The organism is Enterococcus sp. E5-162 (assembly GCF_035725965.1).
GTDB lineage: Bacteria > Bacillota > Bacilli > Lactobacillales > Enterococcaceae > Enterococcus_B > Enterococcus_B lactis.
Genome location: NZ_JAPRFV010000004.1, coordinates 1 through 57671, shown reverse-complemented (window position 1 = coordinate 57671; position 57671 = coordinate 1). Strand labels below are relative to the sequence as shown.

At 37.9% G+C, this 57671-nt stretch carries 55 protein-coding genes, 1 other RNA gene and 1 riboswitch (1 of these 57 running past the window's edge); of the genes, 42 read left to right on the top strand and 14 right to left on the bottom strand.

Translation table 11 applies throughout. From position 1 onward, the window contains the following. On the bottom strand, positions 1-292 hold the beginning of the coding sequence (locus tag OZZ83_RS05280; RefSeq protein WP_002310140.1) for a hypothetical protein. 296 nt of this gene lie to the left of the window's left edge; only the first 292 of its 588 coding nucleotides appear in the window; the start codon lies at positions 290-292; its stop codon lies off the left edge, out of view. A 174-nt stretch (positions 293-466) separates the two neighbouring features. On the opposite strand from OZZ83_RS05280, the gene OZZ83_RS05275 reads away from it, so the two are divergent. The 5 genes from OZZ83_RS05275 to OZZ83_RS05255 all read left to right on the top strand — a co-directional run bounded on the left by OZZ83_RS05275 (position 467) and on the right by OZZ83_RS05255 (position 5101). Further along, complete coding sequence (locus OZZ83_RS05275; protein WP_002293587.1) at positions 467-1789, top strand: APC family permease; 1323 nt, start codon at positions 467-469, stop codon at positions 1787-1789. A 154-nt stretch (positions 1790-1943) separates the two neighbouring features. Next, a complete protein-coding gene (locus OZZ83_RS05270; RefSeq protein ID WP_002315759.1) occupies positions 1944-2720 on the top strand; it encodes a TatD family hydrolase in 777 nt (258 codons plus the stop codon). Then, positions 2713-3282 carry a ribonuclease M5 gene (gene rnmV, locus OZZ83_RS05265; protein ID WP_002310144.1) on the top strand — a complete coding sequence of 190 codons (570 nt, stop codon included), beginning with the start codon at positions 2713-2715 and terminating at the stop codon, positions 3280-3282. Before OZZ83_RS05270 ends, rnmV begins: the two co-directional genes overlap by 8 nt. Next, complete coding sequence (rsmA, locus tag OZZ83_RS05260) at positions 3275-4159, top strand: 16S rRNA (adenine(1518)-N(6)/adenine(1519)-N(6))-dimethyltransferase RsmA (protein WP_002310145.1); 885 nt, start codon at positions 3275-3277, stop codon at positions 4157-4159. Before rnmV ends, rsmA begins: the two co-directional genes overlap by 8 nt. 312 nt (positions 4160-4471) lie before the next feature. Then, positions 4472-5101, top strand: coding sequence for a hypothetical protein (locus OZZ83_RS05255; protein ID WP_002314080.1), 630 nt, complete (start codon positions 4472-4474; stop codon positions 5099-5101). A gap of 118 nt (positions 5102-5219) precedes the next feature. Here OZZ83_RS05255 and OZZ83_RS05250 read toward each other — a convergent pair whose 3' ends face one another. Further along, a complete protein-coding gene (locus tag OZZ83_RS05250) occupies positions 5220-6329 on the bottom strand; it encodes an ABC transporter ATP-binding protein (protein ID WP_002310147.1) in 1110 nt (369 codons plus the stop codon). 208 nt (positions 6330-6537) lie between these two features. On the opposite strand from OZZ83_RS05250, the gene mgsA reads away from it, so the two are divergent. Together mgsA and OZZ83_RS05240 are read left to right on the top strand one after the other, a co-directional pair. Continuing rightward, a complete protein-coding gene (gene mgsA / locus OZZ83_RS05245; RefSeq protein ID WP_002310148.1) occupies positions 6538-6960 on the top strand; it encodes a methylglyoxal synthase in 423 nt (140 codons plus the stop codon). A 186-nt stretch (positions 6961-7146) separates the two neighbouring features. Next, positions 7147-7245, top strand: a riboswitch (THF riboswitch). Positions 7246-7282: 37 nt separating this feature from the next. Next, a complete protein-coding gene (locus OZZ83_RS05240) occupies positions 7283-7819 on the top strand; it encodes a folate family ECF transporter S component (protein ID WP_002310149.1) in 537 nt (178 codons plus the stop codon). Between the two features lie 39 nt (positions 7820-7858). On the opposite strand, the gene OZZ83_RS05235 is transcribed toward OZZ83_RS05240, so the two are convergent. After that, positions 7859-9622: an ABC transporter ATP-binding protein gene (locus tag OZZ83_RS05235; RefSeq protein WP_002310150.1), complete on the bottom strand. Its 1764-nt coding sequence runs from the start codon at positions 9620-9622 to the stop codon at positions 7859-7861. A 2-nt stretch (positions 9623-9624) separates the two neighbouring features. Next, positions 9625-11340 (bottom strand): ABC transporter ATP-binding protein, encoded by a 1716-nt coding sequence (locus OZZ83_RS05230; protein ID WP_002310151.1) that lies wholly within the window; start codon positions 11338-11340, stop codon positions 9625-9627. Between the two features lie 669 nt (positions 11341-12009). On the opposite strand from OZZ83_RS05230, the gene OZZ83_RS05225 reads away from it, so the two are divergent. Further along, positions 12010-12564 carry a hypothetical protein gene (locus OZZ83_RS05225; RefSeq protein WP_002320202.1) on the top strand — a complete coding sequence of 185 codons (555 nt, stop codon included), beginning with the start codon at positions 12010-12012 and terminating at the stop codon, positions 12562-12564. 249 nt (positions 12565-12813) lie between these two features. On the opposite strand, the gene OZZ83_RS05220 is transcribed toward OZZ83_RS05225, so the two are convergent. Further along, positions 12814-13038 (bottom strand): hypothetical protein, encoded by a 225-nt coding sequence (locus OZZ83_RS05220; protein ID WP_002310155.1) that lies wholly within the window; start codon positions 13036-13038, stop codon positions 12814-12816. A gap of 193 nt (positions 13039-13231) precedes the next feature. Here OZZ83_RS05220 and OZZ83_RS05215 point away from each other — a divergent pair, with 193 nt between their 5' ends. From OZZ83_RS05215 to OZZ83_RS05185, 7 genes are all read left to right on the top strand, one after another. Beyond that, positions 13232-16009, top strand: a complete 2778-nt coding sequence (locus tag OZZ83_RS05215) for a sigma 54-interacting transcriptional regulator (RefSeq protein ID WP_002316780.1) — start codon at positions 13232-13234, stop codon at positions 16007-16009. A gap of 80 nt (positions 16010-16089) precedes the next feature. After that, positions 16090-16509: a PTS sugar transporter subunit IIA gene (locus tag OZZ83_RS05210; protein ID WP_002291050.1), complete on the top strand. Its 420-nt coding sequence runs from the start codon at positions 16090-16092 to the stop codon at positions 16507-16509. An 11-nt stretch (positions 16510-16520) separates the two neighbouring features. Beyond that, entirely contained in the window at positions 16521-16991 is a 471-nt protein-coding gene (locus OZZ83_RS05205; RefSeq protein WP_002287114.1) for a PTS sugar transporter subunit IIB, read from the top strand. 16 nt (positions 16992-17007) lie between these two features. Beyond that, a complete protein-coding gene (locus OZZ83_RS05200; protein WP_002291049.1) occupies positions 17008-17787 on the top strand; it encodes a PTS mannose/fructose/sorbose/N-acetylgalactosamine transporter subunit IIC in 780 nt (259 codons plus the stop codon). Next, a complete protein-coding gene (locus OZZ83_RS05195) occupies positions 17774-18595 on the top strand; it encodes a PTS system mannose/fructose/sorbose family transporter subunit IID (protein ID WP_002291048.1) in 822 nt (273 codons plus the stop codon). Before OZZ83_RS05200 ends, OZZ83_RS05195 begins: the two co-directional genes overlap by 14 nt. Before the next feature lie 16 nt (positions 18596-18611). After that, complete coding sequence (locus OZZ83_RS05190; RefSeq protein WP_002310157.1) at positions 18612-19661, top strand: SIS domain-containing protein; 1050 nt, start codon at positions 18612-18614, stop codon at positions 19659-19661. A gap of 12 nt (positions 19662-19673) precedes the next feature. Next, complete coding sequence (locus OZZ83_RS05185; RefSeq protein WP_002310158.1) at positions 19674-20678, top strand: SIS domain-containing protein; 1005 nt, start codon at positions 19674-19676, stop codon at positions 20676-20678. A 63-nt stretch (positions 20679-20741) separates the two neighbouring features. Here the strand turns inward: OZZ83_RS05185 and OZZ83_RS05180 are convergent, their stop codons facing one another. After that, complete coding sequence (locus tag OZZ83_RS05180) at positions 20742-21386, bottom strand: lytic polysaccharide monooxygenase auxiliary activity family 9 protein (RefSeq protein WP_002335193.1); 645 nt, start codon at positions 21384-21386, stop codon at positions 20742-20744. Positions 21387-21517: 131 nt separating this feature from the next. After that, positions 21518-22402: an Rgg family transcriptional regulator gene (locus OZZ83_RS05175; protein WP_002310160.1), complete on the bottom strand. Its 885-nt coding sequence runs from the start codon at positions 22400-22402 to the stop codon at positions 21518-21520. A 206-nt stretch (positions 22403-22608) separates the two neighbouring features. On the opposite strand from OZZ83_RS05175, the gene OZZ83_RS05170 reads away from it, so the two are divergent. The 8 genes from OZZ83_RS05170 (at position 22609) to OZZ83_RS05135 (ending at position 33091) form a co-directional block, all read left to right on the top strand. Then, positions 22609-24360 carry a fibronectin type III domain-containing protein gene (locus OZZ83_RS05170; RefSeq protein WP_325066018.1) on the top strand — a complete coding sequence of 584 codons (1752 nt, stop codon included), beginning with the start codon at positions 22609-22611 and terminating at the stop codon, positions 24358-24360. 717 nt (positions 24361-25077) lie between these two features. Beyond that, a complete protein-coding gene (locus tag OZZ83_RS05165) occupies positions 25078-26097 on the top strand; it encodes an NAD(P)H-dependent glycerol-3-phosphate dehydrogenase (RefSeq protein WP_002291040.1) in 1020 nt (339 codons plus the stop codon). A 42-nt stretch (positions 26098-26139) separates the two neighbouring features. Next, positions 26140-27021 carry a UTP--glucose-1-phosphate uridylyltransferase GalU gene (gene galU, locus OZZ83_RS05160; protein ID WP_002310162.1) on the top strand — a complete coding sequence of 294 codons (882 nt, stop codon included), beginning with the start codon at positions 26140-26142 and terminating at the stop codon, positions 27019-27021. Between the two features lie 300 nt (positions 27022-27321). Then, positions 27322-27699, top strand: coding sequence for a hypothetical protein (locus tag OZZ83_RS05155; protein ID WP_002291036.1), 378 nt, complete (start codon positions 27322-27324; stop codon positions 27697-27699). Between the two features lie 604 nt (positions 27700-28303). Then, positions 28304-28918 carry an SIS domain-containing protein gene (locus tag OZZ83_RS05150; RefSeq protein WP_104835914.1) on the top strand — a complete coding sequence of 205 codons (615 nt, stop codon included), beginning with the start codon at positions 28304-28306 and terminating at the stop codon, positions 28916-28918. Positions 28919-29692: 774 nt separating this feature from the next. Beyond that, entirely contained in the window at positions 29693-31432 is a 1740-nt protein-coding gene (yfcC, locus tag OZZ83_RS05145) for a putative basic amino acid antiporter YfcC (protein WP_002291032.1), read from the top strand. Positions 31433-31591: 159 nt separating this feature from the next. Further along, positions 31592-32776: a beta-aspartyl-peptidase gene (iadA, locus tag OZZ83_RS05140; RefSeq protein WP_002310168.1), complete on the top strand. Its 1185-nt coding sequence runs from the start codon at positions 31592-31594 to the stop codon at positions 32774-32776. Between the two features lie 111 nt (positions 32777-32887). Continuing rightward, positions 32888-33091 (top strand): CsbD family protein, encoded by a 204-nt coding sequence (locus OZZ83_RS05135; protein ID WP_278023417.1) that lies wholly within the window; start codon positions 32888-32890, stop codon positions 33089-33091. 101 nt (positions 33092-33192) lie between these two features. Here OZZ83_RS05135 and OZZ83_RS05130 read toward each other — a convergent pair whose 3' ends face one another. Together OZZ83_RS05130 and OZZ83_RS05125 are read right to left on the bottom strand one after the other, a co-directional pair. Next, the gene (locus OZZ83_RS05130; RefSeq protein ID WP_002291026.1) at positions 33193-33855 is read right to left on the bottom strand and encodes an ABC transporter ATP-binding protein; all 663 of its coding nucleotides are present in this window, start codon (positions 33853-33855) and stop codon (positions 33193-33195) included. 12 nt (positions 33856-33867) lie between these two features. After that, positions 33868-35364: an ABC transporter permease gene (locus OZZ83_RS05125; protein WP_278023416.1), complete on the bottom strand. Its 1497-nt coding sequence runs from the start codon at positions 35362-35364 to the stop codon at positions 33868-33870. A gap of 547 nt (positions 35365-35911) precedes the next feature. On the opposite strand from OZZ83_RS05125, the gene OZZ83_RS05120 reads away from it, so the two are divergent. The 7 genes from OZZ83_RS05120 to OZZ83_RS05090 all read left to right on the top strand — a co-directional run bounded on the left by OZZ83_RS05120 (position 35912) and on the right by OZZ83_RS05090 (position 42641). After that, entirely contained in the window at positions 35912-37591 is a 1680-nt protein-coding gene (locus OZZ83_RS05120; RefSeq protein ID WP_002287130.1) for a ribonuclease J, read from the top strand. Positions 37592-37715: 124 nt separating this feature from the next. Beyond that, entirely contained in the window at positions 37716-38195 is a 480-nt protein-coding gene (locus OZZ83_RS05115) for a YbaK/EbsC family protein (protein WP_002310173.1), read from the top strand. A gap of 213 nt (positions 38196-38408) precedes the next feature. Beyond that, the gene (locus OZZ83_RS05110; RefSeq protein WP_002310175.1) at positions 38409-39089 is read left to right on the top strand and encodes a metal-dependent hydrolase; all 681 of its coding nucleotides are present in this window, start codon (positions 38409-38411) and stop codon (positions 39087-39089) included. 7 nt (positions 39090-39096) lie between these two features. Continuing rightward, positions 39097-40428, top strand: coding sequence for a DRTGG domain-containing protein (locus OZZ83_RS05105; RefSeq protein WP_002310176.1), 1332 nt, complete (start codon positions 39097-39099; stop codon positions 40426-40428). Between the two features lie 14 nt (positions 40429-40442). Beyond that, positions 40443-41405 (top strand): DHH family phosphoesterase, encoded by a 963-nt coding sequence (locus OZZ83_RS05100; protein WP_002291016.1) that lies wholly within the window; start codon positions 40443-40445, stop codon positions 41403-41405. 111 nt (positions 41406-41516) lie between these two features. Then, positions 41517-41855 (top strand): zinc ribbon domain-containing protein YjdM, encoded by a 339-nt coding sequence (locus tag OZZ83_RS05095; RefSeq protein ID WP_002310177.1) that lies wholly within the window; start codon positions 41517-41519, stop codon positions 41853-41855. A gap of 78 nt (positions 41856-41933) precedes the next feature. Continuing rightward, positions 41934-42641: a zinc metallopeptidase gene (locus tag OZZ83_RS05090; RefSeq protein ID WP_002310178.1), complete on the top strand. Its 708-nt coding sequence runs from the start codon at positions 41934-41936 to the stop codon at positions 42639-42641. A 157-nt stretch (positions 42642-42798) separates the two neighbouring features. Here OZZ83_RS05090 and OZZ83_RS05085 read toward each other — a convergent pair whose 3' ends face one another. Continuing rightward, on the bottom strand, positions 42799-44289 hold the full coding sequence (locus OZZ83_RS05085) for a helix-turn-helix domain-containing protein (protein ID WP_002310180.1): 1491 nt from the start codon (positions 44287-44289) through the stop codon (positions 42799-42801). 318 nt (positions 44290-44607) lie between these two features. Here OZZ83_RS05085 and OZZ83_RS05080 point away from each other — a divergent pair, with 318 nt between their 5' ends. The 3 genes from OZZ83_RS05080 to OZZ83_RS05070 all read left to right on the top strand — a co-directional run bounded on the left by OZZ83_RS05080 (position 44608) and on the right by OZZ83_RS05070 (position 47003). Then, the gene (locus OZZ83_RS05080) at positions 44608-45144 is read left to right on the top strand and encodes a TetR/AcrR family transcriptional regulator (protein ID WP_002310182.1); all 537 of its coding nucleotides are present in this window, start codon (positions 44608-44610) and stop codon (positions 45142-45144) included. 77 nt (positions 45145-45221) lie between these two features. Beyond that, the gene (locus tag OZZ83_RS05075; protein WP_002310183.1) at positions 45222-46592 is read left to right on the top strand and encodes an RsmF rRNA methyltransferase first C-terminal domain-containing protein; all 1371 of its coding nucleotides are present in this window, start codon (positions 45222-45224) and stop codon (positions 46590-46592) included. 75 nt (positions 46593-46667) lie between these two features. Then, the gene (locus OZZ83_RS05070; RefSeq protein ID WP_002291007.1) at positions 46668-47003 is read left to right on the top strand and encodes a hypothetical protein; all 336 of its coding nucleotides are present in this window, start codon (positions 46668-46670) and stop codon (positions 47001-47003) included. 81 nt (positions 47004-47084) lie between these two features. Here OZZ83_RS05070 and OZZ83_RS05065 read toward each other — a convergent pair whose 3' ends face one another. After that, a complete protein-coding gene (locus tag OZZ83_RS05065) occupies positions 47085-47942 on the bottom strand; it encodes a helix-turn-helix domain-containing protein (RefSeq protein WP_278023415.1) in 858 nt (285 codons plus the stop codon). 106 nt (positions 47943-48048) lie between these two features. Between OZZ83_RS05065 and tadA the strand changes: the two genes are divergently transcribed. From tadA to OZZ83_RS05035, 6 genes are all read left to right on the top strand, one after another. Further along, entirely contained in the window at positions 48049-48564 is a 516-nt protein-coding gene (gene tadA, locus OZZ83_RS05060) for a tRNA adenosine(34) deaminase TadA (RefSeq protein WP_002310186.1), read from the top strand. A 21-nt stretch (positions 48565-48585) separates the two neighbouring features. Next, positions 48586-48672, top strand: an RNA gene (ffs, locus tag OZZ83_RS05055) — signal recognition particle sRNA small type. 217 nt (positions 48673-48889) lie between these two features. Continuing rightward, a complete protein-coding gene (locus tag OZZ83_RS05050; RefSeq protein ID WP_002310187.1) occupies positions 48890-50275 on the top strand; it encodes a bifunctional metallophosphatase/5'-nucleotidase in 1386 nt (461 codons plus the stop codon). A 36-nt stretch (positions 50276-50311) separates the two neighbouring features. Continuing rightward, the gene (locus OZZ83_RS05045) at positions 50312-50989 is read left to right on the top strand and encodes a YutD family protein (RefSeq protein WP_002310188.1); all 678 of its coding nucleotides are present in this window, start codon (positions 50312-50314) and stop codon (positions 50987-50989) included. Positions 50990-50996: 7 nt separating this feature from the next. After that, positions 50997-51761, top strand: a complete 765-nt coding sequence (locus tag OZZ83_RS05040; protein ID WP_002310189.1) for a TIGR01457 family HAD-type hydrolase — start codon at positions 50997-50999, stop codon at positions 51759-51761. Position 51762: 1 nt separating this feature from the next. After that, a complete protein-coding gene (locus tag OZZ83_RS05035; RefSeq protein ID WP_002310190.1) occupies positions 51763-52422 on the top strand; it encodes a TIGR01906 family membrane protein in 660 nt (219 codons plus the stop codon). A 26-nt stretch (positions 52423-52448) separates the two neighbouring features. Here the strand turns inward: OZZ83_RS05035 and OZZ83_RS05030 are convergent, their stop codons facing one another. Beyond that, positions 52449-52958, bottom strand: coding sequence for a phosphatidylglycerophosphatase A family protein (locus OZZ83_RS05030; RefSeq protein ID WP_002290997.1), 510 nt, complete (start codon positions 52956-52958; stop codon positions 52449-52451). A gap of 111 nt (positions 52959-53069) precedes the next feature. After that, complete coding sequence (locus OZZ83_RS05025; RefSeq protein WP_002310191.1) at positions 53070-54068, bottom strand: NAD(P)/FAD-dependent oxidoreductase; 999 nt, start codon at positions 54066-54068, stop codon at positions 53070-53072. Positions 54069-54278: 210 nt separating this feature from the next. Here OZZ83_RS05025 and OZZ83_RS05020 point away from each other — a divergent pair, with 210 nt between their 5' ends. Continuing rightward, positions 54279-54863 carry a peptidylprolyl isomerase gene (locus OZZ83_RS05020; RefSeq protein ID WP_002310193.1) on the top strand — a complete coding sequence of 195 codons (585 nt, stop codon included), beginning with the start codon at positions 54279-54281 and terminating at the stop codon, positions 54861-54863. A gap of 75 nt (positions 54864-54938) precedes the next feature. On the opposite strand, the gene OZZ83_RS05015 is transcribed toward OZZ83_RS05020, so the two are convergent. Continuing rightward, complete coding sequence (locus OZZ83_RS05015) at positions 54939-56132, bottom strand: MalY/PatB family protein (RefSeq protein ID WP_002310195.1); 1194 nt, start codon at positions 56130-56132, stop codon at positions 54939-54941. Between the two features lie 63 nt (positions 56133-56195). Between OZZ83_RS05015 and OZZ83_RS05010 the strand changes: the two genes are divergently transcribed. Both OZZ83_RS05010 and OZZ83_RS05005 read left to right on the top strand, forming a co-directional pair. Beyond that, the gene (locus OZZ83_RS05010; RefSeq protein ID WP_002290989.1) at positions 56196-56576 is read left to right on the top strand and encodes a CvfD/Ygs/GSP13 family RNA-binding post-transcriptional regulator; all 381 of its coding nucleotides are present in this window, start codon (positions 56196-56198) and stop codon (positions 56574-56576) included. Between the two features lie 75 nt (positions 56577-56651). Further along, positions 56652-57014, top strand: a complete 363-nt coding sequence (locus tag OZZ83_RS05005) for a hypothetical protein (protein ID WP_002310196.1) — start codon at positions 56652-56654, stop codon at positions 57012-57014. The last annotated feature ends 657 nt before the right edge of the window (positions 57015-57671 follow it).

Below are 57671 nucleotides of genomic sequence, written 5' to 3'. Positions count from 1 at the left end.
TGTTCAACAAAAAGAAAATCGCTGAAAGCAAAATACCGATAGGTGGGAATAGCCCCACTAGAAAGGAATACAACATCCCCCACAAAATCATCACGGGACCTTTGATCAATGCAACAATTGCGATGAACACCGTCAGCAATATCAATTTTTGTGATAATGTCGCAATGGTCAATAATCCAAATAAAATCAACGTGAACCAATGCCAACGGGACTGCTGCTGTTCTTTACGAGAAAAATCGATTCGGTTGGATAAATAATCTGCTAATTTCGGATAAGAACGCTTAAAATCCATAAACTGTTCCTCCTTCGTGGAAAAGGTAGGTTTAGTATACGCAAAATAAAGAGGAAATACATCCGTCTTAAGAGGGAGTTTTTCATTGAAAGTGGAGAAAAAAGAATGGTAAATTAAAATATTCTCAGTTATACTGAAAATTATACCAAATTTCAAAGAAGAAAGAGGATGGGAATGAAAGGCAAACTAAAACGAGAAATCAATCTGTTTGGCGCATTAGCTACCGTTATGGGAACCGTGATCGGCGCAGGGGTCTTCTTTAAAACCGCTGCTGTTACTGCAAGCACGCAGTCTACAAGTTTGACATTACTAGCTTGGCTTTTGGGTGGTTTCTTAACGATCTGTGCTGGATTGACAGTGGCTGAATTAGCTACAGCGATCCCAGAAACTGGTGGAGCTGTCAAATATATTGAAGCAGCTTATGGAAAGCTGCCCAGCTTTTTATTAGGGTGGGCGCAAAGCTTGATTTATTTCCCCGCTAATATTGCTGCATTATCGATTATCTTTGCGACACAATTGACGAACTTATTACAATTATCTACCGACTATCTTTTGTTGATTGCAGTGATTACCGCTGTTTCTGTGACAGGATTGAATTTATTAGGAACAAAAGTCGGTGCGTCTGTACAATCAGTGACGCTGATTGTTAAATTGATACCAATTGCCGTGATTGTCGTATGGGGATTATTGACACCAGGACAAGGAACTGTTCAGCTATTTCCAATCGAAGCTGGAAAAGAGGTTACTTTTGTCGAAGGCTTGAGCAGTGCGTTGCTAGCAACATTGTTTGCTTATGACGGCTGGTTAGGCGTCGGCGCAATGGCTGGTGAAATGAAACGGCCGGAAAAAGATTTGCCTAAAGCGATTATACTAGGGCTGAGTTTTGTCACTGTCGTTTATTTATTGATCAATTTTGTTTTCTTGAAAACTCTGCCGATTGATCATCTTGCCGGTAATTTGAACGCAGCTTCTGAAGCATCAGACGTCATTTTTGGAGAAATCGGCGGAAAACTGGTCACTATTGGGATTTTGATTTCGGTATACGGGGCATTGAATGGGTATACCTTAACTGGGATTCGTGTGCCTTATGCGATGGCTTTGGAAGACGAGCTACCTTTCAGCAAACAGCTGACAAAGCTTTCAAAGAAATTTACGGTACCTTATGTTCCTGCGATTTTCCAGTTAGCAGTAGCTTGTATTATGATGAGCCTTGGTTCTTTCGACTTTTTAACCGACATGTTGATTTTTGTGATGTGGCTATTCAGTTTACTGATTTTTATCGGTGTCTTTATTTTAAGAAAAAAAGCGCCGGAATTGCCACGCCCATATAAAGTACCACTTTATCCAATCGTTCCGATTATTGCGATTCTCGGTGCTATTTTCATTTTAGGTATGACGATGATGACGCAAACGAAATTAGCATTGATCGGTATAGGTGTTACCTTGATTGGTATTCCAGTCTATTATCAAAAAAAGAAAAAACGCTCAGAAGAGTAAAATATTTCAACAACAGACAGAAAAAGTACGAACTAAGTCCTCTGGATCTTCGTGCTTTTTCTATTTCAACAAAACAAGTTCTTCTATTTTGATTTTTGCTACTTCTGCAAGCAGTGCTTATGTGCTAAAGTAAGAATGAAAAGGAGAGATAAACATGATATTTGATTCTCATACCCATTTAAATGCTGAGCAGTTCAATGAAGATATTCCAGAAACGATTCAGCGAGCACAAGAAATGGGGGTAACGAAAATGGCGGTCGTGGGCTTCGATACGCCAACGATTGAAAAGTCTTTGCAATTAAGCCATGACTATCCAAATATTTACAGTATTATCGGCTGGCATCCGACAGAGGCTGGCAGTTATACGAAAGAAATCGAAAATAAATTACAAGAACAATTGACTTTGCCAAAGGTTGTAGCATTAGGGGAAATTGGCTTGGATTATCATTGGATGGAAGACCCGAAAGAAGTCCAAGATAAAGTATTTCGCAGACAGATTGCTATCGCAAAAGAAATGAACCTTCCAATCAGTATCCATACTAGAGAAGCACTTGAAGACACGTATCAAATCCTAAAAGAAGAAGATGTTCGAGATATTGGTGGAATCATGCATAGTTTCAGCGGTGATTATGAATGGGCAAAACGATTTCTTGACTTAGGGATGCATATATCATTTAGCGGTGTCGTCACTTTCAAAAAAGCATTAGACGTCCAAGAGGCTGCAACAAATGTACCAATCGAACGATTACTTGTGGAAACAGATGCCCCTTATCTGGCACCAGTTCCTTTTAGAGGAAAGCGAAATGAACCAGGCTATACTCGTTATACAGTAGAAAAGATTGCTGAACTTCGGAATCTGCCAACAGAAGAAGTGGCTGCCCAAACATGGTCAAATGCGCACCGATTATTTGGTCTAAGCGAACATGGATAAGATGAAGATTCAAGAGATTATAGTCGTTGAAGGAAAAGACGATACAAGAAGGCTTCGGGAAGTAGTTGATGCAGATACGATAGAAACGATTGGTTCTGCTATCAATGAAGATATCCTGATGCAAATTGAACATGCCCAAGAGACTCGAGGGGTGATCGTTTTTACCGACCCTGATTTTTCAGGAGAAAAAATAAGAAAAATCATTATGGAAGCTGTTCCCCAAGCAAAACATGCTTTTTTACCGCGTACACAAGCTAAACCAAAGAAAAAGGGAAGTCTTGGTGTTGAGCATGCAAGTGATGCTGCTATTTTAGAAGCATTGAAAAAGGTTGTGACGCCAGATATTTCCCAAACGGCTGTTTCTGAAATCACTAGACAAGACCTTTTAGACTATGGTTTAATAGCTGGAGCACAAGCAAAAGAAAAACGAGAAAAACTAGGTGATGAGTTGCGTATCGGTTATACGAATGGCAAACAATTGGAAAAACGTTTGAAGATGTTTCGTATCACGCCGAAAGAGCTCGCACAAGCAATGAAAATAGTGGAGGAACAACATGAGTGAATATCGTGAAATCGCGACACCCTCTAGAACAAAAGAGATTTTATTGAAACATGGTTTTTCATTTAAAAAAAGTTTAGGACAAAATTTTCTCACTGAACCAAATATTTTAAGAAAAATCGTAGAAACTGCGCAAATAGATGAACGAACGAACGTGATCGAAGTTGGGCCAGGAATCGGCGCATTGACAGAACAATTAGCGATGCATGCAAAGCAAGTCGTAGCATTTGAGATTGATGATCGTTTGATCCCTGTATTGGCTGATACGATGCAACCCTATGACAATGTGACCATCATACATCAAGATATTCTGAAGACGGATTTATCAACAGCCGTAAGAGAAACATTTCATGAAGAGCTTCCGTTAAAAGTCGTAGCAAATTTACCTTATTATATTACGACGCCCATCATGATGCATTTTCTTGAATCGGATTTGGTCGTAGATGAATTAGTCGTCATGATGCAAAAAGAAGTAGCTGATCGAATCTCTGCTGAACCAGGAACGAAAGCATACGGTTCATTATCGATTGCTGTTCAATATTATATGGAAGCCAGTTTAGCCTTCATCGTACCAAAAACAGTATTTGTCCCTCAGCCAAATGTAGATTCAGCGATTTTGAAACTGACAAGAAGAGATACACCGGCAGTAGAAGTGACGGACGAAAAAGCATTTTTCCGATTGACAAAAGCTGCATTTCAGCAAAGAAGAAAAACGCTTTGGAATAATTTGCAGCATTCGTATGGCAAAGATGATCAGACAAAAACATGGTTATCAAAAAGCTTGGAAACGGCTGGAATCGATCCAAAACGTCGTGGAGAGACGTTGTCATTACAAGAATTTGCCGCATTAAGCAATGCGATGTCAGAAAATAAGCAGTAAAAAAAGAGGTTGTGAGCCTACCATTTAACTCTGAGGTACAAGGAGCAATTTCAAAAAACAGCTTCTCCTATTTTTGATTTGGTTGGTCTTATCGCCGCTGAGGCAAGCTTTTGATTCCTATTATGAACAAGGAGATGTGACACAAATTTTGTCACATCTCCTATTTTTGTCTCTTGATCAAAAATTCTTATACTTGATACTCACACTCATTTTGTATGGATTTAGAAAAGAATATGTGTCTTGACAGTTATTAGTAAGTAAGTTATACTAAGTCGACATTTAAGTGTCAAGACATATTAGGAGAGAGAAAAAATGAGAAAAAATTCAGTTCGAAAACTAACGATTTCTGCTTTATTGATTGGGATGGGGGTCATTATCCCAATGGTTATGCCTAAAATCATGATTCCACCTGCTTCTTTTACATTAGCGTCTCATGTGCCATTATTTATTGCGATGTTTTTTACACCAGGAGTTGCAGTGGCTGTTGCGCTAGGTACGACATTCGGTTTCTTTTTGACAACGCCAGTTATCATTGCATTGCGCGCATTGTCACATCTTGTATTTGCATTGATTGGGGCATGGTACTTGCAGAAGCATCCGAGTATCGTTTTAAAGAATGGACAGTTTACTTTTACTAATTGGCGTTTTCAAGGGTTCAATTTTGTGATAGGTGTGATTCATTCTTTAGTAGAAATGCTAGTAGTCAGCATCTTTTACTTCATCGGTAATATGCCTGACACGTATTACTCTCAAGGGTATTTTTATACAGTGTTCATCTTGATGGGAATTGGTGGACTCATCCACAGTTTGGTTGATTATAATATTGCTTATTTTATAGCAGGAACACTCAGCAAATATTTTGATATCCCGGTATTTACGGCAGCAAAAAAAGGAAATCGGAAAGAATCGATTCAAGGGTACGCGAAGAAAACGATATACTAATGAACTATCAAAGAAAAACTCTCATCTGCTAACGGATAATAAATCCGCTAAGAGGAGAGTTTTTTGTCCTAAAAAGAGCCACACCACTATTTTCTGGCGTAGCTCTAAAGGGGGCAGATTAGGGAAGTTTGATGACTTGTTCGGTTTCTTTATCAAAGAAGTGGCCTTTGCTGATGTTGAAGGCAAGCTCGACTATTTCGCCTGGTTTATGGAAATCTCTTGCATCTACTTTTGAGATGAACTCAGTAGAACCAGTTTTTGTGTAAAGCATCGTTTCAGCACCAAGTAATTCGGAAACGACAACTTCTGATTTGACTACGGCTTCAGGTGAAGCTTCAAGGGCTACTTGTTCACTGTGGATGTCTTCTGGACGAATACCGAAGATAACTTCTTTTCCTTCATAACCTTTTTCAACTAATACTTTGTTTTTCCCTTCAGGAATACGAAGCTTAAGCCCATGTCCATCTGTGATGACACCGTTTTTCAATGTCACATTAAAGAAGTTCATGGCAGGAGATCCAATAAAGCCGGCAACGAACATATTGACTGGTGTATCATAAACTTCTTTCGGTGTACCGATTTGCTGGATAAATCCGTCTTTCATGATAACGATTCGGTCAGCCATAGTCATCGCTTCTGTCTGATCATGAGTAACATAGATTGTCGTTGTTTCAAGACGTTGGTGAAGTTTGGCAATCTCAGCACGCATGGCTACACGTAATTTAGCATCTAAGTTTGACAATGGTTCATCCATCAAGAAGACTTTGGCATCCCGAACGATTGCACGTCCTAATGCTACACGTTGTCGTTGTCCACCAGATAAAGCAGCTGGTTTTCGTTTCAAGTATTCTGTCAGTCCGAGGATCTCTGCTGCATTGTCCACACGCTTTTTAATGTCTGCTTTATCATATTTACGTAATTTCAAACCAAAAGCCATATTATCATAAACAGTCATGTGAGGATACAATGCATAGTTTTGGAAAACCATGGCAATATCACGGTCTTTAGGTGCCACGTCATTCATGACTTTTCCGCCAATATTTAGTTCTCCTTCAGAGATATCTTCCAGTCCCGCAATCATTCGCAAAGTAGTTGACTTTCCACAACCGGAAGGACCAACAAAAACGATAAATTCACGGTCTTTGATTGATAGATTAAAATCAGTCACAGAATAATTTTCTGCATTATCATATTTTTTATATACGTTTTTCAGAGCCATTTCTACCATAATACGTTCCACACTTTCTTTTTTAGTTTTATTAACTGATTTAAGTATAAATGAAAGCGTTAACTAAGTTCAATGTCATGTTGAACAAGAATTTTTTCTTTTTTTTGTCAATGTGCTAGTTTTAAGCTTCAATAAATATCCATAAGAAATAAAAACTGATACACTGGAGTAAATAAGTATGTTAACCATATCAAAAGGAGTGTCTCTTATGAAAATCGCTTTGATCGCTCATGACCGAAAAAAATCTATGATGGTGAAATTAGCAACAGCGTATAAAACAATATTGGAAAAACATGAACTTTTTGCTACCGGGACGACTGGACAACGTATCACGGAAGCGACCGGCTTGCCCATTCATCGGTTTAAATCCGGACCGTTAGGCGGAGATCAGCAAATTGGAGCAATGATCTCGGAGGACCAGTTAGATTTGGTGATTTTTCTTCGAGACCCGTTGGCTGCACAGCCGCATGAACCAGATGTAACAGCACTTATCCGTTTATCTGACGTTTATGAGATTCCGTTGGCTACGAATATCGGAACAGCTGAGGTGCTGCTAAGAGGACTGGAAGCCGGCTTCCTAGATTTTCGAAGAATCGTCCATGAAATAGACAAACGTCCACTTTCATTTTGATGGACAAGTGTATGGAAAAATAACGTTTAATGTTCGTCTATATGTAGCTATAAAAGCTAAATAAACTGAAAATATGCAATATAATACGAACGTATTGTATAATATAACCAATAATATTAGTTTTTCGTGTTTGCAGTAAATGTGAAAATATGCTATAGTTTCTGTGGGAAAAGATCCCAAAAATAATACAGAGTAGAAAATAAAGCGTTAAGTGCTAAGAGGATGGGATGTTGCCTCTTGGACGAAGGACGTAATGTTCGCGGTTTTATTTTCGCATTCGCTGCATGATACGATGTAGCAGCTCTTAAAGGAGATGCTAAAAATGAAGAAACACCGGTTAGACGCACGTATGATTGCTATTATGGGCTTACTGATTGCATTGATGGTCACGTTGTCCCGTCTGGTAGCAATCGAGACCCCATTTATTAAAATCAGTGTCACATTTATTCCACAAGTGATCATGGGCATTCTTTTTGGTCCTTTTTGGTCAGGGATAGGCGCAGTTTTAGCTGATTTAGTAGGAATGGCTCTCTTCTCAAAATCTACATTTTTTATTGGATTTACATTGAATGCATTTATTGAAGGAGCAATCTACGGATTCTTTTTCTATCGAAAAGAAATCACTTGGAAAAATGCGATTTTGGCTACGCTTAGTGTCACGCTGATCATAAACTTATTTTTGACACCATTATGGCTTGCGTTGATGTACCATGTGCCATTGTTCAGCTGGGTCGTTTGGGCGCCCCGCCTGTTAAAAACAGTGATATGGTTACCGATTCAATCAATTGCCATTTATTACGTAGGACGTAGTATTCCTTACAAAAAAATTTTAAGAAGTTTAGCGATCCACGCTAAATAAAAAACAAGCAGTCTTCCCATCCCAGAAGACTGCTTGTTTTTATTGTGCTGTGAATTGTGCTTGATAGAGCCGTCGGTAATAACCATCTTTTTGAAGCAACTCATCATGGGTGCCCATTTCGACAATGGCTCCCTGATCCATCACTAATATCTGGTCCGCATTTTTGATTGTGGACAGGCGATGGGCAATAACAAAACTGGTTTTACCTTCCATCATTGCTAAGAAGGCTTGTTGGATTTTTTTCTCTGTCAATGTATCGACTGAGCTAGTAGCCTCATCTAAGATCAGCATAGGCGGATTACTGATCATCGTTCGAGCAATCGTCAACAGTTGGCGTTGTCCATCTGATATCTTTAACCCTTGACCGCCAATCTTAGTATCTAATTTTTCCGGCAAACGTTCAACAAATTCATACATATAAGAAGCTTTTAGGGCATCATTGATTTCTGCGTCACTTGCTTCCGGATTCCCAAAACGAAGATTTTCTCGCAATGTACTGTCAAATAGCCAAGTATCTTGTAACACCATTCCAAAACTTTTACGTAATGTATCACGTTGGATAGAGCGGATGTCATGGTCATCGATTGTAATCGTTCCTTTTGTTGTGTCATAAAAACGCATCAGCAAATTAACAAGTGTGGATTTTCCGGCTCCTGTTTTTCCTACTATAGCAATGGTTTGACCTGGATAAGCAGTAAAATTGAAATCTTCGATCAAACGCTGTTTGGGGTCATAAGAAAAAGAAACATGATCAAAAGAGACTTTTCCTTTGATATTTTTGGGTTCCAAGGCATAGGCATCTGGCAAATCAGGCGTTTCTTCTGGTTGATCGATCAAATCAAATGCTCGTTCTAGACCAGAAAAAGCGGTTTGCAGTTGTGTCGTGATTCCAGAAAGTTCGATAAATGGTTTAGAAAACTGACTTGAGTAGATCGTAAAGCTGGAAATCACACCAACAGTGATTGACGAACCACTCTTCAATGCCAATAGGCCGCCAACCAAACCAATCGATAAATAAGCAAGGTGATCTACAAAACGAGAAGACGGGTTTGTCAAGGAAGAAGAAAATTGTGCCCGTTGTCCTTTTTGATATAGATCAGCATTTAACAGTTCAAATTGCTGTTGACTAGCTTCTTCTTGCTGAAAAGCTTTCACGATTTTCTGATTACCGATTCGTTCGGTCACAAAGCCCGAAATCTCCCCAATGATTCTTTGCTGTCTATCGAAATTTGTTTGCGAAGCACGAGCAACGATCCAACTCACAAGGAAAATAATCGGTGTGGAACAAAGAACGACCAATGTCAGAAGTGGACTTAGACGCATCATAAAAATAAACGAAAGAAGGATGATCGCAACTCCGGAAAACAATTGATTGAAGGCGGCAGAAATCGCAATAGAAATGTTGTCCATATCATTTGTAAATCGACTGACGATATTTCCATGAGAATTTTGATCATAATAACGAAGTGGCAATCGATTTAAATGGGCAAAAGCATCTTTTCTTAATGTTGCAACGGACAAGTAAGCTAACCGATTGCTTAATACTTGGATGAGCCATTGACTGACTACATTGATCAAAACGATTCCACCGAACAGAATCAGTAAATGGAATAGTCGATTGAAGCGAACTTGTCCTTCTCCGATCATTTGATCGATACTTTGGCCAATTTGTAACGTCATCACAACTGTTGCGATCCCGTTGATAATCCCTAGTAATACAGCTAGCCAAATGTCTTTCGCATAAGCAGTAAGATAAGGGATGAAGCGACGGAGTGTCTGCAAGGATAATTTTTTTACTTTCATAACTATTCTTCCTCCTGTGATGCGACGATTTCCTGATATTCCGCTGATTGAGCAAGTAATTCTTCATGCGTACCTTGAGCAGCGATCTTTCCTTGATCCATCACTAAGATATGGTGTGCTTCTTGAATGGAGCGGACACGTTGGGAGATAATGATCACTGTACTGCCAAGATAAGTCTGCAGCGCCTTACGCAAATCCAAGTCAGTCTGATAATCCAACGCACTCAAAGAGTCATCTAAAATCAGTAATTCTGGCTTGGCAATCAAAGCTCTTGCAATCGTTAGTCGCTGTTTTTGACCGCCGGAGAAATTTTTTCCGTTTTCCATGACTTTTGTATCTAAACCATTTGGAAGCTGACGTACAAATTCTTCTGCCTGAGCGATTTTCAGGGCTTCCCAACACTCATCTTCTGTGGCATCTTGCTTACCCCATTGAAGGTTTTCACGAATAGTCCCAGTAAATAACACGGAAGTTTGGGGAACAAGGGCGATTTGCTGACGAAGATGATCCAGCTGCCAAGAACGAACGTCCATTCCATCCATTATGACTGTACCGGAACTGACATCATAGAAGCGCGGAATCAATTGAGTCAAAGTCGTTTTCCCGCTTCCCGTTGGACCAATGATTCCAAGGACCGTATTTCGCTTCAGCTGAAATGTAATCCCTTGAAGAGAAAGCCCAGAATCAGGAGTATAACGGAAGTCAACGTGATCAAAAGCGAGAATCGATTCAGAAGAAAAATCGGGAGTAGTACTGATCTCGGCTTCAAGAATCGAATTCTCTGTGTCTAGAACCTCTTTTACTCGATTACCTGAAGCTTCGGCACGTGTGAAGATCACGACGAGGTTTGAAACAACGATCAGTGCCAAAAGCATTTGATTCATATAATTGATCAAAGCAAGAACTTGTCCTTGTTGCAAACTACCAATGTTTACTTTGATCCCGCCAACTGTTAGCAAACAAATGATTCCGACATTCATGATCAAGGTCGTAGCAGGTGATAAAAGGGCAGAGATATTGGAAACACGTAAATAATTGTTCGCTAGATCATTTGTGCTTTTATCAAACTTTTCTGTTTCTTTTTTTGTCTGTGCAAATGCACGTATGACACGAACGCCGCTAAGATTCTGGCTGACGTGTTCATTGAGCTGGTCTAGTTTTTCTTGCACTTTTTGATAGAGAGGAACAGTTTTTCTGATGATAAAAAATAAAATGATGGAGAAAATAGGCAATAATGCTAAGAAAAACAGACCTACTTCCCAGTCGATCACAAAAGCCATGACTACTGAACCGATGCTTAAAAATGGTGCTCTAATCAATAAACGAATGACCATTGCTAAAGCTAGTTGAAGCTGATTGATGTCGTTTGTCATTCGAGTGATCAAGGTATCTGTTCCAAAATGATTCAACTCGTTGTGAGAGAAAGTATTGATTTTTTTGATCAGCTGATTTCGCAACTCTGTACCAAATCCTTGTGAAGCTACTGAAGCGTAATATTGGCAAATGATAGCACAAATCAGACCAATCACAGACATAGCGACCATCCATAAGCCCATTTCAATGATTTTTCCTCGGTCATTCATTTTTAGTCCATTATCGATCAAGGAAGCCATCATTAAAGGTAGGACAAGTTCGAAGACAGCCTCAAGAAACTTGAAGAACGGACCCAAAATGATTTGCTTACGATAATCTTTTGCATAACGTAATAACTGAATCATATGATTCCTCCTATTATTTATTTGTCTACAGTTGAAAAAACAAGTACTACCACATTGTAGCTTAGGAAATTTAGAATGAAAAGAGAACAAGCCTTTTCATAAATGAAAGTTTTATTATGAAGAGATTTTAGAGATTGAATAGAGTATTTTTTAGAAAAAAAGAAAGAGAACGGGAAATTCATCCCGGTCTCTTCATTCCTCCAAACGTCTATTTTGTCCGATTTTTTTATAAATGAATCGTGTGCAAAAGGTGGATCAGGTACAGAATCATCAATGGAGCGCTATTTATTTTTTGAAAATAAAAAAGTAGTGATTCCATGATTTAAGTAAAAAACAGCGAGTATAAAGCAAATGATCTTAGTAATGAATAAAATCTCATAAAATGGGGAGGGCGAAGCTTCATTTTCCATAAAAACCATCGTTATTTTTGGCGAAAAAATTAAAAGTAACGATGTTATTAAATCTAATAAAAGCTTTGTTTTCATAGTTTATTCTCCTTTTTTAAAAGTTGTTGAAATCGTTTTCTTTTTGTGCTATAAAGTTATTGTAACAAATTGTTTGTGGGAAAGCTAATTAATGTTGAAAGAAGGGATATGAGAATGAAAAAATCGTTGATTGGTTTATTATGTGTGGCAACTTTAGGGGGGGGTAAGTAATATCGGACAGCCTGTGTTTGCTGTAGAAGTGGATGCATCAGTGATCGACATATCAAATGAAAAGAAAGAGATAAACATAAGTCCCGTACTCACTTTTGATGAAATGGTGCGAGAAGTAGCAAAAGAAAACGGCATCCCTATTATCCAAGCACAACAAGAGCTTGGATTCACAGATGAAAGTGCAAGACAAGCACGTACAGCAAGAGCAACATACAGAACATTATCGCAATCTTTCACAGTCAATGCTAGTTATAGACCCACGATGCGCTTTTATTGCGAGACCAGTGAAAGTGGAAATTTTAGGGCTATCAAAAGAATCCTACGAGTTGAAATGATCCGCGGATATAATGGTTTGTCGAAACAATTTGGTGGAACTGTTTATGTTCATTTAGAAGATGCTAACCGTATTTTTTACATTGTAAATGGCGACTTCTTCAATAATGGTTCAACAACTTGGAATGCAGGGGTGAACATCGGAGTAGGAAGAAACGCTTCTATTAAGTTTGGTGTAACGAATACAACCTCTCATTATCAATATCGCTATGTAGAAAGCCGTTTGCGATTTTGATATCAAAACAGCACACGAAAAAGAAAACAAGGCAGGAACAGTGATGTTTCTACCTTGTTTTCTTAATCAATGGGAAAAAACTAAGAGTGGTGTACGTAATCAATAAAAAGGATGGTGACAACAGTACCTCTTTACTCTCTGAAAGCATCATAACTCGTTTTTCCTCGTTACGCCAATAAATTGTTGTTATACCAGATATAAGGATTTGTAATAACAAAAAGCAGACAGAAAAATTGAGAGCTGTGCCTCCTATTTTGTGTGGAAGGATTTATAGAGCGCAAAAATCAAGATAAAGATAAATAAAAATCCTGTTTCGGCTATATATTGCGTATCTACATCGATAAAACGGGTTTGTTCTGTCATAGCCATATAAAGCAAAGGTAAAAACACAACCACAGCGAGATAAGATCCGATGATTTCGCGAAAAGTTTTCCAAGAAGTATACTTCCTCTTTTTAGATTTATCCGATTTCATTGAATAGTCATAGCCTCCTTGTTCTTTCTTTATTGTTTGGAAATTCCAGTATAAAAACCGGAAGGAACTGTTCGTTTTTAGAATAAAAATTATAAGGGATAAGTAAGCTGCTGTCTATAACAAGACATATTTTTCAACTCTTTATTAAAGATTTTATTGACAAAATGAATCCGTTTTCTATGATGGAGTAGGGGTGAATAAGTTGTTAAAAAACGAAATTTTATGCTACTTAGAGAACCAGACAGCCTTTTTCGATCTCAACCATATGAACGAGGTCTTTACAGCACAAAGATTGGCTGAACATTTTGGGGTAAAAAGAAACACAGTCAGTCATTATTTGAACCAGTTGAACGAGGAGAAACTACTAGTCAAAATCAATTCTCGTCCAGTGGTTTATTTCCACAAAGAAGCTTTTGAAAAACAATTTTTTCAGTTACGTACGAATTTTTATTTTTCTATCAATGATCTTAAAGAAGAACAGCCTTTTTTCGCACAACCAAAAGATTTATTCTCTTTTATGATCGGACACGACGCCAGTTTGAAAGAAAGTATCGAACAAATCAAAACAGCTCTTTACTATCCAGATGGCGGACTGCCACTTTTGATCACAGGCGAAAGCGGCACAGGTAAAAGTTATTTAGTCCATTTAGTCTATCAGTATTGTCTACTTCATGATTTACTAGAGGACTCTGCACCATTCATCACTTTCAATTGTGCACAATATGCAGATAATCCTGAACTGTTGACTAGCAATTTGTTTGGACATGTCAAAGGAGCTTACACTGGAGCAGAAGAAAATAAAAAAGGGGCTTTCGAAGCAGCAGATGGTGGAATCTTGTTTTTAGACGAGGTACATCGCTTAACACCAGAAGGGCAGGAAAAACTATTCACCTATCTTGATCAAGGTGTGATTTATCGTATGGGAGAACCTAATGTGTCACGGCGGATCAAAACACGTCTTTTTTTTGCCACAACAGAGGAGACCACTAGTCATTTCTTAACCACTTTCATTCGAAGAATACCTATCCGAATCGAACTACCTGCACTCAATCAGCGTAGTCGAAATGAACGGCTAGAACTGGTTTACTCTTTTTTTATCGAGGAACAAAGAAAAATGGGGAGCCCTTTGTCAGTCAGTGGCCCAGTTTTGTCACTTCTAGCAGGTCAAAACTTATCTGGAAACATAGGAGAGCTGAAAAATATTGTCAAAGTTTCAGCGGCAAAAGCGTATGCTGAACAACGTGAACAGTCGGAGATCCATGTCACCATCCATCATTTGCAAAAAGAACTACTCGCTGAGCCCATTACCAAAAATACAGCACAGCAAGGAATCTATATCACGCAAGACCAGACCTTAGAACAATTGATGGAAAAGCAACAACCAGAACAGCAACGAATCGTTAAAAGTTTTGAGCAGATCCTGCTTGATTTCAAAAAAAATGAGTGTCTTCTATATTCTTGCGAAGGAAAACTAAAACAAGAAGTGATCCAATTATTTGATTTTTTGCTGTTTGAGACCAGTAGACAAGAAAAACACGAGCTGTTGGTTTATTGGACTCAATCTATCCGTGAGACCTTTCGACAAATGGAGTCTGCCTATCAAATCAAGTTCGATGGAAACAGTGTCTATGCCTTGAGTTACTATCTTTATCAGCGAAGCACTGTCAAATGGTTACCGGAAGAACATGCGATTATCCAACTAATCAAAGAATTAGAAAAACAGGTTTCTCAATCTTATCCATCTAGCTATCATTATGTCCAGCGAATCTTGGAACTGAGTAAGATTAAATTAGATATTGAAGTCACTAGTATGGATCGGATTTTACTGACGATCTATCTAAAAAAAGCAAAATGGTCAAAAGAAAAACGACTGCCAAAAGCAATGATTGCTGCGCACGGTTATGCAACTGCTAGCAGTATGGCAAATGTGGTCAATCGTTTATTACAAGAAGATCTATTTGAATCATTTGATATGCCGCTAGATGTCACTCCACAGCAGATTGCTTCAGAAATTGTGGATTATTGCGAAAACAGCGATGTTTCAAATGGATTGATCATATTAGTAGATATGGGATCTCTGAAAGAAATCCATCAGTTTTTTAAAAAACAACTATCTGTACCACTTTTGATTTTAAATAATGTGACGACACCTTTAGCCATCACAGTAGGGGAATGCTTGCAAAAAAATGCAGCATTAGAAGAAATAGCAGAAGAGGCTGTTCGTCAAACCAAACCAGAATGGCGGCTCCTCTATCCACAAGAAAATAAACCCAAAGCACTCATTACTACCTGCTTCACTGGAATCGGCACGGCGGCTCACCTAAGTGCACTGCTAGAGAAAAGCTTGCCTACGACTTGTCAGTTGAAAATCATCCCATATGAATATCAGCGATTAAAAGATAAGAAAAACAGGGACCCACTGTTTTCCATATACGAAATCGTAGGGATCATAGGTACCGCAGATCCTGCTATCACCGATATCGACTATCTTTCATTAGAAGACCTCATCTCAGGAGAGAAGATGTCTGTACTGGCAGAATGGTTGGATTCTGCTATGAATGTTTCAGATAAGGAAACATTCAACCAGAACATCATTCGCAATTTTTCATTGGAGAAAGTACTGGACTCTGTGACTATTCTAGATACAGAAAAGGTGATGGAGGAAATCGATCATTTTATGCGAGAATTAGAGGTGCAGTTGAATCGAAGAATCAGTAATCCCAAAAAACTAGCGTTATATGTCCATGTGAGTTGTCTAATCGAACGTTTGATTCGACAAATGCCAATTGAAACCTATCAAGGATTAGAGAAATGGGAACAGTGTCAAAAAGAAGAGATATTTGCCATTAAATCTGCATTTAGTGTCATTGAAGAGCATTATAGTGTCATGATCCCTCGTTCTGAGATTGCCTATATCTGTGATATTTTGAGTGAAAGTACAGAGTTACTCTCGATAGAAGAAGAATTTTGAACATAAGCAAGTTGTGGCCACTAACTTTGGCACACAACTTGCTTTTTTAGTATGTGTAAGTAAAAAGAGGAGATGAAAAAGTGGACAGAGAAATTATCTTAGCTTCCCATGGTAAATTTGCTTCAGGGATACTAGATTCATTAGAGCTAATCTATGGGAAAAATCATTCTATTACTGCATTGGACTGCTATACTGATGAGAATTTTGATTTAACGGAATCAGTAAGTCAGCTGTTTATGAGGTACAAAGATAAAGAAATCATTGTTCTGACGGATCTTTTTGGCGGAAGTGTCAACAATGAATTCTTACAATATATCAATCAGGATCATGTCTATCTTGTTGCCGGATTGAATTTGCCACTCTTGATTGAGCTAGTATCTCGGTTGGACGCTGAAGTACAGACAACTGTTTTGATCCAGCAGGTGCTAACTGATTCAAAAAAAATGATCCAGTTTTGTAACGAACGGATCAATCAGGAAATAGAAGAAGATGAATTTTAGGAGGAAGAAGAATGATTGTATTGACAAGAGTTGACCATCGGTTATTACACGGACAAGTAGCTTTTTCTTGGACACAAACAATAGGTGCAGATTGTATTTTGATTGCGAATGATGATGTGCCTACTAATGAGATACGAAAGACAACGATCAAATTAGCCAAGCCGCAAGGAGTCAAACTAGTAATCAAATCCATTGATGACTCGATTGCCGCATTGAAAAGCGGGGTGACAGATAAATATAAGCTATTCATCGTAGTGGAATCAATCGAGGACGCATATAAGCTGGCAGAAGCGTATCCAGAAATCAAAACCATCAACTTAGGAGGAATCAAGGCGAAACCTGGTACTCGCAGTATTGGAAAAGCGGTGAATATTTTACCAGAAGAGGAGGAACGATTGAAAAGATTGATTGACAAACAAATAGAAGTGGAGATCCGTCAAGTACCGGCAGATAAAAAAGTGGACGTAAGGGAAGTTTTGTAAGAAAGGAAGAAACTCAATGATTGTACAAGCAGTCTTATTAGGAATCGTTGCATTTATCGCACAATCAGAATATGCATTAGGGACATCACTGCTTTCTCGTCCAATTGTGACGGGACTGTTTACAGGAATCGTGTTGGGTGATGTAAAAACTGGGATCATCATGGGCGCCACTTTGGAGTTAGCATTTATCGGATCATTCTCAGTAGGTGCTTCGATCCCCCCTGATGTGGTGACCGGAGGAATTTTAGGCACGGCTTTTGCTATCACAGCTGGAGCTGGTACGGAAACGGCACTTTTACTAGGTTTACCAATTGCTACGTTGACATTGATATTGAAAAATATTTACTTAGGTCTTTTGATTCCAATTATGAACCATAAAGCGGACAGTTATGCAGAAGAAGGAAACTATAAAGGAGTCGAGCATATGCACTTGCTTGCCGGGTTCGGTCTTTCCTTGATGCTTGGTGTTGTAGTAATGGTTTCGTATATGGTGGGAAGCAATACGATCGGGAATCTACTCAATAAGATTCCTGACTTCGTTCAGAATGGCTTGTCAGTAGCTACAGGGTTGATTCCAGCTCTTGGTTTCGCGATGCTCGCTCGCTTGCTGATTAACAAACAAGTTGCACCATACTTTTTCTTAGGTTTCGCTATAGCTTCTTACTTAAAGATTCCTGTGACCGGAGTAGCTATTTTTGGTGCAATTTTAGCCGTTGTGGTAGTCAATATCATGAATGTCCGTCAACTGCCACTTCAAACCACTGTAGGGGAGGTCGAAGAAGATGAAGAATTCTGAGAGTAAAAATAGCAAAATAACGAAAAAAGAACTGAATCATGTATTCTGGCGTTCTTTTCAAATGGAGTTTTCTTGGAACTATGAACGACAGATGAATATGGCTTATGTTTACGCAATGATTCCGATTTTGAAAAAGTTATATCAGTCGAAAGAAGAAATGGCAGCAGCTTTGAAACGGCATCTAGAGTTTTTCAACACGACCCCACATATCGTTACATTGATTTTAGGGATCACGGCTGCAATGGAGGAAGAAAATAAGGATGATCCTGAATTTGATGTGACCGCGATCGACAGTATCAAAACATCTTTGATGGGACCCCTTGCAGGGTTAGGGGATTCTTTCTTTTGGGGAACTTTGCGATTGATTGCCACAGGTGTGGGCACCTCTTTAGCCATGCAAGGAAATATTTTAGGACCTATCTTGTTCATTTTGATTTTCAATATTCCGCACATTCTGTTCCGCTATCTAGCAACAGGTTGGGGTTATCGCTTAGGAACGGGTTTTTTGAAAAAGATTCAGGCAAACGGGATGATGGAAAGTTTGACATTAGGCGCGTCTATCATTGGGTTGATGGTCGTCGGAGCAATGACTGCCACGATGATTACCATCAATATTCCTTTAAAAATCGGTTCAGGAGAAAATGCTGTGACTGTTCAAAGTATTTTTGATGATATTGTCCCAAATATCTTATGTCTGGGTGCATTTGGTGTAGTGTTTTATCTATTGAAAAAAGAAGTAAAACCATTAACGATTTTGATCGGACTAGCTTTCTTTGGGATTTTTGGTTCGTGGATAGGGATTTTTTAGAAAAGGAGCAGAGAAAATGGTTACGATGCAAGATTATATTTATGAAGAAAAGGAAGTACTAAGTACGATCTTGAAAAAGAATGATTTTTCGACAAGAAAACAAATGAAAAAAACAACGAATCTGCTGATGCTAGCAACGGGTTCTTCTTACAACGCTTGTTTAGCAGCGAAGCCGGCATTGGAATCTTATGGCGAGCTAACTGTCGATATTCAAGAACCTTTTCATTTTGCTCATTATGGAAAACTTTCTCCATCAATCGATACTGTGATTGCTGTGTCACAAAGTGGGAAAAGTGCTTCTACTGTTGAAGCAGTAAAAATGATCCAAAAACAAGAAATACCGATTATTGCTGTCACAAATGACGTACAAAGTCCACTTGCTTTAGAAGCTACACAGATTATTGATTTAGGTGCTGGGATAGAAACAGTTGGCTTCGTTACAAAAGGCTATTCTGCTACTGTCTTACAGTTACTACTCTTAGGGCTAGGAATTGGGATAAGTAAAAATAATATCAGCAAAGAAATAGAACAAAACTACATGCAACAGTTACACAAAATAATCAATCATTTACCAGTGATTATTCAAAAAACGGAAGAATTTTTTGATGAACATCAAAGTTTGTTTCGTTTAACACAACGCTTCATCACTATTGGTTATGGTCCAAACTGGGGAACAGCGAAAGAAGCAGAAACGAAATTGACGGAAACAATCCGTGTTCCGTCACAAGGATTTGAGTTAGAAGCTTACATGCATGGCCCATATCTAGAGGCTGATGCTTCCCATTTGTTGTTCTTTATTGAAGGTGACAATGAAAATAAGGAACGTTCACAAAAGTTGCGGAGATATATGAGTCAGTATGTTGGAGAGACTCTCACAATTACCACAAAAAAAGCAAGAGACGAAAAAACACTTGGATTAGCAATAGAATGTAATGAATATCTGTCTATATTAGCACTTGTCGTTCCATTTCAACTATTCGCTTATAAAATCGCAGCAGCTAAAGGAATCGACTTGAACAAAAAAATCTTTGAAGACTTTGATACAGTCTTGAAAAGTAAATTATAAGAGGTGGAAATCATGTTGAAATTCAATGAAGAAGAACAAATCAAAGCAATAAAAGGGGCACTAGCTTTACGTCCGCAAGTAGAAAAAATCATCGATAAACTTTATACGAAAAAATTCGATGCTGTCTATTATTTAGGAATCGGTGGAACGTATGCTTCTTCGATGCAAGCTGTCACTTATATGAATGGGAAAAGCAACTTGCCTGTCTTTGTACAGCATGCTGCAGAATATTACACTACTGGGAACAAAAGATTAACAAAAGATTCTATCGTTGTCGTGTCCTCTGTTACTGGGACAACCCAAGAAGTAGTGAAAGCAGTAGAAGAAATCAAGAAAGTAGGAGCGACACTGATTGGATTTATCGATAAAGCGGAGAGTAAGTTGTCTCAACTATGCGATTTTGTGGTTACTTATCCAGCTCCCGGAACAGAACAAATCAAATTTTTTATGGTAGCAGATCGATTGATGTATTTGCATGGGGAATTCGAAGATTACTCAGAGTACTATGAACAGCTCGAACATTATTTGCCAACAGGGTTAGTTGAAGCAGAGAAAAAAGCAGATGCATTTGGCTTATCATTTGCAGAAAAGCATCGACGTGATAGCATGCATTATTTTATCGGAGCAGGGAATCAATGGGGAGCTGTTTATTCATATGCCATGTGTTATTGGGAAGAACAAAGCTGGCTCCCATCGAAATCTATCCATGCTGCCGAGTTTCTTCACGGGACGTTAGAGATCGTTGAAGAAACGACCCCTGTCACTTTATTTTTAGGCGAAGATGAACAGAGAGTGTTATCTGAACGTGTAGCTAAACTTTTGCCAAAAATTTGTAGTAATTATACATTGATAGATACAAAAGACTATCCAGTAGAAGGTATCAGCGAAAAATATCGCGGACGTGTGTTGTCTTTCTTATTGATGCATGCAGTGACACAGCGTATCGATGCACATGTCGAACAGATGAATTGTCATCCATTAGAGATACGCCGCTACTATCGTCAGTTTGATTATTAGGATCGATTGGATGAAAAGAATATAAAAAATAAAGAGAGCAGCGACAACTGCTCCCTTTATTTTTTAGTTGTTTTCCAAGTCAGTTAATGCATTACGATTTTGAACATTGACATCGATCACATTATAAAATGCGTTATCTGTGTCAGCTACATCCCAAACTGCTAAAATGACATGATACCCCAGACGATTGCTAGGAATATTGATTGTATGAGTCGGATTAGTATTAGACATATTGCCACGATTATTTACTTCACCAATGAATTCCAGGTCATTTCTATTCAATGGGGCATTTGGATTCCAACCATTTTTAGTCATGTAATAGTGCCATTTCGTCGTTGCGTGGTCAGCTGTGAAATGCCAAGTGAATCGGTTTGCCCCAGTAGTTAAGTTGTTTTTTGTCCATAACGTAGCTGTTTGTTTATCCAAAACAAAGTCACCTACTGCACCATTAGCAGAAGCAATCCGACCATTTGCAGGTCCAGCCGAAGGGAATCCTTTTGGTGCTTCTAAAGATTGGGGTTCGTTGATGATACGACCATACTTTTCAAAAGCACTTTGCCAATTATTCCTACTATCTAGAGCACCTTGATAGCCACGGCTGATAGGTTGTGAAACATAGCCATGAGCCGAGACATCTACAGAAGACAAAGCGGCGATTCCTGTTGTAGCAAGTAACATTCCTAATCCCAATAAAGTACTTTTTTTCATTTGATGATTCCTCCAGTTAGATAAAATATTTTAAGAAAGGGTTTCCTTTTCATAAGATAGTATAAAATGTATTATCTGAATGTTATTTTTTTGTATGGTATTGCAACAAAAATAAAAAACTAGAAGAATGACTATTGATAAATAGCCTTATCATTTTTATGTATAGTTTTTTTCAAAAGAGAATCTCTCAATTCAATAATCTCTTCTTTCACTTCCTCTAGTCCTAGCCATTCAAAGAAATGGATTGCTTCGTCAATTTCTTCTAGTGCTCGTTCATTGCCATCTGCTAATAGAGCTAAAGCAGTGAATGCTTTGTAACGGGCTAAGTCTAACGTATGTTTATAACGGTCACTTACTTTTTTCCATTCTCCTAAAAATAGTTTTCTAAGAAAAACAGAAGAACGATGAAAAGATAGATGTATCCCGTTCAAAAGAAAATTTGATAATAATTCGGAATAATGAGCAGTATCGACGTATGCTTTCATTTTTGTGACACTACGCTGAAAAGAATGATAAATATACTCGTCATCGAATATAAATAAACAATTGGAAAAAATAGAAAGTTCATAGTGTCCCCATGTATCGATACCTTCCAAGTACTTTTTGATAATAGAAACTTCTGTCAAAGTTTCCGAACGAGTGAGTTTTCGGTTTCCCAAATATTGATCAATTAGTATACGTTGCGTATATAGCAGGCGATAATAAATATTCCCAGTTTTTTTATATTCTTTTAGTAGTTCATTCTCTTGCTCTTTTGTTAAATATTTTGTTGTGATCAGGTAATTAGAAAGTTTTTGTTTACCTGTAAGAGTATTGTTGTTCAGCAAAAATTGATATTCTTCAAGTGTGACATTCATCCGTTCAAGGTAATCCACTAACAATTCAAAACTGATTTTTGTTCCTCTAGATTCAAAAGCAGCTAATGTCCCTCGCTGAGAAAGCCCCTCTGTTAATTGAGCTTGTGTCAGTCCACGTTCTTTTCTTAGTTTTCGAATTAAAGAAGCATGTTTTATCATGTAAGTTACCTCCATACGTTTTTTATGAATATAAGATAACACAAGGCTGTTATCTAAGGACGAAAATGTCAATTATGCACTATTTTTGATAAAAAGTGCTCATTCTTTAAAAGCAATTTTTATTTATGTTGTAATAACATACAAAAAATGAAAAACAGTCGTTGTTAAAATAAACTATAGTTATCAAATATTAGGAGGTATGATGAATGAAAAAAATTTTTTGGCTGTCATTGGCAGCAATCGGCTGTTTCGCTGGAGGTGGACAAACTATATATGCTGCACAAGATTCTGCGGCATTGATGCCGGATATCTCAGAAAAGCAAATTGCTGTTGGTTATTATCATAATTGGGTACCAGAGCAAGGTGCGGGATATAGAGGTGGGAAACCAGCAGAGACAGACTTAGGAAAGATCAATCCGTTTTATAATGTCATCGCAGTATCTTTTATGAAAGGCGAAGGGATTCCTACATTTGAGCCATTTAATATGAGTGATGAAGAATTCAGAAGCAAAGTGGCTGCCCTGAATGAAGAAGGACGCTCAGTTATCATTTCTCTAGGCGGAGCGGATTCCCATATCGAATTGTATCGAGGGCAAGAACAAGCATTTGCAGATGAAGTGATTCGATTGGTAGAAACCTATGGATTTGATGGGTTAGACATTGATTTAGAACAAAGCGCCATTACGGCAGGTGATAACCAGCAAGTGATTCCAGAAGCGTTGAAAATCGTGCGAGATCATTATAAAAAGCAAGGAAAACACTTTATTATTTCTATGGCACCTGAATTCCCTTATTTGAGAACAGCGGGAGGCTATGTCCCATATATCACTGCATTAGAAAATGAGTACGATTTTATTGCACCACAACTATATAATCAGGCGGGCGACGGATTAAGCGTGGGCGACGAATGGATTGCTCAGAACAATGACAGTCGAAAATATGATTTCTTATATGGTATGTCAAAAGCCTTGCATAACGGAGAGAGTGGATACATTCGGATACCAGCAGATCGTCTGGCTTTGGGGATTCCAGCAAATAACGATGCGGCAGCCAACGGTTATGTGCAAGATCCATCCGTTGTCTATCAAGTATTCGAACAAATGGAAAAAGAACGTACACCTTTAAAAGGTTTGATGACTTGGAGCGTGAACTGGGACGAAGGGGTAAACTCAGCTGGTATTTCTTATAATGAATCATTTGCGAAAGCTTATCAAAATCTATTTAAGGAACAAGAACCAGATACAGAGAAACCTTCTAAACCGGCCAATCTTCGAGGAACAGCAACAAGTACGACGGTCACATTGTCTTGGACTGAATCAACAGATAACGTCCGTGTGTCACATTATAATATTTATGAAAACAATCGATTAGTAGGAACAAGCAACACTACGAATTATATACATACAGGTTTACAACCAGAAACGACTTATTCTTATACGATTGAAGCTGTCGATACATCAGGAAATATTTCTGCACGTTCTGATGATTTGAACATTCGCGCTCAAGAAGCAGCAGTTTTACCAGCACCTTCTATACCAAACGGGTTGAGCATCAATCATGTGACACAATCAACAGTTCGTTTGGTATGGCAAGAAAACAGCTTATTGGAAGAAGTACTTTATTATGAAATATACAGAGATGGCAAGAAGATCGCTACCTCACAAACCGCTGTATTTGAAGATCAAAATTTGACAGCTTCTACTGCGTATCGCTATCAAGTTCGTGCAGTCAATCAGACAGGCGCTTCTTTACTAAGCCAGTCTGTCACGGCAAGAACCCTAGACGAGAACGGCCAAGGAAATTCTTGGACAGTCGGTACTTTTTATCAAGTAGGAGACATAGTCACATATAATGGTATTCAATATCGTTGCGTGCAAGCGCATATTGCAGCCGCACATTGGGCACCAGATACGGCCTTCTCTTTATGGCAAAAAAATAAGTTGATGATGAGGTCGTGATAGAGGCTACTTCTGTAACACCGTTTATATCAAGCAGTTGTGGAATCAGTATTTTGACCTAAATATTACAGAAACAAAACGGCAAAATAGTTTTTCATATTTTGCCGTTTTTTAATCTAATATCGAGGGTGAGCTGATTGAACACTGTGTATCAAGAAACGATAAGCCTGATGTATAACTGCATGTCACATCATTTACTCGGAATAAGGAGGATACGACTGTTATCAAAATTTCTACCATGTGTTGACTTAAACAAAGAGCGTGAGACAAAAGTGTTCTTTACTTTTGTCTCACGCTCTAAACACGTATAACCGGCGGAAGCAGAAGCAACTCCTTCGGAAATAAGCTGAAATTCACAAAAATTTGAAAAGTAATTTTCGTGAATTCCTTCTTATTTCTTAGAGTTAAACGCTTCTGTCCCAGCCTCTTCTTGTATGTAGCTTCAATTAAGGGTTGTTAGGAGAAACTTCCCAGCCTCCCAATGGTAATGGTAATGGAAACATAGTCAAACCTCCTTTCTCTTAGTGACAAATAAAGTATAACAAGTGTAAAAAGAAAAAAATTAAAATGTACGCTATTGCAACATTAAATAGATTATTTTAAGTGAAAGTCGATAAAAGAATTAAACAAACACTTAAAAACAATGGAAATTAGTCCAAACTTTAAGAAATGTATACTATAATGGAAATTATCAATTATTTATTTGGAGGAATATCCATGAAACAAAAAATCGCAGTTCTTGGTCCTGGATCATGGGGCACTGCTTTAGCACAGACATTGGCAGAAAACGGGCATGATGTCCGTATTTGGGGAAATGTACCTGAACAGATTGACGAAATCAATACGTATCATACAAACCAACATTTTTTACCTGATTTGACGATTCCAGAATCGATTATCGGATATAAAGAATTGGCAGAAGCAGTGGATGACGCAGATGCTATTTTGTTTGTCGTTCCGACAAAAGCGATCCGTTCAGTCGCTCAGGAACTTATTGGTAAAATGAATACTAAGCCCGTCATTATCCATGCAAGTAAAGGCCTAGAACAAGATACGCATAAACGAATCTCAGAAGTTTTGGCTGAAGAAATTCCAGAAGAAAAACGACAGGCAATCGTCGTATTATCTGGCCCTAGTCATGCGGAAGAAGTAGCAGTTCATGATATCACAACGATTACAGCTGCAAGTATTGATCAAAAAGCAGCTGCTTATGTACAAGAATTATTCATGAATGATTATTTCAGGATTTATACAAATAATGATGTGATTGGTGTAGAAACTGGCGCAGCATTAAAAAATATCATTGCTATTGGTGCCGGTGCTATCCATGGGCTAGGGTTCGGAGACGATGCAAAAGCGGCAATCATGACTCGCGGATTAGCAGAAATTAGTCGTCTTGGTGTAGCAATGGGTGCCAATCCGCTGACGTTTATCGGTTTGAGCGGCGTTGGGGATTTGATTGTTACTTGTACAAGTGTTCATTCCCGTAATTGGCGTGCCGGTAACTTACTAGGACAAGGGCATAAACTGGAAGAAGTTTTGGAAAACATGGGAATGGTCGTTGAAGGTGTGGCAACGACAAAAGCAGCAGTCGAGCTAGCACAACAGCTAGGTGTTGAGATGCCAATTACTCAAACCATCTATAATGTTTTGTATAATGGAGAAGATATTAAAAAAGCCGCAAAAGAAATCATGCTACGTGACGGAAAAATGGAGAATGAATTTTCTCTTCGTTAAATAGATGATTAACAGGTAATCGTCGTTTAGGAGGAACAGCAAGTGAAGGTCAAAAAAGCAGTTATTCCTGCCGCTGGGCTAGGTACACGTTTTTTGCCGGCAACAAAAGCCATGGCAAAAGAAATGCTTCCAATCGTGGATAAGCCAACGATCCAATTTATTGTGGAAGAAGCATTGAATTCGGGAATTGAAGATATCTTGATCGTAACGGGAAAAGAAAAGAGACCCATCGAAGATCATTTTGATGCAAATATCGAATTGGAAAACAATTTGCGAGAAAAGGAAAAAACAGAACTACTCGCTTTAGTTGAAGAAACGACTCATGTCAATCTTCACTTCATCCGTCAATCTCATCCAAGAGGACTGGGGGATGCCGTTCTTCAAGCAAAAGCATTCATAGGGAATGAACCATTTGTTGTCATGCTCGGGGATGATTTGATGAAAGATGATATCCCACTGACTCAACAATTGATGATGGATTATGAAGAAACACAATCTTCTGCTGTTGCCGTCATGCGTGTACCAGAAAATGAAACCTCTAAATATGGAATTATTGATCCTAAAACGGATAACGAAAAGGGACGTTGCAGAGTAAATGGTTTTGTAGAAAAACCTGAACTTGGAAAAGCACCAAGCAATTTAGCCATTATCGGACGTTATCTGCTGACTCCCAAAATATTTGAGATATTAGCAACTCAAGAACCAGGAGCAGGGAACGAGATACAACTAACGGATGCGCTCCAGACCCTTAACCAAACAGAAGCGGTCTATGCGAGAGAATTTAAAGGAAAAAGATATGATGTAGGCGATAAGCTAGGATATATGAAGACAAATATTGAATATGGACTTCATCATCCGGAAATCGGTGCATCGTTAAGCGCATATATTATCCAGTTGGGCAAAGAGCTAAGAACAGAAAATTAACTGGAAATAAGTGACCTGCTGAGAATAAAAATCAAATGGGTGTTAAAGCGGCAGCTTGTGCGTCATTTGCGCAACTGTCGTTTTTATTTTTTGACGTTAAGTGAATGAAGACGAGGAAAAATGAAAGATAAAAAAAGACTTTCGTGAATATATTTAGGAAATTTTCTGCTAATGGTTTAATTTTTTTTTAAGTTACATAAAAGAAAATGATTACATAAGAGAAATGAAAGCCAATCCAGAAGATTCATAGTAGAATAAAAAGGCGAATTTTTTTAATTATAAAAAAGGTGTGTGTCCACTATGGGAAAATTAGTCGCTGTTGCGCAGTCGCTACTTGATATACTCAAGTGGCTGATGGAAGGAAGTAACTGGGTATTTGTGTTACCGCTATTGCTCATTAGTCTATTTATCATGTTCAAAATGGTCAGAAAAAAAGAAAGATTCCTGATTTTTATCTGGTATGCAGCGTCTGTTGCAGTTGCTAGCTTGATGATTGAACTGGCGTTAGGTAGTTGGGAAGCTTGCATATTTGCCTTATTTTTTGCTGTATTGTATCTGATCATTTATATTCCTTATAGGAAAAGAAAGTCTCGGATCGGAAAAAAAGGTAGACATGCCGCTACTTTTTCTAGTACAGATTCTCCAGAACAAAGCAGAAGAGCGAGAAGAAGACGGTAATATTTAGTATGTATACGCAAAAAAAGATAAAAGAATGGATAAATTATTGAGTTGAGAGATTTATTTAATTGGTGAAAAAAAACTTTTTTACTTATTTAAAAGAATCTTTTCAAAAAGGAATGCTTGCTACATAGGGACAAGTCATTCCTTTTTTTATGTTATTTATTTGTAAAAAAATCATACCAATGTTTTTTTGTATTTTCGTACTTGCACTTGAATAAGAGATTACTTACAATGAGTTCAGATAGAAACAGCTGAATAAAAAAAGGCTCCCTGACCCTTAGTTGGCGCTAAGAATCAGGGAATGACCAGTCACACTCATACACCCTGACCGATCATTTTGCCATAGTCAATGCAGTGCATCGACCTTATTTATTGTACCTAATCTAAGGGGAAAATTCTACCCCTATGTAGAGATTTTCTATGGTCTGCACGTTGTTTTATTTGCTATGTCAAGGTATTGGGCGTATTCGTTCAATACCTTTTTTGCGTTTGAAACAGCAAAGACCGCATGTGTTACTGTTTATCTTCTGTTTTTTATGTAGTTCCTTAGATTAGGCAGCTGTTTCTATTCATGTCAAGTATAGCTAGGCGGGAGAGAAAAATGAGTTTATGTTATTTTGACTATTATTACCAATTGGAAGAGAAATTAAGGATAGAAGAGCCGTTGATGGTTCAAGCAGGAACTTGGATTGCGAAACAAATCAATCAAGGCGGCAGATTGCAGATATATGCTAGCCGCACACTAAGTGGTGTAGCATTTGAATTTTGGGATCAAACACCGGACCTTGTGCCAAGTATATTGATTGAGAACCCAGCCGGAGGTGTCTATGAAACGCTAGAAGGGGCAGGACAAGCGATTATTGATGAGCTTTCTGTCAAACCAGAAGACATTTTTCTTCTTCTTTCGAATGAAGGAAGAAATCCAGCAATCATTGAGTTGGCTCAATGGATCAAAGAAAATGGACATCCTTTGATCATTGTTACTGGGTTTGATTTGTCACGAAGCATCAAGTCCCAGCATAGCAGTGGTTTGAGATTATTTGAATTTGCTGATTTAGTTTTGGATAACCATGCCAATCTGCATGATGCAGTCTTGACTTTGCCGAATTTAGATCCAGCAATCTGTGGAACAGCCTCTCTTGCAACGATCTTTTTGCTTCAACAAGTTTTGTATTTTACAGCAAAACAGCTAGTTCAGGAAATAAGAGGAAAATAGTTTTCCACATAATGACCAAATTTTCTTTAAAAAAATGGTGTTCCACGTAAATATGGAGTGTTTGAAACAAAGAAAACGATTTTTAAAGAAGAGCAGTAATGATCATTTTTTATTTTTTTGTTATTTTAAGTTTGTTTAGCTCCAGAGGTCAGCCTTTTTTTTCGAAAGTGCGTTATTTTTATAAGTTGTTTCACAATGAGAAAAAAAGAGCTACAAAAATATGTAATGCTAGATAGACAAAAAAATAGCGGAAAAAGAGACAAGAAAGAATCCATTCGGATTCTTTCTTGTCTCTTAATACACGTTGATGAAAGAGTCTTCCCCAAAACTCTTTACAACGTAATTATAGTACATTTGTTATCATTATTGCAATGAAGTTTACCTGATATAACAAAATTGTCGAAGAATATTCCTTTTTCTAATAGAAAGAAAATATACAAAAAATGAAAGATATGAGATGGATATTTATTATTATTTTTTGTTTTTTTGCAATGAAATACAATTTATTCACGATTATAAAATGAAAAAATCAGGACGGGATTTCCGCTAATCTAAAAATAAAAAAAGAATTTTAAGGAAAAACAGAGAAATAAAATACTCAATATAAATGGAAAAAGAAAAAAATAGTCATACATATGAGAAAAAAAGCAAAATAGAAAAAAGTGATTTTCTAATAAATTATTCATGTGGAATTGACATTTTTACTGTATAATTCATTTGATTATCCATTTTTTATTCATCAAAATTACTGAGAAAAGAAAGGAAGAAATAAATTTGAAGAAAACAAATTCTTCAGGAAAACCGAAACGTGACTTCACTAAATTATCGACACCGCATACGTATGTCATTATTTTTGGTGTAGTCATCTTTGCATGGATACTGACTTTTGTCGTACCAGCAGGAAAGTTCAGCACGCAAGACATTGAATATAAAGATGCGAATGGCGAAACAAGTACTCGTACTGTTTTACGCCAAGATTCCTTCCGTTATGCTTACGAGCTGGATAAATCGTATGTATTTGATCAATTAGAAGAACTGCAAGACCATCCAGCAGAACGTGAAAAATTGGATGTTCCTGAAAAAGGATTGGAAAAAGTCATTGCTGACGGAGAAAAAAATCTTACGCAAGAAAAACTAGATGAAATTTCCTTAACAGATGATGTTCTTTATGATGAGTATGGCGAAAATATCTATGATACTTCTAAAAAATTGCATAAAACAGCCAAAATATGGGGAACAGACGATTTTGGTGGCTTTGGCTTCTTAAATTTTGTTTTTGAAGGTCTAGTATCTGGAGATAAATATGGATCTGCTGTAGGAATTGCTGCATTGATCCTTGTTGTCGGAGGTGCTTTTGGTATTATTATGCGTACCGGAGCGATTGATGCAGGAATCTATGCGTTTATCAGTAAAACGAAGGGACTGGAGCGTTTAGCTTTACCGCTATTATTCTTTGCTTTTTCATTCGGGGGCGCTACATTTGGGATGGCAGAAGAGGTAATTCCATTCTCAATGGTGATGGTTCCATTCGTCATTGCCTTAGGATATGACTCGATCGTAGCAGTAACCGTGACTTATGTCGCATCTCAAGTCGGAAATGCGACCTCTTGGATGAGTCCGTTTAGCGTAGCTGTGGCTCAAGGGATTGCTGGAATCCCAGTGTTGTCTGGTGCGACATTCCGATTGATTATGTGGGTAGTTGTTACTGCCTTAGCAGCTGGATATATGATGATATATGCAGAAAAAATCCGTAAAAAACCGGAAAGTTCGTTGACTTACAAATCAGATGATTATTTTCGTTCTCATATCAAAAAGACATCTGATGAAAATAAAAAATTCATGCTTGGCCATAAACTGATTTTAGTAGAGATGTTAGCTGTTCTTGTTTGGATCGTTTGGGGCGTGACTCAAAAAGGCTATTACATCCCCGAAATCGCTTCTCAATTCTTTGTGATGGGATTAGTTGCCGGAATCATTGCTGTTCTTTTCAAACTAGATGGAATGAAAGTCAATGACATCGCTTCTTCTTTCCAATCTGGTGCAGCTGATTTAGCTGGTACAGCAATCGTAGTAGGGATGGCCAAAGGAATCCTTCTCGTCTTAGGTGGATCCGATGCGTCTGTTCCTTCAGCTTTGAATACGATTTTGCATGGAATCGGGACGGCATTGACCGGTGTGCCAGCTGTCATTGGCGCTTGGGCGATGTACATCTTCCAAAGTTTGTTCAACTTAGTTGTTACATCAAATTCAGGACAAGCAGCTTTGACCATGCCGATTATGGCTCCATTGGCAGATTTAGTCGGTGTATCTAGACAAGTAGCAGTTCTTGCTTATCAGCTTGGTTCTGGTTTCATGGATGCTTTTACGCCCGTATCAGCTAGCTTGATTGGTGTGTTAGGTGTTGCTCGAATCGAATGGGCAAAATGGGCAAGGTTCCAAATCAAGATGCAAGGATTCCTGTTTGTTTTGGGAACTATTTTCATCATGATTGCTATTGCGATCGGTCTGCAGTAGTACTGGAGACATAAGTAAGTAAAAAAGTAATCCAAACAGTAGACAAATGACTCCAAGAACCGTCATTTTACGGTAAAATCAAAGGAGTAAAGATTCTATCGTTTGGATTATTTTTTAAGATCCTATCATCAGTTATACTTAAAGAAAGAGGAAAAATGTATGAAGATCATCCGACAAATTGAAGTGTTTGCACCAGATTACTTAGGAAAAATGGACGTATTGATTGCCGGTGGGAAGATTTTGGCTGTAGAAGAACAGCTAGAAGGCGGCTACGAAGGAGTAGAAGTAGAAGAACTTTCAGGTGAGGGGAAAGTACTGACTCCAGGTTTCATTGACTGTCATTTCCATATTTTAGGCGGAGGAGGAGAAGGCGGTTATCAAAACCGAACACCAGAAGTTACATTAAGTCAATTGACTACAGCTGGTGTAACGACAGTTGTCGGTTGCTTGGGAACAGACGGAGAAGGTCGTGATATGACTGCTTTGATCAGCAAAGCGAAAGGACTTGAAGCAGAAGGAATCTCTACTTATGTGTACGAGGGTTCGTACCGATTGCCGGTAAAAACAGTAACAGATTCGATCATCAAAGACTTTTTAACAATCGATAAAATCATCGGAATCGGAGAAATCGCAGTATCCGATCACCGTTCTTCTCAGCCAAGTTTTGAAGAGTTCGCCCGTGCAGCAGCAGACGCTCGTGTAGGAGGCATGTTGTCGGGAAAAGCTGGGATCATCAATGTCCACTTAGGCGGAGGAAAAAGAAAGCTAGAGTTATTGACACGAATTGTAGAAGAAACAGAAATTCCGATCACACAGTTTTTGCCTACTCATGCGAATCGTACACCAGAATTATTTGAAGCTTGCGTGGCATTTGCTAAACGTGGCGGCACGATTGACTTCACCGCTAGCGAAGATCCTGATTTTTGGGAGAAGACAGATGGGGAAGTGCGCTTCAGTAAAGCACTGAAACGATTGATTGAGGAAGATGTTTCTTTAGATAATTTCACGATGACCTCAGATGGACAAGGAAGCTTGCCTTATTTTGATGAAAACAATCATTTCCTAGGGCTAGGAGTAGGAAGTGCTAAGGCATTGCTAGTAGGGATCAAAGAAGCTGTGCAAAAGGAAAATATTCCTCTGGAAATCGCCTTGCGAGCTATAACCAGTAACCCAGCACGTATATTGAAATTGGATAAAAAAGGAAAAATTGAAATTGGCGCAGATGCAGACTTGTGTATTTTGGACAAAGAAACGCTTGATATCGATACAGTTATTGCTAAAGGAGAAATAATGATCCAAGAAAAAGAAGTCAAAGTATGGGGAACTTTCGAAAAAAGTTTTTGATTCACTATCTGACGCATCCTTTTTTAGAAAACGAGCGTTCTGTTTGTCTGTATCTGTTGTTGATGTTACCCTGAAAGTAGATCAATAAACAAATTAAGAGGAGGAAACACAATGGCAGATTTAAAAGGACGTTCTAAAGACATGAAAGACAAAGTAGTCGGTAAAGGAAAAGAAGCATACGGCAAAGCAATAGACGACAAGAGCAAAGAAACAGAAGGAAAAGCACAATCACTAGGTTCTGATATCAAAGAAAAAGCTCGTGATTTGGGCGATGAAATCAAAGACAAATTCTCTCGAAAAGATGAAAACAAATAAACAACGTTCATTACTAAATGAATCAAGCAAATAGAAATCCGAACCGTATCTGCTTCATATAGATATGGTTCGGATTTTTTGTTTGAACGTTATCCTGTTTTTTAAACTTCTATTTTTTGAAATTCTTTATTTTTTAGTTCAAAGACTTCATCGCAGCTTTTTGCTACTTCGACCTCATGGGTCACGATGATAATACAGCGATTTTGTTCATGGGCGATTTCTTGGAAAAGTTTAACGATATCTTGTGATGCGGTCTCATCCAGATTCCCAGTAGGTTCATCAGCTACAATCAGTTGATGTTCGCAACAGATAGCACGAACGATAGCGACTCGCTGTTGCTGACCTCCTGAAAGTTTGGTCACCTGTTTTTTTGCTAATACTTCATCAATTCCTACACGAGCTAGTCGATCTAAAGCAACTTGACGATAATTTTCTTGTTTGGTTTTAGTAATCTCCATTGCTGTTATGACATTGTCTAGAGCTGATAAATAAGGAAGCAAGTTGTAAGCTTGGAAAATAATCGAGACATCATTTTGACGAAAACTTCTTAACCCGATTTTGTTCAGTGAACGATCCTGATAGTATACCTTTCCTTCTTTTGGTGTATCTAATCCGGAAATAAGCGAAAGAAAAGTCGTTTTTCCAGAACCACTTGCTCCTAAAATAGCGTACATTTTTCCAGCTTCGAAATTCAGTTCTACATCTTTATAAAGCGCATCTTGCGGATCTTGATACCAAAATCCCAATTGTTCTGTCCGTAACATCAAATTCCTCCTTTAATTTAATAGGATTTTTCTTGGGTTTAACCTTAATATCCCTATAGAAGCTAAAAAGACAGAAAGCAGGCTGATTCCAAATGCTACTCCGGCTAGTAGTCCTAATTGTGTAGGTTTGACATTGATTTCCAATTCGCTGACTTGATCAGAAACAGCAAATGGATTATTCGTGTTTCCTTGCTGACCACCACGCTGACCGCCTTGTTCGTTACCTGGCATTTGTCCACCGCCAGGAGCTTGTTGGTCTTGTGTCGTGGTTTCTGTCTGTTGGTCAAGTAGCTGCTGCCCCACGGCATTCGCGACGACGTTCCCGCTAATCGAAGCAACTCCTAATGCAAGGATCATACAAATAGCAACTTCGGTAAACAATTGGAGAATGATTTTACTTCTGGATTCTCCTAAAGATAACAAGACGCCTAACTCATGCCGACGCTCCCGGATGGTAATCATAATAATAAGAGTAAGTATGATAATGCCGGCTACAGCCACTAGTAAAACAACATTTTTAGAAAAACTTGCCACATTGTTTAAAGGTTCCAACATTGACTGATACATGGAATCATTTGTTTGTAAGCTAAATGTATCTGTGTCGATCAGCTTCTCTGCTTTTTCGAGAAACTCATCCATTTCATCTGGATCAGATAGAGTGTAAATAGCAGAATCTATCGTGTTATCGTCAGATGTCCCATTTAATTCATTTGCAAAAGTATAAGAGGTGTAAAGTGTATTCGACGGATCCATGAAGTTGAATTTCATACCCATACTGCTACTTGTTTCGCTAGATTCATAAATTCCTTTGACCGTCATTTCATAAGTGGTATCTTCATCTTCAGTACTCGTGATTGTGAAAGTATCTCCGACTGTCAGGTCATTTGCTTCTGCTAGCGTAGAATCAATGACTACGTTGTTTGTGCCTTTGTCGCTGTCATCTATTCCTTCACCATCCGTGATTTTTGCTGTTCCATCAGAAAAAGTACTATTTTGTGCAGTTGCTGACACACCGCTGATTTGGAAATCTGCTTGAGTCATTTGCGGATTTCCGCCCATTCCTCCGGCAGGACCACCGCCTGCATCGGTAGTTTCTGAACTGTCTTCACTTGAATCAGAACTAGTGATGGCAGTTATTCCCTCTTTTGCCATAGCTGAGGCGGAACTTTCAAAGGAATAGCTTTTTACATTATCTAATTTAGCTATTTTTTCCGCGTCCGTTAAGGATACTGGGGTAAGAGAAAAACTGCCCGGATCTGGACGTTCTTCAGCGGTAGAATTGCTTGAAGAAGTTTGTTCCTGTTTTTTAAATGAAGCTTCTCGATTGGCACTTAAAGTCACTGTTGCTCCAACTTCTTTTTGTGCTTGATTCGCTGCTTCTTCTGCAGCGCTTCGAATCGTGAGGCCAGCTAGCACAAAAATAAGAATGGATGTGAACACGGCAAACAATAACAATGAACGTCCCCATTTTACTTTTGTACTTTTCCATGCACGTTTCATAAAATTCATATCTTGCATCCCTCCTAGTAGATGCATTTGATAATAGACAACCAATCTTAAAGCTAGCTTAAATCTTATGCTGTTTGCACATCATCAACACGAGGTTCTGCATATATAAAAAGTCACTATAGTTATTGCAAAAAATGTGGTAAAATGAAAAAAGTATGTTTCAAACCGACGAAGAAGAGATGAAAGAGAAACAGCAAAAGAAATCCTAGATGTTACAGAGGAATTTTCATTTGTTTAGTGATTCTAACAATTGCTGATACTAGCGATTTAGTTCATTTGTTGTATAATAATGGGGAACAGCCGAATACTCATATAAGTATTCTGGCTATAGCGTTTCGCAAAAGATCCATTTTGTTAATGAAGTATATCCAAAATAAAATGCCCAACCAACTGTCAGAACGCGGATGTGCTGGTAATTTTCCTGCTGATTCTCCATAAGTTGAGAACTAGTGATTTTGCATGTGCTTCATTGGAATGGCTCGTAAATTTAGATAAAGAAGAAAATCGACATCTTTAAACTTGGATGTCATAAGAAGAGGTGAAATTTGTGAGTACCATTAAAATTATCCCATTAGGCGGCGTTCGCGAAAATGGAAAAAACATGTATGTCGCAGAAGTGGGCGAGGATATTTTCATATTAGATTGTGGGCTAAAATATCCTGAAAATGAGTTGTTGGGGATCGACGTCGTCATCCCAGATTTTACGTATTTAGAAGAAAACATTGATCGTGTAGCTGGTGTCTTTTTAACACATGGGCACGCAGATGCGATCGGGGCGCTTCCCTACTTGTTGTCGAAAATTTCTGTACCAGTATTTGGAACGGAGTTGACGATCGAGTTAGCAAAATTGAATGTCAGTCGTAACGAAGCAGCCAAAGGATTTAAGGATTTCCATGTGGTAGATGAGCATACAGAAATCGACTTTGGTGAAACAGTAGTGAGCTTTTTCCGTACCACTCACACGATACCAGATTCAGTGGGGATCAATCTGAAAACAAAAGAAGGTAGTATCGTTTATACGGGAGATTTTAAATTTGATCAAACGGCTATCCCGATGTATCAAACAGATTATGCACGATTGGCAGAAATCGGCAAAGAAGGAGTCTTAGCTTTACTGAGTGAATCGGCAAATGCAGAGAATCCTCAACCAGTAGCTTCTGAAGCTCAGATAGCAGATGAAGTATTTGATACAATCAAATATTGGGAAGGACGCATCATCGTCGCCTGTGTAGCAAGTAATTTGCAACGAGTGCAACAAGTATTGGACGCAGCAGAAAAAGCACAACGAAAAGTTGTCTTGACTGGTCAAGATTTTGAACGAATTATTCGAACAGCGATGCGTTTAGAAAAACTTCAATTACCAAGTGAAGATTTACTTGTTACATTGAAAGACATGAAAAACTATGATCCAGAAGAACTGATCATTTTAGAAACTGGCCGAATGGGTGAACCCATCAAGTCTCTGCAAAAAATGGCAAACGGCACACACCGTAATGTCAAGATCGAAGAAGGCGATTTGGTTTATATCACTACTACGCCAAGCATCGCGATGGAAACAATCGTGGCGAAAACGGAAGATATCATTTATCGAGCTGGTGGAACAGTGAAATTGATCTCTGAGAATATGCGTGTTTCTGGTCATGCCAATCCTAATGATTTGCAATTGATGATCAATTTGATGAAGCCGACATATTTTGTGCCAGTTCAAGGGGAATATCGGGAATTAGCTGCTCACGCAGATTTGGCTCATGCAGTAGGGATGCCTTACAAAAATATCTATATTACTGGACGCGGAGATGTGCTGGAATATAAGAATAAGCGTATGAGTGTTGCAGGAACTACAAGTGCAGAAAATGTAATGATTGATGGTTTAGGCATAGGCGATATCGGAAACATTGTTTTACGTGATCGGAAAATCTTATCAGAAGATGGGATTTTCGTAGCGGTTGTCACTATCAGCCGAAGAGAGAAGAAAATCATCTCAAAACCTCAAATCACTTCACGAGGATTCGTTTACGTAAAAGCTAGCCGTGATCTGATGAAAGAAAGTAGCAATATGATTGAAACAATCGTTGAGAAACACTTAGAAAGCAATGATTTTGAGTGGAGCAAATTAAAGCAAGACATTCGTGATCAATTAGGTCGTTACTTATTTGAACAAACAAAACGACGTCCTGTGATCTTGCCAGTCATTATGGAAGCTACTCAACGTCGAAATAAGAAATAAACAAAGAGTAAGATGGCTCTCCCTATAGAGTGCTCGTCTTGCTCTTTTTTTGAGGGAAACAAATGATTTTTGAATACAGTATCCTTCGCTTTATAATAAACGATAGAATAAAGGGAGTGGATCAATGATGAGTCAAACAAAAGTCGAACGTTATTTAGAAGAACAAAAAATCAGCTATCAACCACTTGATTTTAGTCATATAGTAGAGGGATCTTTCACAGAAGAACTACTAAAAAGAGGGATTGATCCAGCTTTGATATGTAAAACTCTCGTAGTAAAAGGGAACAAAACTGGGGTGATCATCGCATTGATTCCTTTGAATGATCATTTAGATTATAAAAAAACGAGACAAGTGACGAACGATCGTAAAGTCGGTTTTCCTGGGATGGATTTTGTCTTAACACATACCGGATATCCTCACGGAGCGAATACCCCTATTGGAATAAAACTCGCACATCCTGATTATTGTTTTTTAGCAGACAGTTCTTTAAAAGAAAAAGAAGAAGTGATTGTGTCGAGCGGTGAAATCGGGAGAAGCCTCCAAATAAAAGTAACTGATTTAGAAAAAATCGTCCATCCTATTTACGCTGATTTAATTAGTTAAGTGACGAGAAGGGGAGCCAAGCAGAGAGCTCAAACTTGAGATTATATCTGCTTGGTACTTGGTGCATCCTGTATTATCTGTTACAATTGCTTTGTGCATACTGTACTATCAATCCAATGAAAATATATTTATTAACTATATTTTTTCATTGATGTGCAAGTAATGAAATCGGTTTTAATAAAAAAGATACAGAGAAAACGTGAGGTGTAGAATATGAAAATTACGTATCATGGACATTCTTGTTTAACGATTGAAATGGAAAATGGCCAACGTGTGATGATTGACCCGTTTATTACAGGAAACCCGTTGTCAGATTTAACTGCAGAAGAAGTAAAGACAGATTGGTTGCTGATTACTCATGGACATAGTGACCATATAGGAGATATGATTCCTATTGCAAAAGAAAATCAAGCCACGATTATTAGTATTGTTGAGATTGCTGATTATGCAAATAGCAGAGGAGTAGATTCTTTCGGTATGAATATCGGCGGAAAACATGCATTTCCATTCGGCACAGTAAAATTCGTACATGCACAGCATAGTTCAAGCTATGAAGTAGACGGTATCGTTCAGTATATGGGTGAGCCTAGCGGAATCATTATCCAAGCAGAAGGCAAAACGATTTATCATGCAGGAGATACAGCTTATTTCAGTGATTTAGGATTGCTTGCAGAAGAGTTCGATATTGATGTTGCTTTCTTGCCGATTGGTGATAACTATACGATGGGACCAGAGGATGCGGCTCGGGCTGCACAAACAATTCGTGCCAAGAAAGTCGTTCCAATCCATTTCAATACGTTCCCTGTCATTGAACAAGATCCTGAATCTTTTGTAGCATTACTGGAAGATAGCGAAGGAAAAATAATGAGCGTCTCGGAAACGCTGGAAGTGTAGGCAGAAAATGGCGACAAAACATGATTTAATTTTAGAATATATTGAAAGTTTACCTGTGGGCAATCGAATTTCTGTAAGAAGCATCGCAAAAGAATTGAATGTCAGTGAAGGAACAGCGTACCGTGCAATCAAAGATGCGGAAAATGTCGGACTAGTTTCAACGATTCAACGAGTAGGTACGATCCGTATCGAACGTAAATTAAAAAAACATATTGAACGTTTGACATTTGGCGAAGTCGTCAGGATTATTGAGGGGGACGTTTTAGGTGGCTCGGCAGGATTAGACAAGGTCTTGAATAAATTTGTCATTGGTGCGATGACTAAACATGCCATGGAACGCTATATTACACCAGGATCACTGATGATCGTCGGCAATCGGGCGGAAGTCCAAAAATTAGCATTGGAAGATGGCGCTGCAGTATTGATCACAGGAGGATTCAATACGACTACTGAGATTGCAAAGCTAGCCGATGAACTTGAAATGCCAATCTTGCGCACTTCTTATGATACATTTACAGTCGCTACCATGATCAACCGAGCGTTAAGTGACCAATTGATCAAAAAAGATATCATGCTTGTTAGCGATATCTACATGCCGGCGGAAAAGACACATTATTTGCATCAGATGGATACGATTTCTGATTATCAACGTTTGTCAGAAGAAACGCAACATTCACGTTTTCCAGTCGTTAATCGCCATCACCGTTTGATGGGGATCGTTACGGCAAAAGACGTTTTAGGGAAATCACCAAATCAGATCATTGATCGAGTGATGACGAAAGAACCAATTAGTGTAAAGAAAACAATGAGTATTGCTTCTGTTAGTCATCAAATGATCTGGGATGGGCTGGAGGTCATGCCGGTCGTCTCCGATGACTTGACATTGGAAGGCTTGATTACCCGGCAAGATGTAATGAAAGCGATGCAGCTTGTCCAGCGACAACCGCAGATTGCAGATACGATTTCAGATCAGATATCTGGAAATATCCATACGATTGATACCGATCGTGAAGGGAATCGTTTGGAAAATCCTAAGTTCAAATTTGTAGTGACACCACAAATGGTCAATGGTGTTGGAACCATTTCTTTTGGCGTGCTTAGCGAAATCATTTCTGATGTCGCACAAAAAACAATGGTGATGAACCAAAAACGAAACATCTTGATTGAACAAGTGAACCTACATTATTTGCGGCTGATCCAATTGGAAAGCGAGTTGGACATTCGTCCACGTGTATTGGAAATCGGCAGACGTTCCGCTAAATTGGATATCGAAGTATTTATTGAAAATACCATCGTTTCCAAAGCAATCGTTGTTTGTCAAGTAATGGAACGTTCTTAGAAAGCAGGAGTGAAATGACAGTACAGCAAGAAATAGTAGATACAATAAAAAAATACGATAAAATCATTATCCACAGGCATTTGCGCCCTGATCCTGATGCGTTAGGATCACAAGTAGGATTAGCCGAACTATTACGGGAAAGTTTCCCAGAAAAAGAAATACGACAAGTAGGTGAAACGATTGAAGGTCTTCGCTTTTTAGCAGAAATGCAAGAAGTTGAAGATGCCTTTTATCAAGGAGCGCTAGTCATCGTGACCGATACAGCTAATTCACCTAGAATCAGTGATCAAAGATATCAGTTAGCAGAAAAGCTGATCAAAATTGATCATCATCCCAATGATGACCCTTATGGAGATCTTGTGTGGGTAAATACAAAAGCAAGCAGTTGTAGTGAGATGATTGCAGAATTTGCTTTGATGTTTCCTGAATTATTTAAGATGAACGTGGAAGCTGCACGGTTGCTTTATGCGGGAATCGTCGGAGATACAGGGCGCTTTTTGTATCCCTCCACGACGTCCCGTACATTAGAGATTGCATCGATATTGAGAAATTATCCATTTGATGCAAGTGCTTTGAATAGAGAGATTGAGCAAATGCCGATGAAAGTCGCTAAACTTTCCGGTTATCTTTATCAAAATATCCAGGTGGATGAAAATGGTGCAGGAAGAATAATCCTTCCGCAAGAAATTCTTGATAAATATGGCATCGATGATTCAGAGACGGCTTCAATCGTTTCTCTTCCTGGAGTGATCGACGAAGTACTAGCTTGGGGTATTTTTGTTCAGCAACCTTCAGGACATTACCGCGTACGCTTACGTTCTAAGGGACCAGTCATCAATGAGTTAGCGAAACGCCATCATGGGGGAGGCCACCCATTAGCAAGTGGTGCGAATGCAAAAGATTTAGCAGAAGTAGAGGAAATCTATAAAGAGATTCAAGACATTTGCCAATCGTATAAGAGTAGAGAAACGAAGTAACAACTTCATTCGAAAACGTTCCTTTTGTGGTAAAAATCACAAATGTATCTTTTCAACATCTTCTTTTTCCGTTACAATAGTGCTCACTAAAGATTTTAAAGGAGAAAGAAGATGACATTACCAAATTGCCCAGAATGCGGCTCAGAGTACACATATGAAGATCGAGGTTTGTTGATTTGCCCAGAATGCGGGAACGAATGGAGCAAAGAAGAGCAAAAAACTGTCACAGAAGACGGATTAGTGGTATTAGATGCAAATGGAAACCGTCTGTCAGAAGGTGATAGCGTGACAGTGATCAAAGATTTGAAAGTAAAAGGTGCATCAGGTGCCATTAAACAAGGAACGAAAGTCAAGAACATCCGCTTAGTAGAAGGCGACCATAATATCGATTGCAAGGTAGAAGGATTTGGACCGATGAAACTGAAATCGGAATTTGTGAAAAAGAATTAAAGAATATTCAAGGTCTTTTCACATTCTTTTCTTGCTACTAATGATAAAATAAAGGAAACAAAAAGGAGTGAAACGACAATGTATGGTTATGGAATGTATGGTTTTTTAGATCCGACATTTCTTTTGGTCATTCTTGGATTAGTCATTTCCGGAATTGCGTCAGCTTATGTCAATAGTACTTTCCGCAAATATGATCAAGTGAGAAGCAAAAACAACGTGACTGGTACACAAGCAGCACAATATATATTGCAAAGCCAACAAATAAATGATGTTGGCGTTCAACAAATTGCCGGAGATCTCACAGATAACTACAATTCAGGTAATAAGATGCTGAGCCTGTCTCAAGCGACTGCACAATCTACTTCAGTTGCTGCGATAGGTGTAGCAGCTCATGAATGCGGACATGCGGTTCAAGATGCTTCGGGGTATGTCCCATTGAAGATCCGTGCGGCACTTGTTCCCGCAGCTAACTTTGGTTCGATGATTTCGTTCCCATTGATTATGGTAGGTGTATTGCTTAGTTGGAACTCTACGTTGATCAATATCGGGATTTTTGCTTTTTCTTTAGCGTTACTCTTTCAATTGGTGACATTACCAGTTGAATTCAACGCATCTCGTCGAGCAATCCAAATTTTGAGTGAGGGCGGACTGCTGACGGAAGAAGAAGTACCGATGGCAAGACACGTATTGTTTGCAGCGGCATTGACTTACGTTGCAGCAGCGCTTTCGACATTCCTTCAGCTGTTGCGCTTGATTTTATTGTTCGGCGGCAACCGAAGAGATTAACATAAAGAGGCTGGGACAGAAGCGTTTAACTCCAAGAAATAAGAAGGAATTCACGAAAATTGCTTTTCAAATTTTTGTGAATTTCAGCTTATTTCCGAAGGAGTTGCTTCTGCTTCCGCCGTTTATACGTGTTTAGAGCGTGAGACAAAAGTGTTCTTTACTTTTGTCCCACGCTCTTTGTTTTATTCTCATATCTTTTTTTCATATACAGTTCTTGAATCGCTTTTATCAACTCACCGAATAATACTGTATCGTGGTTTGTATCTAGATAGAAAGTTTCCGTTTCAGCTGATATTTTCTCATGTTGATCTGTAATAATCAAATCAGCATGTTTAGGACATTCGATAATCTTGATTGCTTCATTGCGAAATAGTTTCTGTAAATGATCTTGCAGATGGTAATTCCCTGTGAATGGTTTGGTTATCTGCAAGTGGATGAGTAATTGTTCTTTCATTTCTGTTTGTAATAAGTGTTGGATCAATTGAATAAGGTATTGACTTAATTGAACTTTTTTTCTAGAGTTTGAAAAAATTGTGTCGATTTTTTCTCTTAATTTTTTTTCCTGTATAAAAGAAGCCGTTTGATTGGAGGTAGTTTCTGGAAAACAGAGTGTAGAAAAGCTACTGCTAGATTCACCTAACAGTTCCAAAAGAATAACTGCTAGTACGAGAAAATAAAAATAGATCGGTTTTTTGTCTTCCAAATGATTGATAGGAAACTGTTGAGTTAAGTAAGTCATCAATTGATCGACTTGTTGGCAAATAAGGTTTTTGCTTGTGGAAAATAAGAAACCAATCACCTGTTTTTGTTGGAATGAAATTTGATTTGGAAAAAAACAATAGAAAAAATAATTGAAGTAGGCTCTTTCCGTTTCTACCTCTTCACAGGGATAAATCGCTGAAAAAGAAGTAAAGCATTCTGAATAATCATGTGTACGCTGCAACAAATCCATTAATTCAGTAATTTCAGGAGAAATTTTCGAAAAACGTGCCTGTTGTCTGTTACGACATATGAATAAAGCAAGTAATAAATAGATGTTTTTTTCTTGTTTTGGATTTTTTTCTCTGTGCTCATCCTTACTTTTCTTTTTTAGTGTATTTAATTCAAGAGAGGAAAACGGCCAATCGTCTCCTTCGAATGTATCTGAAAGAAAAAAATAAAGATAAAGGCGGATAGATAATTCGTTTCCTTCAAGAACACAGCAGTTTTGTACAGATACGATCCTTAAATGGAATTTATTTAATGAATGATTGAGTTGTTTTGTCAGCTTTTCGAGATAGGAGGGCGATATATAAAGTTGTTCAAGTAAATACTTTTTTGGTACAGCAGATTGTGGATAATTAATCAGCAACATTAAATAATTAAAACGATTGGATTCTTGTAGGTAGCGTAATCTTAACTTATAAAATACAGCTAGCTTTTTAGACTGATCGGTTTCTTTGGTGTAGATCTCTCCTTTATGGTTAGAATAAATAAATTCCTCCATCAATAAAAATTGCTTGAGCGAAAAATTTACTTTCCGAATCAACTCTTTGATTGTTCGTTTTGGAATATGCAATTCATTGGCTAATTCCTGTAAAGAACAATTTTTTTTTTGAATGACCCTGTGCAGAACAAGCAACTCTTTTTTTCTTGCTTCAATTAACATAATAGCCTCCTTTTATTCTGTTTTTGTATATAGTTAGACAAAAACTGTGAGTGGAAAGTCATTTCAGTGTGTGTTATTCTTACAGAGTATCGCCTTTTGTTTGTATATATTGTTATTTAAATCTTGTTATCACCTTGTTTATTCTATTGTTTATTTCATAGGGCGTTTTGTCAAGGTTTTCTTGTATCATAAGTAAATATACTTGATTTTTAATGGATATATCTAAAGTGATTATGAAGATTATCAGTGATTATTTCACTTTTTTTTAATTTTGTACGTTATTTATTAGAGGGTAGATGAAGAGGGACGGTGGTAAGAATGATGGGGAGAGTAACAAATTATAGTAAAGAATATTTGCTGTTCAAAAGTATGGTATATGTGGAAGAATATGGAATGAAATCAATTACTGCAAGAGATTTGGCGGATTTCTGCGGGTGCTCTACATATCCGATTTATACACATTTCAAATCGATCAGCGGGTTAAAGGAGAAAATATTAGAAGAAATCACTGTTTGCTTTGAACGATACTTAGCTGAATGCAATTCCAATGATGTTCTAAGCACAGTCTACTTGCTGAAAGATTTTTTTTCTATCCATGAAAGTATCCGTGGAATCATTGCAAAATCTGAATTAGACATGAATTCGCTATTTAAACGGCCATTTTTCTCATACATCAAAGGCCACACGAAAATCAAAGAGGAAAAGTTGCTTGAATTGCTTTGGCTTAATGCATTGGGAAGTTTGAGCTCAGATAATTTTTCTCAAGATTTTTTTGAAACGATGAACGCTGTTTGGGATAAAAATGAGGTGACGGATGAATACTTGGAAAGTATCTTAAAGGAACAGTTATCTTAGGAAGCAACATGAAAAAGTAGATCAGCCACCTTTATTTTTCGTAAAAAAGATTGTAAAATGTCTAACGAAACATTTGAATGAAGGAGGAAGCTACAACGTTACCACAGCAATTTATCAAAAAATATCGTCTTCTTTTAGGAGAAGAATCAACTGAATTTTTTTGCGCACTTGAGCAAGGAAGCGCAAAAAAAGGATTTCGGTGGAACCCACTAAAACCGGCAGGATTGGCTATGGTTCAAACTTACCATAGCGAAGAATTGCAACCCGCTCCCTACAGCAATGAGGGATTTCTTGGCACTGTGAATGGAAAGTCTTTCCTCCATCAAGCTGGGTACGAATATAGCCAAGAACCAAGTGCAATGATCGTTGGAACAGCTGCTGCAGCAAAACCAGGAGAAAAAGTGTTGGATTTGTGTGCGGCTCCCGGCGGTAAATCGACCCAATTAGCTGCTCAAATGAGAGGCAAAGGGTTGTTAGTGTCAAATGAGATATTTCCGAAACGCGCGAAGATCCTATCAGAAAATATAGAACGATGGGGAGTTTCGAACGCAATAGTGACAAATCATGCACCTGCAGAGCTTGTTCCTCATTTTTCCGGTTTTTTTGATCGGATCGTGGTTGATGCGCCTTGTTCAGGGGAAGGGATGTTCAGAAAAGATCCGAATGCAGTAAAAGAGTGGACAGAAGAATCTCCGCTACACTGTCAAAAACGTCAGCAAGAGATTTTGTCTTCAGCAATAAAGATGCTAAAACATGAAGGGCAGCTGATCTACTCTACCTGTACGTTTGCACCAGAAGAAAATGAAGAGATTATTAGCTGGCTTGTAGAAAATTATCCAGTAACAATTGAAGAAATCCCTTTGTCTCAAACCGTTAGTTCAGGACGTCCTGAATGGGGAAGCGTAGATGGTTTGGACAAAACAGTACGTATATGGCCTCATGAAAATCAAGGAGAAGGGCATTTTGTCGCAAAGTTGACTTTTCATGGACAAAACCCAACACGTAAAGAAAAGAAAGTACGTAAGAAACGGAAAGAAGAATTGACAAAAGAACAGGAAAAACTTTGGACGGAATTTTCAATGGATTTCCATTATGAAATCACTGGGAGACTTTTAGTGTTCAACGATCATCTTTGGGAAGTTCCTGAGTTGCTCCCTTCTCTTGATGGTTTGAAAGTCATGCGTACAGGTTTGCATTTAGGAGATTTCAAAAAGAATCGATTTGAACCTAGCTATGCCTTAGCACTTGCTATGAAAAAGACAGAAAACATCCCTTGTTTGTCGATCACTCAAAAGGAATGGCAATCTTACACAGCAGGAGAAACATTTCAACGTGATGGGGATCAAGGATGGGTTTTATTAGTATTGGATAAGATACCTGTCGGTTTTGGTAAACAAGTAAAAGGAACAGTAAAGAACTTTTTTCCTAAAGGATTAAGATTTCGCTGATTTCGATGAGTGGATTAGTTCGTTTATTTTTTTGTCTATGCTATGATTGAAGTAGATAAAAAGGAGCTGATACTTATGAAAACATCAACAAAAGTAACAATTGGATTAAGCGTAGCAGCCGCTGCCAGTGTAGCGACAGCAGTCGTCGTATCGGGAAAAGTAATGGAAAAGATCCATCATATGACTACTCGGACAAAAGTAAAAAAATTCGTCCACGACAAATTCGATGGAAATGAAAAATTGATGGAAATCGTAGATGATCTGTCAGATAGTGACTTGGATTCTTTGATGGGGATGTTAGCAAAAATAAAATCAGGAAAAAAGAAAATCTCTGTTTACGGTGATTCCATCAAAGACTCAACCGAAGACGTAAAAGATCGGCTTATGCATTTTGTTGAAAAAATGATGTAAGAGAAACTAGCTTTTGAACACTATTCATTTGAAATAAGGGGTTGTGACAAAATTTATTGTCATAACCCCTTTAACTTATCTTTAATCATGCTCATGAATCAATAAAAGGTAGCAAAACAGTAAATCATTGGCTTTTTTTAGATTGAAACCTGATTGTTCTTGAAATTTTTCGATTCGATATTTTAGCGTATTCCGATGAAGAAACAGCGTTTTTGCAGCAGAGCTGACATTACCTAATTCATTCCATAATTCTTGAATGATCTCTTCCATTTCATTTTGTTTGATCAGTTCTATGTAACTTTTGATCAACGCACTATCTTTCATGACATCTTTTGTATAGTAATGTAAAGCAACATCTTGCATAGAAAAAGTACGGTTGTGAGTATAGAGATTGTTTTGCTCTGTTAAAAAAATTCTTCTTTCTTCAGCAAACAAAGGGACAAGGTCGCTACCTGGTGAATGAAAAGAACCAACGAATACAGATGTTGTCGTATCAAAATCAGCATCTAAAGATAGAAAAATACCATTGATCTCAGCAGCATCAAGATAATCACAATTTTTTTGTTCGATCAAGAGAGCATCAGTGTCTGTATAAAAGAAGAAATCAGCAGAATAGCGAAATAATTCCAAAATAGTATCTTGCCATTCTTTTTTTAAGAATTCTCCTTTCGATTCGACGTGAAGCTGGATCAAACGAAAGCTTTTTTCTTGGATGCAAGAAGCATCTTTAAAAAGATAGTGATACCACGGATGTTTTTTTTGATCGCTGACTATAGGGAATAACGCTTTCAAAAGACTAGTTTCTTGTTGGGATAGTGAATCACTTTTAATCCAAATAAAAGCATCATCAACTGCAAAAGAAAGGATATCAGCTTCTGACGCTGGACAGTTTTTTTTCTGTGCTTGTGGGTAAAGAGCAAGTAATTTATTCATTTTCATCTTGTTCACCTCTTGTATTTATTTTACCATAGAAAAAAAAGTTAGTTACAGCCTTTTTGTCATATGCTAAAGTAAAACAAGAAAAAACAAAGGCAGGGAAGGTTAATTGGTTAATACAAATCTTGATGCAGTAGATAAAGAAAAATGGATGCGCCTTGCATTGGCAGAAGCAAAAAAAGCAGAAGTGCTCCATGAAGTTCCGATTGGAGCAGTGGTTGTATTAGAGGGAGAAGTGATTGGAAAAGGATATAACCTTAGAGAAACGACACAAGATGCTACTACACATGCAGAAATGCTTGCAATCAAGGAAGCCTGTGAAAAAGTTGGAAGTTGGCGCTTAGAAAATGCGTCGCTTTTTGTTACCTTGGAACCTTGCCCTATGTGCAGTGGCGCGATGATTTTGTCTCGTGTAGCAGAAGTTTATTTCGGTGCATATGACCCGAAAGGCGGAACAGCCGGCACTTTGATGAATCTTTTGGAAGACGAACGATTCAACCATCAAGCGTATGTAGAAGGCGGCATTTTAGAAGACGAATGCGGAAGGGTTTTGACTGACTTTTTCCGAAAGCTACGTCAGCGAAAAAAGAAATTAAAAAAAGACTGGTCAACGAATGAAAAATAAGGTATACTATTCTTTGCCGAAAGGCTAGGACAATGGTGGGCTTGTGAAGCGTGTCAGGTCTGGAAGGAAGCAGCACTAAGCAGGTTCCGCCATGTGTCTGATTATAATGAAACGACGACAGACTTTCGGGTCTGTTTTTTTTATTTCTAGAAATAATTAGGCTGTAAAACTGAATAGTTTTTCGTTCTTTTAGCCAGACTATTTTATCGAATATTATACTTATGTAATTTGCTTCGAGACAGGAAAAGCTCTGAAATGGAGCTTGTTTCAATGGAAGAAAAAGCTGCCTGTGGTATGATGAAGATAAAGAGAGGCGAGAGGACACATGGAAAAAATAGTGATTTTACATACGAATGATCTGCATTCACATTTAGAAAATTGGCCAAGGATCAGAAGATTCTTAGATCAGCGTAAACGAGAAAACGAAAAGAAAGAAAATACGACAACGATTGCAGTCGATCTAGGTGATTTTGTGGATCGTTGGCATCCATTATCAGAGGCAACGAATGGACAGGCGAATATCTTGCTGATGAATGAAGTTGGTTATGATGCAGCGACGATAGGAAACAATGAAGGCGTAGGAAATTCCAAAGAAGATCTAAACCACTTATATGATCATGCTGAGTTTGATATCATCCTTGATAACTTGTTTGATAAAAATACGTTGCAGCCACCGATATGGACGAAACCGTATAAAATCATTACAACGAAACACCAGACAAAAATTGGCTTGATTGCATTTACTGCCCCGTTCCCGCTTACGTATAATCCAAATGGCTGGGACATACGCAATCCATATGATATTTTGCCGGAATTAGTCGAAGATTTACGTCCACAAGTGGATGTTTTAGTTTTGATGAGTCATCTCGGGATTCAAGATGATTTACAAATTGCAAAAGAAATACCAGCAATTGATGTTATTTTAGGTTCGCACACCCATCATTTATTCAGAGAAGGTCATGTAGTCAACGATGTCCAAATAGCAGCAGCTGGCAAATACGGTCAATATGTAGGAGAAGTCCATTTAACCATCGATGAAGAAAAAAAAATCCTTAAGCATTCGGCCAAAGCCATCCCTACAGAAACAATGACAGCTTTTACAGAAGATGAACAAGAGGTAAACGGTTACTTAGAACAGGGGCATGAGCTGCTAAAAGAAAAAGAAGTAGCGGATTTGCCGTTTTCTTTAAGCCTAGATATCTTCAGTGAGCATTCGTTTATCCAAGTAGCCCTTGAGGCGGTAAAAGAACGAGGAAAGACGGACGCCGCAATATTAAACAGTGGTCTGTTTTTAACTGAAATTCCAAAAGGTCGGGTCAACCAGGATCAGCTTCACACGGCATTGCCGCATCCAATGCACTTGCTGAATGTCACATTGGGTGGAAATGATCTGATTCGTTTAGTTTTAGAAATAGAAAAAAATCGTCAGTTTTTACGTAACTATCCGATGAAGGGAATGGGATTTCGCGGCAAGATTTTTGGACAGATGGTCTATAATGGAATCATGTATGACTCCGTTAACCATCAAGTTTTTTGGAAGAATAAGCCAGTAGATCCGACTAAAAATTATACTTTTACTACCGTCGATCATCTAATGTTTGTCCCATTTTTTCCAACGATCGAAATTGTTGGAAAAAATGAATTTTTGTTTCCTGAATTTATCCGAAGCGTGGTAGGAGATTACTTGAAAGCTCACTACCCAATCAAATAAAAACAAGGTATAATAAAAAAGATAGGTGGTGAACGCATGTCTGCAAAACAAAATGAACAGCAGAACGTTGAGCATAAAACAGAAATTGCTAAGAAAAAATCATCAGCTGAACAGGAAACAACAGTCACAGAAGAACTGACAGCTGCTTTGGAAGAAATCGTCGAGGAGCCGAAAGCAGAAAAAGTCAAAGGTGAAGTAGTGACGCTGTTAGATGACAGTAATTTTTTGGTAGGCGAAAGACATTATCGGCTTGTGTCCGATTATCGTGAAGGATTTAATGCAGAAAAACTGGGAGAACGATACAGTGATGTACTAGCCCGATATGATTATATCGTAGGAGATTGGGGTTATGAACAACTACGTTTAAAAGGATTCTTCCGAGCGGATAATCGACGGGCGCATCCGGATCAGCGAATTGATTCATTGGAAGACTATCTTTACGAATATTGCAATTTTGGTTGTGCGTATTTTGTCATCGAAAGAATCGGCGGTAAAAAAGAAAAGACAACTCAGCGCCGAAAAAAGAAAAAAAACCATAATCGTGCGTATATCGATGAGAAAAAAGGACCAGTCACATCTAATCGTAAAAAACCGGTTATTAAAAATCGAAAAACAGAGTCAGCAAAAACCTCTGAAAAAGTAAAAAAACAAGAACAATCTAATCAAGTGGAAAAAACAAAAACAGCATTTACGATAAGAAAAAGGGAAGAGTAGTGGATGAATGGACTATAAAGGATATTTAATTGATTTAGACGGGACGATTTATCGCGGGACGGAACCTATACCGGCAGGGAAACGGTTTGTGGAAGAATTACAAAAAAGGAAATTGCCTTTCTTATTTGTTACGAATAACACGACTAAGTCGCCAGAAACAGTGGCTAATCGTCTAGCAGATGAGTTTGACATTCATGTAGCACCAGAAACAGTTTATACAGCTACTTTGGCTACAATTGATTTCATGAAAGCAGATGGAAAAGGAAAAAAAGTGTATGTTATCGGAGAAGCCGGATTAATTGACTTGATTTTAGCTGCCGGATTTACATGGGAAGAAGAGGTTCCTGACTATGTAGTAGTAGGGCTAGATAATTATTTGACCTATGAAAAGGTCGTCAAAGCAACTCTTGCTATTCAAAAAGGGGCTACTTTCATTGGAACGAATCCGGATAAGAATATCCCTACAGAACGTGGTCTTCTTCCTGGAGCTGGGTCAGTCATCTCTTTCGTCGAGACAGCAACCCAAACTCCACCAATTTATATCGGAAAACCAGAAGCAATCATTATGGATAAAGCCGTTGAAGTATTAGGTCTGCAAAAAGAAGAAGTAATCATGGTTGGAGATAACTATGAAACAGATATCCAAGCAGGGATACGTAATAATATCGATACTTTGCTCGTTTTATCAGGTTTCACAAAAGAAGAAGATGTACCTGGGCTGCCTATCCCAGCTACCTTTGTGAAACGATCATTGGATGAATGGAGCTTCTAATATGAAAAATTCGAGATGGCGGTGGTTGGAATATGCCGGATTATTCAGCCTGTTTCTGACACTGATCAGTTTGGCAGTTGGAGTGACGATCAATTTTCGACCGCTGTATGTATTTGATATCGGACATTTGCATATTTTGGATTATACTTCTTTAGACCAAGAGACATTACTGAAAAATTTTGATCACCTGATGAATTATCTTAATAATCCCTTCCAAACAGTCCTCAGTTTGCCGGACTTTCCAGTTTCTGCTAGCGGAGCTCATCATTTTTATGAAGTGAAAATTTTGTTTTTAGTGGATTATGCTGTATTTTTCATCACTCTGATCCCAAGTATTTTGTTTATCAGATATTTGCAAAAGAATGATCGTCTTTGGCGATTGATTCGTCCGTTTCAGATTGGCATGTTGCTGCCAGTCATTTTTGGTTTTTTCATGATGATTGGATTTGATCGCTTTTTTATCCTTTTTCATGAAACGTTTTTCAACAACGATGACTGGTTATTCGATCCTGTAACTGATCCAATCATCAATGTACTTCCAGAAGAATTTTTCATGCATAGCTTTATCTTGTTCTTTGTAGTATTAGAAGTATTTTTTGCTATTTTTCTTTTCTTAGGGAAAAATAGTTTGAAACAAACAAAAAAGAAAGAACTCGTCTAAATAGACGTTTTCTTTCTTTTTTTGATTTATTGAGTAAGTCGACTTCTTTTTTCTGGTTCTTTGTGTGCTAATCGACTGGCAGCAGCAGCAGCGATTGCTCCAACGATATCATCTAAGAAGGTATGGACATGAACGCCATCGTGGCTGTTTAGTTCTTTTAAAATACCCGGTTTCACTTTATCGATATAGCCATAGTTCGTAAAGCCAATCGTACCGTAAACATTCACGATTGATAAAGCTAAGATCTCATCGATACCGTAAAGACCTTCGTCATCTTCGATAATGTGTTGCAACGGATCCATCAATCTTTTCTTTTCTGCTAATATATCTAATTGGATTCCGGTGATAATGGCGTTATGTACTTCACGTTTTGTTAATACGCTGTTGACACTTTCAGTACAATCTGCCAAAGTCAAATCAGAAATATAGTCTTTTTGTAAAAACATGACAAGTTGTGCGATATCTTCTACAGTTACGCCACGTTCTTTCAATAGTTCTCTTGCCTTTTCTTCTAAAGTCTCAGTTTTGACGACCATATTATTGCTCCCCCTTTATTTTTTCTTTCTCTATTTCATGTTAACGGAACATGAAAAAAATGCAAGAAACTGCTTTCGGATCTCGCTTGAAATGCAGAGGAATCTAAAAAATCAACTAGGCCGAAGATTTTTATCATATAAGCTTGTGCTGTGACCAGGCTGAGTCCGTTCTTTTGGATTAATGTAGTGTAAAGCATTGTTCACTGCGGTAGGTGCTTCACCGAGCCCAGTAGCAATCAGTTTCACTTTTCCTTCATAGGTACAGATATCACCAGCTGCATAAACACCTGGAATAGAAGTAGACATATCTGATTTTACAGTGATGGCATTTCTAGTACTATCAAGTCCCCAAGAAGAGAGATGTTCTAAATTAGAAGTGAATCCATAATTGACGATCAGAGCATCAATCATCAAATCAATTGTTTCATCGCTCTTCACTTTTTTTAAGCGGATGTCTGACAGTTCTCCAGCGTTGCCAGACAATCCATCGATTAGATATGGAGTAAGCAAGTTGACAGTTGAAGACTTCAAACGCGATACGCTATGTTCATGCGCACGGAATTCCGGACGACGATGGATCAGGTAAACTTCGCTTGCAATAGGCTCCAACATCAATGCCCAATCGATAGCAGAATCGCCGCCTCCAGCAATAGCAACTTTTTTTCCGGCGTATTTCATCAAATCATTTACGAAATAATCCAATCCGTGGTTTTCGAATGCTTCAGCATTATCTAAATTCAATTTTCTCGGCTGGAATGAACCATTCCCTAAAGTTAAAATGACTGCTTTAGAATAATGTATGCCTTTATTTGTAGTGATCTCGATAACTTCGTCTTCACGAGTAAGCGAGAGAACTTCTTCTTTTAAATGAAATGTATGATTAAAAGTAGTTAATTGTTTTTCTAATTGATCGATTAATTCACTTGCTTTGATTGCTGGATAACCTGGGATATCGTAAATATATTTTTCAGGATATAATGTTGCTAATTGACCACCAAGTTGAGGTAGACTGTCAATGATTTTTGTTTTAGCTTGGCGCATTCCTGCATAAAAAGCGGCAAACATCCCTACAGGACCTGCACCGATAATTGTAATGTCATAGATTTCCATAAAAAATTCCTCCCTTTTCACACTATAGCAGAATTTAATTGAGAATGCTTCTCAAAAATATTTGAAGTTGAAATGGTCAGTCATAGAATTTATTCATGGAATGCAGGCAGTGATGAAAAAATAAAGAAAAACAAATCTAGTATTTTTACGGAAGGTTAGGTATTATGTTATTATTATTTATGAAGTATGCAAATAATAGGAGGAAACAATATGGGATTCCCACAACTAGATTTAAAAAGTGAAAAAGGACCAAAAGCTGTTATCAAAACAAACCGTGGTGACATTACTGTCCAATTATTCCCTGAACTAGCACCGAAGACGGTTCAAAATTTCATTGAACTTTCCAAAAAAGGTTATTATGATGGCGTGATTTTTCACCGTGTTATTCCTGATTTCATGATTCAAGGCGGCGATCCAACTGGAACAGGAATGGGTGGAGAAAGTATTTATGGAGAAAGTTTTGAAGATGAATTCAGTCGTGAACTGTTCAACCTTCGCGGAGCTTTATCTATGGCAAATTCAGGTCCAAACACAAACGGAAGCCAATTCTTTATTGTAAATAACACAAATGTGCCAGCTAATATGCTTGGACAATTGGAAGGTGCTGGATTCCCATCAGAAATCATTGAAGCGTATAAAGGTGGCGGAACCCCTTGGTTAGATTTCCGACATACAGTCTTTGGACATGTACTGGAAGGAATGGATACAGTAGATGAAATTGCAAATGTGCAACGTGGTCCGCAAGACCGCCCTGTACATGACATAGTGATTGAAACAATCGAAATTTCAGAATAGTTTGGTATGATACGGAGTATTTATAGAAAAGGACGAAACCTAGTAAGGTCTCGTCCTTTTACTTTGATAACTGATTTATTCGGTTGTTTCTAAAGCGTGCTTGATTCGATGAAGTCCTTCTAGTAAAGTTTCTTCTGGACAAGCAATATTCAAGCGCATATGTCCATGACCGGAAGGACCAAATGTGATACCAGGATTTAATACGACTTTTCCTTTTCTCACTAGAGTATTCTCTAATTTCTGGTCGTCTGAAATATAAGCGGTAAAATCCAACCACATTAAATAAGTTCCTTCAGGGCTCATTATTCTCACTTTCGGAAGATGCTGTTCAAAAAACTGATTAACTGTTTGAACATTTTTTTCTAGATAAGGAATCAATTGGTTTAACCATTCTCCACCGGTCTCATAAGCCGCTTGAGTCCCAATCAAACCAAAAGTGTTGATTTCGTGCTGTTGATTCATCACTAGATGTTTTTCAAATTTAGCTTTCAGCTCTGGATTTTTGATAAATACCATTGAATTTTTGATTGCAGCTAAATTGAAAGTCTTTGTTGCAGAAGTAAAGGCAATGAGCAAATCGTCCAAATCGGGATTAATCGTCAGCATGGAAGTAAATGTATGATCGAATAAAGTCAAATCTTGATGGATTTCGTCACTAAACAGAAACACTCGATGTTTTAAACACAATTCGCTTAACTGTTTCAATTCTTCTTTGCTCCAAACGCGACCTCCTGGATTATGAGGGTTGCACAAGATCATTGCTTTTACATTGTTTTCTTCTATTTTTTTCTCCATGTTAGAAAAGTCCATGACAAAATGATTATTTTTTTCTAGCAAAGAGCTTCGAACAATGTGACGTTGATTTGTTTCTATAATAGAGGAAAATGGAGGATAAACTGGGTCATGAATCAAAATAGAATCGCCTGGTTTTGTAAAAGTTTGTACTGCTGCAGCTAAACTAGTCAACACACCACTCGTAAAAACAATATTTTCTTTCGTCAACTCAACAGCATGGCGTTGACGTTCCCAATGAATGATAGCCTGATAGAGTTTATCAGATAGAGTGGCATAACCAAAGATTCCGTGTTTGATGTATTCACTAAACGCATTAGCTACCCCCTCGGGAGATAAGAAATCCATATCTGCTACCCACAAAGGAAGTAAATCATCCATTTGATATGTCTCGGCAATCGCGTCCCATTTTACACTTTCTGTATCTTTTCTTGAAATCTTTTTATCAAATTCGATCATCTCAATACCTCCAGTCATTTTCGTCGCTTCTTTTTTTGCGCTATTTACAGTATAATGATAAATGCGAAGAGAGGGAAGTAGATGACTTATAAAATTGGACAAATAATTGAAGGAAAAGTAACAGGGATACAGCCTTATGGGGCATTCGTCTCTCTTGATAATGAGACGCAAGGACTTATTCATGTTTCGGAAGTACAATCCGGTTATACGAAAAATATCCATTCATTGTTAAAAGTCGGGCAGCCAGTAACCGTTCAGATCATCGACATTGATGAATATTCCAAAAAAATCAGTTTATCTTTAAGAACATTAGAAAAAACAAATCCAGCTGTTCCTTATCGTAGAAAAAGATATTTCACGAATAAAAATCGTAAAATCGGTTTTGCCACTATTGCGGAGCAGTTACCTATTTGGATAGAAGAAGCGTTATCTGAATTAGAACGGAAAGAAAATAAGAAATAAAAAGTGTGTATTTTTTCTGAAAATGTGCTAGAATTTTTATGTAAGCCATAGAACAAGGTGATCGAGGTGGAAATTTTGGCAAGCAAAAGAGTTGCTGGTACAATTATGTTGCATTTGGAGGATGGTTCTAAAAAATTTTTGGTCCATTCAATTGATGACAAGTTGGAATTTGCGTTAGCGGAACTTTCTGAAGGGAAGACTGGTTTAGCGAATATACTTAATTTCTTAAAAGAAATAGTTCATATCGATGTTAGCAAGATTAGTTTGATGGAATTGACAAATACACATATTAATCAGGAAAATGTTCCGTTGTTTGTCTTTGAGACTGAACAAAAGAATCAAAGAGAAGAATTAGGCGAAGGATATATTTGGGAAGAACCAGGTCAAATGCGCTCTGTTCTTGGAACTTACGAAGTAGAGGGAGTGCCTTTCTTCTAAAATACAGATTAAGCGAGCAAAGAAGTTTGAATTTTTTTCAAACTTCTTTTTTTTATTGTTTGATCCAAAAAAGACAATGAAATGTTCTGCTATAGATAATTTTTTAGTGCATTTTGTTTTCAAAATATGTAGAAAACGGTTGTATAACGAATAATAATAATTGATCGAAAAATCATTTCACAAAGTAATGCTTAATTTATAGTTGACCAAGGAAGAAATACATGATAAATTTAACAGCGTTGATTCCGAAGTGGACGTTATATCACGTTTCTGAAAAAACTTAAAAAATAGTTATTGACATGTTTATGATGACATGATAAGATAACTGAGTCGTTAAAAAAGAACAGCTTGCGAAGCTTGATTCTATCGAAAAAAACTTCAAAAAAGTTCTTGACAAATAACAAACGACAAGTTATGATAAATGAGTTGCTGAAAGATTTCGAAAAACGAAATCGAAAAAACTTTTAAAAAAGAGTTGACAATCACTTGTCACTCTGATATGATATAAAAGTTGCTACGGCAGCCAAAACAAATCGGAAAAACATTTCCGATGAAGTAGACCTTTGAAAACTGAACAAAGTAAGACAAACCAAATGTGTAGGGCGTCTTGATTCAATTCAAGACAACAAACATTTTTAACAAGCAAGCAATATGCTA

Bases quoted from the DNA above. Each gene is read 5' to 3' on its own strand.
- OZZ83_RS05275 (WP_002293587.1), top strand. From the start codon at position 467: ATGAAAGGCAAACTAAAACGAGAAATCAATCTGTTTGGCGCATTAGCT.
- OZZ83_RS05270 (WP_002315759.1), top strand. From the start codon at position 1,944: ATGATATTTGATTCTCATACCCATTTAAATGCTGAGCAGTTCAATGAA.
- rnmV (WP_002310144.1), top strand. From the start codon at position 2,713: ATGGATAAGATGAAGATTCAAGAGATTATAGTCGTTGAAGGAAAAGAC.
- rsmA (WP_002310145.1), top strand. From the start codon at position 3,275: ATGAGTGAATATCGTGAAATCGCGACACCCTCTAGAACAAAAGAGATT.
- OZZ83_RS05255 (WP_002314080.1), top strand. From the start codon at position 4,472: ATGAGAAAAAATTCAGTTCGAAAACTAACGATTTCTGCTTTATTGATT.
- OZZ83_RS05250 (WP_002310147.1), bottom strand. From the start codon at position 6,329: ATGGTAGAAATGGCTCTGAAAAACGTATATAAAAAATATGATAATGCA.
- mgsA (WP_002310148.1), top strand. From the start codon at position 6,538: ATGAAAATCGCTTTGATCGCTCATGACCGAAAAAAATCTATGATGGTG.
- OZZ83_RS05240 (WP_002310149.1), top strand. From the start codon at position 7,283: ATGAAGAAACACCGGTTAGACGCACGTATGATTGCTATTATGGGCTTA.
- OZZ83_RS05235 (WP_002310150.1), bottom strand. From the start codon at position 9,622: ATGAAAGTAAAAAAATTATCCTTGCAGACACTCCGTCGCTTCATCCCT.
- OZZ83_RS05230 (WP_002310151.1), bottom strand. From the start codon at position 11,340: ATGATTCAGTTATTACGTTATGCAAAAGATTATCGTAAGCAAATCATT.
- OZZ83_RS05220 (WP_002310155.1), bottom strand. From the start codon at position 13,038: ATGAAATCGGATAAATCTAAAAAGAGGAAGTATACTTCTTGGAAAACT.
- OZZ83_RS05205 (WP_002287114.1), top strand. From the start codon at position 16,521: ATGATTGTATTGACAAGAGTTGACCATCGGTTATTACACGGACAAGTA.
- OZZ83_RS05200 (WP_002291049.1), top strand. From the start codon at position 17,008: ATGATTGTACAAGCAGTCTTATTAGGAATCGTTGCATTTATCGCACAA.
- OZZ83_RS05195 (WP_002291048.1), top strand. From the start codon at position 17,774: ATGAAGAATTCTGAGAGTAAAAATAGCAAAATAACGAAAAAAGAACTG.
- OZZ83_RS05190 (WP_002310157.1), top strand. From the start codon at position 18,612: ATGGTTACGATGCAAGATTATATTTATGAAGAAAAGGAAGTACTAAGT.
- OZZ83_RS05185 (WP_002310158.1), top strand. From the start codon at position 19,674: ATGTTGAAATTCAATGAAGAAGAACAAATCAAAGCAATAAAAGGGGCA.
- OZZ83_RS05180 (WP_002335193.1), bottom strand. From the start codon at position 21,386: ATGAAAAAAAGTACTTTATTGGGATTAGGAATGTTACTTGCTACAACA.
- OZZ83_RS05175 (WP_002310160.1), bottom strand. From the start codon at position 22,402: ATGATAAAACATGCTTCTTTAATTCGAAAACTAAGAAAAGAACGTGGA.
- OZZ83_RS05170 (WP_325066018.1), top strand. From the start codon at position 22,609: ATGAAAAAAATTTTTTGGCTGTCATTGGCAGCAATCGGCTGTTTCGCT.
- OZZ83_RS05165 (WP_002291040.1), top strand. From the start codon at position 25,078: ATGAAACAAAAAATCGCAGTTCTTGGTCCTGGATCATGGGGCACTGCT.
- OZZ83_RS05155 (WP_002291036.1), top strand. From the start codon at position 27,322: ATGGGAAAATTAGTCGCTGTTGCGCAGTCGCTACTTGATATACTCAAG.
- OZZ83_RS05150 (WP_104835914.1), top strand. From the start codon at position 28,304: ATGAGTTTATGTTATTTTGACTATTATTACCAATTGGAAGAGAAATTA.
- iadA (WP_002310168.1), top strand. From the start codon at position 31,592: ATGAAGATCATCCGACAAATTGAAGTGTTTGCACCAGATTACTTAGGA.
- OZZ83_RS05135 (WP_278023417.1), top strand. From the start codon at position 32,888: ATGGCAGATTTAAAAGGACGTTCTAAAGACATGAAAGACAAAGTAGTC.
- OZZ83_RS05130 (WP_002291026.1), bottom strand. From the start codon at position 33,855: ATGTTACGGACAGAACAATTGGGATTTTGGTATCAAGATCCGCAAGAT.
- OZZ83_RS05125 (WP_278023416.1), bottom strand. From the start codon at position 35,364: ATGAATTTTATGAAACGTGCATGGAAAAGTACAAAAGTAAAATGGGGA.
- OZZ83_RS05115 (WP_002310173.1), top strand. From the start codon at position 37,716: ATGATGAGTCAAACAAAAGTCGAACGTTATTTAGAAGAACAAAAAATC.
- OZZ83_RS05110 (WP_002310175.1), top strand. From the start codon at position 38,409: ATGAAAATTACGTATCATGGACATTCTTGTTTAACGATTGAAATGGAA.
- OZZ83_RS05105 (WP_002310176.1), top strand. From the start codon at position 39,097: ATGGCGACAAAACATGATTTAATTTTAGAATATATTGAAAGTTTACCT.
- OZZ83_RS05100 (WP_002291016.1), top strand. From the start codon at position 40,443: ATGACAGTACAGCAAGAAATAGTAGATACAATAAAAAAATACGATAAA.
- OZZ83_RS05095 (WP_002310177.1), top strand. From the start codon at position 41,517: ATGACATTACCAAATTGCCCAGAATGCGGCTCAGAGTACACATATGAA.
- OZZ83_RS05090 (WP_002310178.1), top strand. From the start codon at position 41,934: ATGTATGGTTATGGAATGTATGGTTTTTTAGATCCGACATTTCTTTTG.
- OZZ83_RS05085 (WP_002310180.1), bottom strand. From the start codon at position 44,289: ATGTTAATTGAAGCAAGAAAAAAAGAGTTGCTTGTTCTGCACAGGGTC.
- OZZ83_RS05080 (WP_002310182.1), top strand. From the start codon at position 44,608: ATGATGGGGAGAGTAACAAATTATAGTAAAGAATATTTGCTGTTCAAA.
- OZZ83_RS05075 (WP_002310183.1), top strand. From the start codon at position 45,222: ATGAAGGAGGAAGCTACAACGTTACCACAGCAATTTATCAAAAAATAT.
- OZZ83_RS05070 (WP_002291007.1), top strand. From the start codon at position 46,668: ATGAAAACATCAACAAAAGTAACAATTGGATTAAGCGTAGCAGCCGCT.
- OZZ83_RS05065 (WP_278023415.1), bottom strand. From the start codon at position 47,942: ATGAAAATGAATAAATTACTTGCTCTTTACCCACAAGCACAGAAAAAA.
- OZZ83_RS05050 (WP_002310187.1), top strand. From the start codon at position 48,890: ATGGAAAAAATAGTGATTTTACATACGAATGATCTGCATTCACATTTA.
- OZZ83_RS05045 (WP_002310188.1), top strand. From the start codon at position 50,312: ATGTCTGCAAAACAAAATGAACAGCAGAACGTTGAGCATAAAACAGAA.
- OZZ83_RS05040 (WP_002310189.1), top strand. From the start codon at position 50,997: ATGGACTATAAAGGATATTTAATTGATTTAGACGGGACGATTTATCGC.
- OZZ83_RS05035 (WP_002310190.1), top strand. From the start codon at position 51,763: ATGAAAAATTCGAGATGGCGGTGGTTGGAATATGCCGGATTATTCAGC.
- OZZ83_RS05030 (WP_002290997.1), bottom strand. From the start codon at position 52,958: ATGGTCGTCAAAACTGAGACTTTAGAAGAAAAGGCAAGAGAACTATTG.
- OZZ83_RS05025 (WP_002310191.1), bottom strand. From the start codon at position 54,068: ATGGAAATCTATGACATTACAATTATCGGTGCAGGTCCTGTAGGGATG.
- OZZ83_RS05020 (WP_002310193.1), top strand. From the start codon at position 54,279: ATGGGATTCCCACAACTAGATTTAAAAAGTGAAAAAGGACCAAAAGCT.
- OZZ83_RS05015 (WP_002310195.1), bottom strand. From the start codon at position 56,132: ATGACTGGAGGTATTGAGATGATCGAATTTGATAAAAAGATTTCAAGA.
- OZZ83_RS05010 (WP_002290989.1), top strand. From the start codon at position 56,196: ATGACTTATAAAATTGGACAAATAATTGAAGGAAAAGTAACAGGGATA.